Here is a 54788-nt window from a genome sequence, read left to right on the forward strand (position 1 = left end):
ATGAGATCCGCCGAGCATGCCCCAAGTCCGGAAAACGATTCAAATCGTGGACAAGGAAAAAGTCAGATTTATTTAAATAAATCATGGGGTTACGTTAAGTCTGATGGCAAACGTTGGGACACTAGTGATGTCGCACAGTGTTGTTTGAGCTTTTGCATGGCGTCTGGTGTGGAGGCGCAAACCCCTCAGCAGGCAAGCCCGAAGATTTGGAGTGAGCCTCCAGCTTTGAAGAGTGCCCTCGCTTCGGGCTCTGCCGATGATCTTCGGCCCATCAGCCTGAATTTCCAGAATGTCGAGATCACCACCTTGCTGCAGGTATTTGCCGAGTTCACCGGTTTGAACTTGGTGGCCACCGACAGCGTGAAAGGCCAGGTGACGGTGCGCCTGACCGACGTGCCCTGGCCGCAGGCTTTGCAAATTGTGTTGCAGTCCAAGGGGTTGGCCTCGCGTCTGGATGGGCGTGTGCTGTGGGTGGCTCCGCAGGGTGAATGGGCTCAGCGCGAAAAAATGCAACTTGAAGCCCAAGCCGCGCTGGAGTCCGTGAGCCCGGTGCAGACGATGAGCATGCGTTTGCAGTATGCCCGGGCCACGGATGTCGCTCAGCGCTTGCAAGGGGCCGGATCGGGTGGTGGTGGCCGCTGGCTCAGCAGCCGGGGCAGCGTGCTGGCCGAGCCGCGCACCAACCAGCTGTTCGTCTCCGACCTGCCCCAGCGTCTGCTCGAGGTGCAAAAACTGTTGGGCCAGCTGGACATTCCCGTGCGCCAGGTGCTTATTGAGGCCCGTATTGTCGAGGCCGATGACCAGTTCGGACAATCGCTGGGCGTGCGATTGGGGGCTGGCTTTGCGGTGCCCTTGCGTGTGAACCAGCGGGCCAACACATTGGCTTTGGGGGCGGGCAATGCTGAGACAGGCGCGGGGGTGGTGACCGGCAACCAGGTCAAGTTGCCTGCCGGCTCGGCGGGGCAGACATTGAACACGCCTGCCAGTTTTGCGGTGTCCTTGTTCAACGCGGCGGCTGATCGGTTCATCAACGTGGAAATCTCCGCACTGGAAGCCGATGGCCGGGGCAAGGTGGTCTCGCGCCCCCGGGTGGTCACAGCCGACCAAACCAAGGCCTTGATCGAGCAAGGGACCGAATTGCCTTACCAGACCGCATCGGCCAGTGGCGCGACCTCGATTACTTTTCGCAAGGCCAACCTGAAATTGGAGGTGACGCCGCAGATCACCCCCGACGGCTCGGTGGTGTTGGAAGTGGACGTCAACCGCGACAGCGTGGGGCAGATCACCCCGGCCGGTTTTGCCATCAACACCAAACACGTCAAGACCCAGGTGCGGGTGGAGGACGGCGGTACCGTGGTGCTGGGCGGTATTTACGAAGAGACCGACCGCAACAACGAAGCCAAGGTGCCCGGCTTGGGGGATGTGCCGGGTTTGGGCTGGTTGTTCAAGAACCGCGACCAGGCGCAGCGCAAAAGCGAGTTGCTGATTTTTTTGACGCCCCGCGTCATGGCCGATGGTCCTGCAGCAGTGCCGCCCTGAGGTCAGCGGGGGTCTGTCTGAGGCTGTTCGTGGGGCAGCTCGGTGGCAAGGCCCCCAACCACGTCGAATACACTGGCAGGCCGCGAACCCCAGGCCCCAGGCTTGGGGGCTGACGCTGATTTTTTCTGCAAGAGACTTCCTTTGAGCATCATCTTTGTGGGCCTTCCCGGTTCGGGCAAAACCACCATTGGCCGCCAGTTGGCGCGCCGTCTTGGCCAGCCGTTTGTCGATTCCGACCATGAGATCGAGCACCGTCTGGGCTGCTCGATCCGGGAGTTTTTTGCCCGCGAGGGTGAGGACAGTTTCCGGAATCAGGAGCAGCAGGTGATCGACGAGTTGACGCAAACGCATCAGGGCGTGATCGCCACGGGGGGCGGTGCCGTTTTGCGCGAAGTCAATCGGCGGCACATGCATGAACGTGGCCAGGTGATCTACTTGCGATCCACTCCGGAAGATGTATTTCGGCGCGTGCGCCATGACACCGCCCGCCCTTTGCTTCAGGTGGACGATCCGCTCAGCCGTTTGCGCACCTTGTTCGATGCGCGAGATCCGCTTTACCGAGAAGCGGCGCACTTTGTCATCGAAACCGGCCGCCCTTCGGTCGCCATGCTGGTCAACATGATTTGCATGCAACTGGAGTTGGCAGGATATTTGCCGCTGAAAGATCAGGCTGGGCCGTAGCGTTCAGTGTCTAGTGTTTAGCTATAAACGTGTCGGGTCCAGTGTTCGCCGCTCAACGCCCAACGCCTCCCGATTTACCCTGATTTGGAAGGGTGCTTGCGCGGTGTCTGGAAAATTGATGCAAAATAGAACGGTCGTTCTTTTTTGAAACGCCATGACCGATCACAAAACCCCCTCCAAAGTTGAAAGCTTGCCTGCGCCAGAGGCAGGTCGGCGCGTGCTCATCAAAGGCCAGCAAACGAAGACTGTGATCATTGACGCAGCATTGGGCCTGGCCTCTCAAATCGGACTGGAAGGCTTGTCCATTGGCGCGGTGGCTGAGGTCACGGGCATGAGCAAATCGGGCGTATTTGCCCACTTCGGCTCGCGCGAAGAGCTGCAGATTTCTGTCATCCGCCAATACCACGACCGTTTTGAGGCCGAGGTGTTTTATGCCGCCATGCAAAAGCCCAGAGGTTTGCCGCGCCTGCAGGCCCTGTTTGACAACTGGATGGAGCAGACCTCGGCTGAGATCGACTCAGGCTGCATCTACATCAGTGGTGCGGTCGAATTTGACGATCGCACTGGCCCGGTGCGCGATGCCCTGGCCTCTTCATGGGCTACTTGGCAAACCGCTTTGCGCCGTGCTGTGGAGCTGGCTCAGGCCGAAGGCCAACTTAGCCGCGAGTCTGACGCCCATCAGATCGCCTTTGAGATCCATGGCTTGATTCTGGCGCTGCATTACGAGGCCCGGTTCTTGCGAAATCCCAGCGCTGCCGACCGAGCCCGCCAAGGCTTCCAGCACATTCTTTCTCGTTGTTCCGACACAAGCACGCCGCTCGTTTCCGCGTCAGTCCATGCGGCCAAGTCTCCCACGTTGGTGTCGGTGCCCAAGGCCCGCCCTAAAACGGACAAGGCCTGATTTTTTCTGATCTATTCCCCCAATACCGATTCAAGGATTTCGCTCATGCCCGTCTACACCCCGCCCCTTCGCGACATGCAATTTGTTTTGCATGAGTTGCTCAACGTGAGCGCAGAACTCAAAGCCTTGCCCAAGCACGCCGACACGGATGCCGACACCATCAATGCGGTGCTCGAAGAAGGTGGCAAGTTTGCCGCCGAGGTGGTCTTTCCCCTCAATATTTCGGGCGACACGCAAGGCTGCCAACTGAACCGCGACACGCACGAGGTCAAAGCCCCCGATGGTTTCAAGGCTGCTTATGAGCAGTATGTGGCGGGTGGATGGCCCTCGCTGAGCTGCGACCCAGCGTTTGGCGGGCAAGGTTTGCCATTTGTGGTGAACCAGTGCTTTTATGAAATGCTCAACTCGTCTAACCAAGCTTGGACCATGTACCCGGGATTGAGCCATGGCGCGTATGAGTGCCTGCACGCGCACGGCACGCCCGAGCAAAAAGCCCTGTACTTGCCCAAGCTGACCAGCGGCGAATGGACCGGCACCATGTGCTTGACCGAGCCGCATTGCGGCACGGATCTGGGCATGCTGCGCACCAAGGCCGAGCCCCAAGCCGACGGCTCTTACAAGCTGAGTGGTCAGAAGATTTTCATCAGCGCAGGCGAGCACGATCTGGCCCCGAACATCGTGCACTTGGTGCTGGCCCGTTTGCCCGATGCGCCTCCCGGCAGCAAAGGCATCAGCCTCTTCATCGTGCCCAAATTCAACTTGGCAGCCGACGGCAGCATGGGCGAGCGCAACGGCATTTACTGCGGTGGCCTGGAGCACAAGATGGGAATCCATGGCAACGCCACTTGCCAGATGGTTTTGGACGAAGCTGTGGGCACTCTGGTGGGGCAGCCCCATAAGGGCCTGGCCGCCATGTTCGTGATGATGAACGCCGCCCGTTTGGGCGTGGGCAACCAGTCCCTGGGCCTGACCGAAGTGGCTTACCAAAATGCGCTGGCCTATGCCAAAGACCGTGTGCAAATGCGCTCGCTCACCGGCGTCAAAGCTCCCGGCAAACCCGCCGACCCGATCATCGTGCACCCCGATGTGCGCCGCATGCTCATGACCGCCAAGGCCTATGCCGAAGGTGGCCGTGCCCTGGCCTGCTACTGCGCCTTGCTGCTCGACAAAGAACTCAACCATCCCGACGAAGCTGTGCGTGCCGAGGCCGCCGAAGTCGTGGCCTTGCTCACGCCCATCGTGAAAGCCTTCACCACCGACAACGCCTGGGAAGCCACATCGGCCTGCCAGCAGGTGTTTGGCGGCCACGGTTACATCAAGGAGTGGGGCATGGAGCAGTTCGTGCGCGATGCCCGCATCAACATGATCTACGAAGGCACCAACACCATCCAGTCACTCGATTTGCTTGGCCGCAAAGTGCTGGGCAACCAGGGCGCCACGCTCAAGAAGTTCGGCAAACTGGTCGAGGAATTGGTCAAGTCCGAAATGGCCAACGAAGCCATGGGCGAATTCATCAAACCACTGGCTGATCTGGGTCAAAAGCTCACGCAACTCACAGGCGAAGTGGGCATGAAAGCCATGAGCAACGCCGACGAAGTGGGTGCTGCGGCGGTGGATTACTTGCGCGTGGTGGGTCACTTGGTGCTGGGCTACTTCTGGGCCCGCTCGGCGCAGATCGCGCTGGCCAAACTGGCCGAGGCCGAAGAGGAAGCCCAGCGCCCCGATCCGTTCTACCAGGCCAAATTGCAGACCGCGCGTTTTTACTTCACCCGCCTGATGCCCGAGACTTCGAGCCTGATGCGCCGCATCCTTGCAGGCAGCGATGTGTTGATGGACACTGACGCCGCGCTGGCATAAGTCAATGAAAGGAATGAACATGATCAAGCTAATATTTGCATTGACCCTCGGCCTGTTCACCTTGCAGGCGCAGGCGCAAATGACCCCGGTTGGCCTGTGGCGCAGCATCGACGACGATAGCAAGCAGCCCAAAGCCGAAATCCGCATCACCCAAAATGCGGCAGGGGGCTTGTCTGGAGTGGTTGAAAAAGGACTGCAAAACAACCCCAATACCGACCCCATCTGTACCCTCTGCACAGACGACCGCAAAGGCAAGCCCAAGATCGGCCTAGAGATCATCCGGGGAGGTCAACAAGGCGACGGCAAGGCTGTGTGGGAAGGTGGGAAAATCCTCGATCCTGAGAACGGCAAGAACTACAGCCTGCGTCTGACACCGATCGACGGCGGCAAAAAGCTGGAAGTGCGCGGCTACATTGGTGCCCCCATGCTGGGGCGCACTCAAACCTGGATTCGGGTTGAGTAAACCCACACCCAAAGGAATACCATGTCTGACATCCTGACCCACATTGACGCGGGGGTGATGACCATCACCTTCAACCGTTTGGACAAAAAGAACTCCATCACCTCGACCATGTACTCGGCCATGGCCGATGCAGTGGCTCAGGCCGCTGCCGATGCCAGCGTTCGTGTGGTGTTGTTTCAGGGGCACGAAAGCATCTTCAGTGCAGGCAACGACATTGGCGACTTTTTGAACCAGCCGCCCAGCACGCAAGAATCGCCCGTGTTCCGCTTTTTGCGCGGCATCGCCACCTTCGAAAAGCCGCTGCTCGCCGCTGTGGCTGGGCCTGCGGTGGGCATTGGCACCACCATGCTGTTTCATTGCGACTTGGTCTATGCCGGTGACAACGCCGCTTTTTCAATGCCTTTTGTCAACCTGGGTCTGTGCCCGGAGGCAGGGTCCAGCCTGCTGGCCCCGCGCATGTTCGGTTACCACCGCGCCGCCGAAGCCCTGCTCATGGGCGAGCCCTTTTTTGCCGAAGCCGCGCAAGAAGTCGGCCTGGTCAACCGCGTGGTGCCGCCCACCGAAGTCAACGGCTACGCGCAGGCGCAGGCCCGCAAGCTGGCCGCCAAGCCCTTGTCCTCCCTCATCGCCACCAAGCGGCTCATGAAGGGCGGCGATCAGCAAACCGTGCTGCAAAAGATGGACGAAGAAGGCCAAAGTTTCGGACGCATGCTGCGCGAGCCTGCCGCCAAAGAAGCCTTTGGTGCTTTCATGGAAAAGCGCAAGCCCGATTTTTCCAAACTTTGAAGGCTTGGGGCTGCCGAACGCGGTTCTTCCCTAGAATCTCATGCATGCCCCATCTCCCAACCACCCCCATTGTTCTGGAACCCGAGTACATCGAAGGTTTTCGCCAGATCTACGAAGAAAAAATCGTCTTCAACAAAACCTTGGGCTTGAAGCTCGTCAAGGTCACACCCGAGGGCGTTGAGGCCCGCATCGACATGCGGCCCGCATTGGTCGGACACTTTGCCTACAACCGCATCCACGGCGGCGTCATCAGCGCTGTGCTCGACGCCATTGGCAGCGCGGCCGTGATGGCGGCGCTGGCCGCCAAGCACATGGACGAGCCACCCGCCAAACGATTGGAGCGCTTTGCCAAGCTGGGAACCATCGATTTGCGAGTGGACTACTTGCACCCGGGCATTGGCGAGTACTTCACCATCACCGCCAACGCCTTGCGCGTGGGTTCGCGTTTGGGGTCGTCTCGCATGGAGTTTTGTGGGCCCGACGGGACCTTGATGTCCACAGGCGCTGCCGCCTACATCGTGTCCTGAGCGCCCCAGCGATTCATTCGGCAGGCACGGGCCTGGGCTTGCCTTGGTCGTCCACCGCCACATAGGTCAGATTCGCTTCGGTGACCTTGATGTACTGGCCTTGCAGCTGAAAACGTTCTGCAAAAACCTCGACCTTGACGGTGACCGAGGTGCGTCCCACGCGCACAATGCGCGAGAAAAAAGACAGGATGTCGCCCACCTTGACGGCTTGCTTGAAGATGAACTCGTTCACCGCCACGGTGACCATGCGGCCGCGCACGCGCCGCGCGGGCAAGACCGCACCGGCCAAGTCCACCTGGGCCATGACCCAGCCGCCAAAAATGTCGCCGCTGGCATTGCAGTCAGCAGGCATGGGGATGACTTTGAGGACCAGCTCCTGGTCAGTGGGCAAAGACACGGTGTTGGGGCGTTGGGTTTCAGACATGGGCACAATCGGTGGTTATCGTTGAACTGGATTGTCCTTTATGCGCCACCACGGCGAACCTGCCGCTTCTGCTTCTCCCCACTCACCTCTGCCCGGTCAAGCTCCCGGCAAGGCCGCCCAGCCGCCAGCAGGCAGTGATTGGAAAACCCTCTCGCGCCTTTTGCCTTACCTGTGGCAATACAAATGGCGCGTGGTGATTGCCCTGAGCCTGATGTTGTGTGCCAAGCTGGCCAACGTCAGTGTGCCCCTGCTGCTCAAGGAGTTGGTGGACGCCATGAGCCTCAAGCCTGGCGATGCGCAAGCGGTGTTGGTCGTGCCGGTGGCGCTGCTGGTGGCTTATGGCGCTTTGCGTTTGCTGACCTCGGCCTTCACCGAATTGCGCGAATTGGTGTTTGCCAAAGCAACCCAAGGCGCTTCGCGCAGCATCGCCCTGGAAACCTTCGAGCACTTGCACGCTTTAAGTCTGCGCTTTCATCTGGCGCGGCAGACCGGCGGCATGACGCGCGACATCGAGCGAGGCGTGCGCGGCATCGAGTCGCTGATTTCGTATTCGCTTTACAGCGTCATACCGACCTTGATTGAGGTGGGCTTGGTGCTGACCATTTTGGCCGTCAAGTTCGACGCTTGGTTTGCAGGCATCACGTTGACAGCCTTGGTGTTTTATATTTTCTTCACCGTTCGCGTGACCGAATGGCGCACCCAGTTCCGCAAGCAGGCCAATGAGTTCGATTCGGCTGCCCATACGCGAGCGGTTGACTCGCTCTTGAACTACGAAACCGTCAAATATTTTGGCAATGAGCGATTCGAGGCGGGTCGCTACGACGAAAGCCTCGAGCGCCTGCGCTTGTCGCGTCTGAAGGCACAAACCTCTTTGTCGGTGCTCAACACCGGGCAGCAGCTCATCATTGCGTCTGCCTTGGTAGCCATGCTCTGGCGTGCCACCGAAGGCGTGGTGGCCGGGCGCATGACTTTGGGCGATTTGGTCATGATCAACGCCTTCATGATCCAGCTCTACATTCCACTCAACTTTTTGGGCGTCCTTTACCGCGAGATCAAGCAAAGCCTGACCGATCTGGACAAGATGTTTGTGCTGATGGACCGCGAGCGCGAAGTGGCCGATGCGCCGGGTGCCCACGCCTTGGCCTTGCAAGGCGCACCCGATGTGGTGTTTGACCGCGTGTCGTTTGCTTATGAGCTTGATCGCCCGATTTTGAAAGACATCAGCTTCACGATTCCGGCCGGCAAAACCGTGGCGGTGGTCGGCCCTTCGGGCTCGGGCAAGTCCACCCTGGCGCGCTTGATGTTCCGCTTTTACGACGTGCAGCAAGGCAACATCTGCATCGCGGGCCAGGACATCCGCCACGTCACGCAGTCGAGCGTGCGCCAGGCCTTGGGCATCGTGCCACAAGACACGGTGCTGTTCAACGACAGCGTGGCCTACAACATCGCCTATGGCCGTCCCGGGGCCAGCCAGACCGAGATTGAGGGGGCAGCGCGTTCGGCCCGCATCCACGATTTCATTGCTTCCACGCCCAAGGGCTACCAATCCTCGGTGGGCGAGCGCGGTCTGAAATTGTCGGGTGGCGAAAAGCAGCGCGTGGCCATCGCCCGCACCTTGCTCAAGGACCCACCGATTCTGGTGTTTGATGAAGCTACCTCGGCGCTGGACTCGGCCAATGAACGCGCCATCCAGTCTGAGCTGGCCAGCGTGGCGCAAAACAAAACCACCTTGGTGATCGCGCACCGCTTGTCGACGGTGGTCGATGCGCACGAGATTTTGGTGATGGAGGCCGGGCAAATCATCGAGCGCGGCAACCATGCCGAGTTGCTGGCCCAACAAGGCCGCTATGCCAGCATGTGGGCGATGCAGCAGTCCAGCGAGTGAACCCGGGTTGGCTTGCGGGTTGTCCTGTAGGTCGGGCCTTCAGGGCCGACGTTGTGCACCACCACCTCTGGAAAATGACACTTCGTGAAAAGATGGCCGTCGGACCATAAAGGCCCGACCTACGAGGGATGGTTTCGTAGATCGGTCCTTCAAGTCCGACAAGTCTCGTTTTGCGCAGCGACCATGGCGGTCTTGCTGCGCGGGTTTTAGCGCTCGTCGAAACTGATCACCACGCGCTCGCTGGTGGGTCGCGCTTGGCAGGACAGGATGAAGCCTTGTTCAACTTCGGGCTTTTCAAGCGTAAAGTTCTTTTCCATTTCGGTCGTGCCTTCCATGACTTTGCAGCGGCATGTGCAGCAAACCCCTGCTTTGCAGGAGTAGGGCAGGTCCAGACCCAGTGACAAGGCGATGTCCAGGATCTTCTCGTTGCGGTTCATCGGCATGTTGTAAGGCTTGCCGTCCAGCACCACGGTGAGCTCCACTTCGCCCTGCTCGCGCGTGGCGGAGTGGCCTAGCACGGCTTGGGCGCGGGCTTCGGGTGGCAGCGCATCGAGCGTGGTTGAGCTGAAGCGCTCGGTCCGTATGCGCTCGGCTTTCACGCCAGCCGTGAGCAGCGCTTGTTCGGTGGCTTCGATCATGGCTTCGGGGCCGCACACAAAGACCTCGTCCATGCTGCCTACCGGCAAAAAGGCGTCGATGATGGCCTGAACTTTGGCGGCATCAATGCGGCCTTCCAGCAAAGGCACTTCTTGGGCCTGGCGCGACAGGATATGGATCAGCGTCAGACGTGAGGGGTAGCGGTCTTTCAGGTCTTGCAGCGCTTCATTGAACATCACGCTGTCCATGCGCCGGTTGCCATAGACCAAGGTGAATTTGCTGTCGGGTTGCTCTTCCAGCGTGCTCGACAAGATGGACAGGATGGGCGTGATGCCCGAGCCTGCGGCAAAGCCCACGCGGTGAATCGCTCGGGGGCGCTGCACCACAAAGCGGCCATCGGGCGGCATTACGCGCAAGGTGTCGCCTGCCTTGAGTTGGGTGGCGGCCCAGTTGGAGAACACGCCACCTTCCACGGGGCGAATGCCCACTTCGAGTAGGCCATGTTTTTGCAATTGGCTGCGGGCCGAGCTGATGGAATAGCTGCGTCGCACATCGGCGCCAACAATGTCGGCGCGCAAGGTCAGAAACTGGCCCGGCTGGAAGTCGAAACTGCTGCGCAGATCGGCGGGGACGTTCATCGTGATGGCCACGGCGCCTGCCGCTTCCGGGTTGATGCGTGCGATCGGGAGGTCATGAAATCTGGGAGCGGACATGGCTTGAGACTCTGGAGCTGGGTGGCTTGGGGCCGCTCAGTAAGGTTTGAAGTAATCGAAGGGCTCCATACAGGCCAGACACCGGTAAAGGGCTTTGCATGCGGTAGAGCCGAAATGGGAGGTTTCTGTGGTGTTGGCCGAGCCGCACTGTGGGCAGTTCACCACTTCGGGTTTGGCCCCGCGCGCTGCAAACTGCACCACGCTGGCCGCCCCTGTGCCGCTGCTGGCGCAGGCATGCGGTGGGGCTATGCCATAAGCGCGCAGTTTGTCTTTGGCGGTTTCACTCATCCAATCGGTGGTCCAGGCCGGGGCCAGTTGCGTGACCACGTGGCCTTGCAGGCCGTGGGCTTGCAACAGGGCTTTTACATCGTCCTCGATCTGACCCATGGCTGGGCACCCACTGTAGGTGGGCGTGATGACCACTTCGAGCCCCGCGTCTCCCGCGCGCACATCGCGCAAGATGCCCAGCTCGCGCAAGGAGACCACTGGGATTTCCGGGTCGGTCAATGCGTCGAGCAGGACCCAGGCGCGGGCCACATCGGTGGCGCTGGGCAGCGAAGTGAGGGAGGACATGGCTTGAACTTACCAGGTGGCTTGTGGGTGGCTGCGGGCCAGGCTTTGCATCTCGGCCAACACGAAACCCAGGTGCTCGGAGTGGATGCCTTGCTTGCCCGTGGGCACAAAGCCGCCGTCGGCTGGACGCTTCAAGGTAGCCTCTTGCAAGGCCTCGTTCACGATCTGGTTCCAGTCGTTTTGCAAGGCGGCCATGTCGATGCCCGTGCCGTTGGCCAGCGCGGCGGCTTCGTGCGGACTGACAGCCCAGAATTCTTGTGTGAAGGGGATTAATTGGTCAAGGGCCGCTTGTGCTTTGGCGTGGGACTCGTCGGTGCCATCGCCCAGACGCACCAGCCAGTCGCGCGAATGGCGCAAGTGGTATCGCACTTCCTTGAGTGACTTGGCTGCAATGGCGGCCAGTTGTGCATCTTTGGAGTTTTGCAACTGGTCCCAGACCAGCACCATCAGGCTGCTGTACAGAAAGTTGCGCGCCATGGTCATGGCGAAATCGCGGTCGCCCTGAGCTGTGGCAGACATCAAGGGCGTGTGCGGCAATTCGCACAAGGTGTAGTTGCGGAAATCGGGCACATCGCGGAAATACGCCAGCGTGTCTTCAGTGGCACCGCCGCCTTGCGTCTCTGCCGCGTGCTGGTACAACATGCGGGCTTGGCCGATCAGGTCCAGGCTGTTGTTGGACAGCGCGATGTCCTCTTCGAGGATGGGGCCGTGGCCGCACCATTCGGCGTTGCGCTGACCGAGGATCAGCGCGTTGTCTGCGAGGTGCAAAAGATATTCAGTTGGGGCATTCATAGGCGTAGCGAGAAGGTTTCAGGCAAGGCTTGGCGGCGAAGACAAAGCGAAGACGGTGATTCAGGTGAAGCGTATGGCGAGCCGCTGCAACGCTGCATGAAGTCTTCGCCTTAACCGTTCACATTAACCGTTCACATGTGTCCGACTTCGTCGGGGATTTGGTAGAAGGTAGGGTGGCGGTACACCTTGTCGCTGGCCGGGTCGAAGAACTCGGGCTTGTCGTTGGGCTCACTGGCCGAGATGTTGGCCGAGGGCACCACCCAGATGCTCACGCCTTCCTGGCGGCGGGTGTAGACATCGCGTGCCATTTGCAGGGCGTGCTCGGAGTCTGATGCGTGCAGGCTACCGCAGTGCTTGTGCTCAAGACCTTGCTTGGAGCGAACAAAAACTTCCCAAAGGGGCCATTCTTTCAATGCGGCGGTGCTCATGCAGCTTCCTTCATCTGACGTTGCTGTTGCTTTTTGGCGTGGGCTAGAGCCGCTTCGCGCACCCAGCCTCCGTCGTTCCAAGCCTTGACGCGGGCGCCCAGGCGTTCTTTGTTACAAGGGCCGTTGCCGTTCACCGTGGCCCAGAACTCGTCCCAGTCGATCTGGCCGTAGTCGTGTTGACCACGCGCCTCGTTCCACTTCAAGTCGGGGTCGGGCAAGGTCACACCCAGCACCTTGGCTTGTGGCACGGTGGCGTCTACAAATTTTTGGCGCAAGTCGTCGTTGCTGATGAGCTTGATGCCCCAGCGCATGCCTTGCGCGCTGTTGGGGCTGTCGGCATCAGGCGGGCCAAACATGGCCAGGCACTTCCACCACCAGCGGTTCACGGCATCTTGCACCATGGCTTTTTGCTCGGCCGTGCCTTGCATCATCACCAACAGCGCTTCGAAGCCTTGGCGCTGGTGGAAGCTTTCTTCTTTGCACACGCGCACCATGGCGCGGGCGTAAGGGCCATAAGAGCAGCGGCACAGGGGTACCTGGTTCATGATGGCGGCGCCATCGACCAGCCAGCCGACCACGCCGACATCGGCCCAGTTGAGCGTGGGGTAGTTGAATATGGAGCTGTATTTGGCTTTGCCCGTGTGCAGGCCGTCCAGCATCTGATCGCGGCTGGTGCCCAGGGTCTCGGCGGCGCTGTAAAGGTACAGGCCGTGACCGGCTTCGTCTTGCACCTTGGCGATCAAAATCGTTTTGCGCTTCAAGCTGGGGGCTCGGCTGATCCAGTTGGCTTCGGGCAGCATGCCGACAATTTCGCTGTGGGCATGCTGGCTGATCTGGCGCACAAGGGTTTTGCGATAGGCCTCAGGCATCCACTCGCGAGGTTCGATGCGGCCATCGGCATCGATGCGGGCGTCAAAGGCCGCTTGCAGGGCGGTGTCTTGTGCGCTCAAGGCTTTGGGGACGGCTTTCAGACCGACCGACTTGGCGTCGTCGGAACCGTCCGGGACGCTGAATGATTGCGTGTACATGGGTTTCTCCTGCGCCAAACAGGATGGAATGATCGCGGCGCAGATGCCAGTATACCCATTAACCGACCGTTCGGTCGGTTAATTTGCTTCACCCATGATCAGGGTTTACACTTATTTTTGGCGTTCAGCATGAAGCGTGCAGCGTGTAGGCCCAGTATTCAACTCTCAACGCTACTCAAGTCGACTCCACCGCCCAGTTTTTGCCTGACCCACGCGCCAGAGCAGGTCCCACCATGTCCAGAGCCTTGCGGATCTGGTCTTTCAGCGTGAAGGGCGGGTTGATGACGAACATGCCGCTGGCCACCAGGCCGCCTTCGTCGCCTGGACCTCGCCCAATTGCCAGTGTGGCGTTGAGCCAAGGCTTTTGGGACTGGTTGGCCAAGGTGCGCAGGCGTTTGGGCAAGTCGTGCGCTTCGGGGCGCGGGATGATCGGGTACCAGACCAGATACGTGCCGGTCGAAAAGCGCTTGAGGTATTCCTGAATGACGCTGGCGACCTTGCTGTAATCCGATTTGATCTCGTAGCTGGGGTCGATCAGCACCATGGCCCGCTTTGAGCCGGTGGCCGAGGGCGGGGGTGGCAGGATTTTTTTGAGCGCCTCAAAGCCGTCTTCGCGGCTGACGGTGATGGTGCGGCCGGCTTCGAGTTGTGCGATGTTGGCGGTCAGTGCTTTGCTGTCGGTGGGGTGCAGCTCAAACAGCCGCAAGCGGTCACGCGATTCATGGCGCATGAGTTTGTGCATCAAAAACGGCGAGCCGGGGTAAATTTTGGCTTGCCCGTTGGGGTTGAAACTGGCAATTTGTTCTAGGTAATCCTGCACGGGCTCAGGCAGGGTGTCGAGCTTTTCGGCGGCAGCCAAAAGCTTGAAAAGACCGTCTTCGGCTTCTGCCCCTTTTTGCGAATAATCACCATCCAGGCGGTACAAACCAGCCCCGGCATGGGTGTCAATTAGGGTGATGCCGGCCTCTTTTTGCATGAGGTGGCGCATCGTGGCGAGCAAGGTGATGTGTTTGAGCACATCGGCATGGTTGCCCGCGTGAAAAGCGTGTCGGTAACTGAACATCCCTTGATGGTAACCAATTGCGCGCGCAAGTCCTTGATTTTTCGTATAATAGAAGGCTTCGCAGCGATTCAGTGGTCCCGCGGCGAAGACGCCAACCGCCGTAAGGCATAAGCAAATTCCCACCTAAGAGGCTCCCAAAAGAGGAGCACCGACCGTGGAAAAGGACCCGCCAAACCTTTCTTTTAAAGAGAAAACTCATGACAACAACTTTCAGCGCCAAACCCGCTGAGGTCGTGCACGAGTGGTTTGTGATTGACGCGACCAACAAGGTCCTCGGACGAGTAGCCAGCGAAGTTGCTCTCCGTTTGCGCGGCAAACACAAGGCCATTTACACGCCTCACGTCGACACCGGTGACTTCATCGTCATCATCAATGCAGCCCAGCTCAAAGTAACGGGCGCCAAGACGACGGACAAGATTTATTACCGCCATTCCGGCTACCCAGGTGGCATCACTGCCACCAACTTCCGCGACATGCAAGCCAAGCACCCTGGCCGCGCACTCGAGAAGGCTGTCAAGGGCATGTTGCCCAAGGGCCCACTCGGTTACGCCATGATCAAAAAACTCAAGGTGTACGGTGGCGCTGAGCACCCACACACCGCCCAACAGCCTAAAGTGCTGGACATCTAAGGAGCCTTGAGATGATTGGTGAATGGAACAATGGCACAGGCCGTCGCAAATCCAGCGTCGCCCGCGTGTTTCTGAAAAAAGGCACTGGCAAGATCACGGTCAACGGCAAGGACATCCAAGCCTACTTCGGCCGCGAGACTTCGATCATGATCGCCAAGCAACCCCTCATGTTGACCAACCATGCCGAAACTTTCGACATCATGATCAACGTGCACGGAGGTGGCGAATCCGGTCAAGCCGGTGCTTCGCGCCACGGCATCACCCGCGCCCTGATTGACTACGACGCAACGCTAAAGCCTATGCTGAGCCAAGCTGGTTTCGTCACACGCGACGCCCGTGAAGTTGAACGTAAAAAGGTCGGTCTGCACGGTGCTCGTCGCCGCAAGCAGTTCTCCAAGCGTTAATCCGCTTTTCCTGCTTCGTCAAAAAGCCGCCCGGTTCGCCGTGGCGGCTTTTTGTTTGGCCGCTTGTCGAGTGAAAAGCCCATGAGGCCAGTAGCGTTACTGCTCGGAACAGTCTGTAATTCCCGACCAGCGCGCTATACTATTTGGCAATGAACCGGAGAAACACCATGAGCGCTGTTGCTGAAAATATCCAAACTGTCATGCCCGACCCGATTGTCTTCACCGACAGCGCGGCCGCCAAGGTGGCTGACCTGATCGCCGAAGAAGGCAACCCAGATTTGAAATTGCGCGTGTTTGTGCAAGGCGGCGGTTGCTCGGGTTTTTCGTATGGTTTCACTTTCGATGAAATCACCAACGAAGACGACACCACCATGAGCAAAAACGGGGTGTCCCTTCTGATCGATGCCATGAGCTACCAGTACCTTACCGGTGCCGAGATCGATTACAAAGAAGACCTGCAAGGTGCACAGTTTGTGATCAAGAACCCTAACGCCACATCCACTTGTGGTTGCGGCTCTTCCTTCTCGACCTGATTTGCGGGTTGGGCCAGCATGGCTGGCCATTCATCAACGGGGGTAAATGGCCCCCAAGACGCGGGCGCCTCTGGCGCCCGTGACGCTTGGTAAGCTGGATGTTTGGCGGTGTACGGTTTTGAAAGCCAACCAAGCAAAGGCAGCAGCCTCCACTTGAAGCGGTGGCAGGCCCAAGGCCTCACTGTTCACGACAGGCATGTCCGGCACATGCGCCACCATCTGGCGCATCAATTCGCCGTTCAAGGCCCCCCCACCGCATACGACCAGTTGGCATGCATCAGGGGCATAACGCAAGATGTCCTGGCTGCAGGCATAGGCCGTGTAAGTGCAGAGGGTGGCTTGCACATCGGCCGGTTTCAGGTCCTCAAACTGAGCGAGGTGATGCAGTAGCCATGCTGGGTTGAACAGGTCTCGCCCAGTGCTCTTTGGGGGCTGCTTGTGCAAGAAACTTTCGCCGGTCATTTTCAACAACAATTCGGGGTGCAACTGGCCACTGGCCGCCCAAGCGCCGTCACGGTCGAACGATTGCCCAGTGTGGCGAGCGCACCAGAAATCCATCAGTGCATTGCCTGGACCGCAATCCCAACCTAACACCGAGCCGTCGGCTTTGAGCACACTCAGGTTGGCGATGCCGCCAATGTTGAGCACCGCCACGCAGCGACCTGATTGGGAAAAGACACCTTGGTGAAAGGCAGGTACCAGGGGCGCACCTTGCCCTCCGGCGGCCAAGTCCCGACTTCTGAAGTCTGCAACCACGTCGATGCCCGTCAGCTCGGCCAACAATGCAGGGTTGATCAGTTGAAGGGTATAGCCCACCGCAGGGCGATGGCGCGCCTCATCTGCATCAAACTCCAGTGGGCGATGGCGCACGGTCTGGCCATGAGCGCCAATCGCGTTGACCTGCGCGGTTTGGAGTCCGGTTTTTTGGAGCAAAGCGCCCACCACCTCTGCGTAATGGCGGGCAATGGCGTTTCCCGCCAAGGCGCTGCGGTGTAATTCGTCGGTGCCGCTTTGGTTGAGGGACAACAAATCACTTCGAAAGGCATGATCAAAGGGTGCAAAGTCATGGGCCAAGACATTCAGGTGCCCCGCATCGTCTATTTGGGCAAGGACCCCATCCACACCATCCAAAGAGGTGCCGGACATGAGGCCAATGAAATAAGAGGAGGGCATGAGGAGCGCCTCAGTTGATCAGGCCAAGGCCATAGTTGGACCGATCAGAGAAAGAGTCCGGCGGTCTGTCAGGGAGCCGGCCAATTATTGGCTGTTGACTTCCCGCATCTGGGCGGCTGCCTGCAGCTGAGACTGAGCTTGGCCCACTAAAGCCGCGAATCTGGCCTTGGAAGAGGGCGCTATCGGCACGCTTTGAGCTTGCTGGATGACTTTCTGGGGGTCAACGTGGACACCGTTGACGCGGAACTCAAAATGCAAATGAGGGCCTGTCGACCAACCCGTAGATCCAACAGCGCCAATGGCTTGGCCTTTTTGCACGGTTTGACCATTGCGCACATGGATGCGGCTGAGGTGGGCATACAAAGTCGAGTGGCCATTGCCATGGCGAACCTCAACCACGTTGCCATACCCGCCTTGAAAACCCGCAAAAACGACCACGCCATCACCCACAGTCATGGCGGGGGTTCCGGTCGGGGCTGCATAGTCCACACCGCGGTGTGCTTGCTGGGTGTTGAAAATGGGGTGCAGGCGCATGGCAAAACCACTGGACTGACGAGAAAAAGTCAGCGGAGAGGCCAAATAGGAGCGACTCAAGCTCTTGCCGTCCATGTCGTAATAATTGCCTTTTTGGCCGGGTTCTTGGTACCAAATGGCGTCGTATTGCTGGTTGTCATTGTGGAACTCGGCACTGAGCACCCGACCTGTGCGCAAGGGTTCTCCATCGGCTTCCAGGACTTCATAGACCACAGAAAAGCGAGCACCTTTTCGCAAGGTGCGGTGAAAGTCAATCTGATTGGAAAAAATCAATGTCAGCTGGTGGATCACAGGGTCAGGAAGTCTGGCCTCGTCAGCAGCATCGTAGAGGGATCGAGACACCGTGCCGCCAGTCATGCGGATGCTGGTGTTCATGGGAGAGGTTTCGAGTGCCGCCTGAAAGCCCTGTGGGGAACGCTCCACACGCAAACGTTGAAAGAAGGTGTCGTTTTCGTTTTTGAGCCAGCGAACACTCAGTGAACGCAGTAACTGTTGGGGGGTGACTTCGGCGGATACTGCGCGCCCACCTTGCAGTAGCGCTTGGCGGGCTTGTGGATTTTTGCGCAAAAATGCGGCCGCTTCTGCATCGACCAGTCCCAAACGACTCAGCAAGGCTTCGGGCGTGTCTGAGGGACGGGTGTTGTCTGACCGGGTCAAGATGACTTCGAACTTGTCCAGCAGTTGAGCCTGCGATTCAAGCTGAGCGATCTCAACGGGCACAGTGATGTTGACAACGGGTTGGTCTGAAATATCAGGTCCCAGATTGGCAATGGCAAAAGCACCGCCTCCACCTACGAACAAGACGCTGGCAAGGCTGGCGGCAATCGTTTTGGGGTGACGCTTGAGCCATCCTTGAAGGACCAGATTCGCCTGATTCAGGTGCGGGTGATAACCGTCTACCCATGCTAAAAACTTTTGCGTGGCAATCAGCACTGCGCCCAGCACGGCCGTGCCAAGGAACAAAATGCTGAGCAGCAAAGAGGTCAGTCGCGACTGTAGGATAGATAGGAACGGCATGAAAAACGTGAGGGAGACAATGTCAGGCGCAAAGGAGAAGTGCCAGATGGGTCAGAAACAGTCAGGTCGCACATAAAATGCAACTTGAACTCGAGTGGCGATTGTATCCGTCCTCATCGCTTTCAACTCAGAAAAAACCCTTATGAATCAAGCGCTTGTTACAAAATACCCGGTAAATGATCGTGTGTTGAATGCTTTGGAAGTTACTTTGCGAGGTTGTGAAGAGCTGATACCCAAAGAAGATTGGCTACAAAAACTGGCCAAATCAGAAGCCACAGGTGTGCCTTTGCGCATCAAATTGGGCTTGGACCCCACGGCGCCCGACATCCACATCGGTCATACGGTGGTGCTCAACAAGATGCGTCAGTTGCAGGATTTGGGGCATCAGGTGATCTTTTTGATTGGCGATTTCACCAGTCTGATTGGCGATCCGTCCGGCCGCAACAGTACCCGCCCGCCGCTCACGCCCGAGCAGATCAAGGCCAACGCTGAGACTTACTACAAACAAGCCAGTCTGGTGCTCGATCCCAGTAAAACCGAGATCCGTTACAACAGTGAGTGGTCGCTCCCATTGGGTTCCATGGGCATGATCCAGCTGGCGGCCAAGTACACCGTGGCCCGCATGATGGAGCGCAACGACTTCCATGACCGTTTCAAGGCAGGCACACCGATTTCGGTGCACGAGTTCTTGTACCCGCTCATGCAGGGTTACGACTCTGTGGCACTCAAGTCCGACTTGGAGCTGGGTGGCACCGACCAGAAGTTCAACCTGCTGATGGGACGTCATTTGCAAGCCGAATATGGCCAAGAGCAGCAGTGCATCTTGACCATGCCCCTGCTCGAAGGCCTGGACGGTGTGGACAAGATGTCCAAGTCCAAGAACAACTACATCGGCATCAGCGAAGAGCCCAACACCATGTTCGCCAAGGTGCTGAGCATCTCTGACACCCTCATGTGGCGCTGGTTCACCCTGCTGTCCTTCAAGTCGATGGCCGACATCGAGGCGCTGAAAAAGGAAGTGCAGGCCGGACGCAACCCCAAAGACGCCAAGGTCATGTTGGCCAAAGAGATCACGGCGCGCTTTCACAGCGCGGCGGCTGCCGATGCGGCGGAGCAGGATTTCATCAACCGCAGCCAAGGCGGCGTGCCCGATGACATTCCGGAAGTGTCTTTGTCCGGCGCACCCATGGGCATCGGGGCTTTGCTCAAGGCGGCCGGATTGGCACCGTCGACCACCGAAGCCGGTCGTTTGGTGGACGGTGGCGGTGTGCGTGTGGATTCCAGCGTGGTCAGCGACAAGGGACTGAAACTGGAAGCGGGCACTTACGTAGTGCAAGTGGGCAAGCGCAAGTTTGCGAAGGTGACGTTGGCTTGACTCGTTTTTGTTCAGCGGGTGTTCATTTATGCAGCGTATCCTGAGCCCATGAAAAATTTTGATTCATGGATGACCCCCAAACGCATGCTCTGGGCTTCGGTGGTGGTGGCCTTGATCACCATCGGGCTGAAAACCTTGGCTTGGTGGCTTACCGGTTCGGTGGGTTTACTGTCGGATGCGATGGAGTCCCTGGTCAATTTGGCAAGTGCCATTTTTGGCTTGATGATGGTCACGGTGGCTGCCATGCCAGCGGACAACGAGCACCCCTATGGGCACCACAAAGCCGAATACTTTTCTTCTGGCTTTGAAGGCATCCTGATTGTTGTGGCCGCTTTGGGCATCATTTGGGCTGCGGCCCACCGCTTGTTTGACCCTCAACCCATTGAACAAGTGGGCTTGGGCTTGGCTTTGTCGGTGGGCAGCTCGGCCCTGAACGGCTTGCTGGCTTGGTTGATGTTTCGCGCAGCCAAGCAGCACCGCTCGCTGGCGCTGGAAGCCGATGCCCGTCACTTGGTCACCGACGTCTGGACTTCCGCAGGTGTGGTCATCGGCATTGGCCTGGTGAGCGTGACGGGTTGGCTGTGGCTGGATGCGGTGGTGGCCATTGGCGTGGCACTGAACATCTTGAAAGAAGGCTGGCACCTGATTTGGTTGTCCTCGCAAGGCCTGATGGACGAGGCCCTGGAGCCCGAGGTGCTGGTCGATGTACAAAAGGTCTTGGACGGTTTTGCCCACCAACGCGGCGAAACCGAAATCATCCGTTTTGACCACTTGCACACACGCAAAGCTGGGCAGCGCCGCTTTGTCGATGTGCACATGCACATGCCTGCGAGTTGGACTTTGGGCCGTGCGGCCGCCTTGCGTGGCAGCGTCGAGCAAGCCCTGATGAGCGAGGTGCCTGGGCTGCGCGCCACCATTCAGTTGCTGCCCAGCGATGTTGAGGCGCACTTCAGTGATGCGCGGGATCTGAAATGATCGCCGTACTGCAACGGGTGAGCGAAGCCAGTGTGCGCGTCGACGGCGAGGTGATTGGCCAAATCGGCGCGGGCCTGTTGGTGCTGCTGTGCGCCGAAAAGGGCGATACCGAAGCAGTGGCCGACAAGATGCTGGCCAAGATGCTCAAACTGCGCATCTTTGGCGATGGCGCTGGCAAGATGAACTTGAGCGTGCAAGACGTGGCTGGCGGTCTGTTGGTGGTGAGTCAGTTCACTCTCGCCGCCGATGTGTCATCGGGCACACGTCCAGGGTTTTCGGGGGCCGCCGCCCCTGACGATGCCCGAAGCCTGTATGACCATTTTGTGGCTCAAGCCCAAAAAGACCATCCGGTGGTGCAAACCGGCCGTTTTGCCGCCGACATGAAAGTGGCCCTCATCAACGATGGCCCCATCACCATCCCGATGCGCATGACGGCTTGAGTTGCTGCCAGGGGTGGGCAACGATAATCGCCGCATGACTGCAACTTCTCCTGCCGCGAGTTCCGCTCGCTTCGACCAGCTTGCGCTGGCCCCTGCCACCCTTCAAAACCTCGAACAACTGGGCTACACCCAGATGACGCCCATCCAGGCGGCCAGCTTGCCGTTGACGCTGGCGGGGCAAGATTTGATTGCCCAAGCCAGTACCGGCAGCGGCAAAACCGCTGCCTTTGGCTTGCCCCTGATTGAGCGCTTGCAAAGCGCTGGATCACCCAGCACGGCGATACAAGCTGTGATTTTGTGCCCCACCCGCGAATTGGCCGATCAGGTCACGCAAGAAATCCGCCGTTTGGCCCGTGCCCGGTCAAACGTGAAAGTCGTCACTCTGTGCGGTGGCGTGGCGTTGCGTGGTCAAACTGTGAGTCTGGAGCACGGCGCCGATGTGGTGGTGGGCACGCCCGGCCGCATCCTGGACCATCTGGAGCGCGGTTCGCTGAGCCTGGCGGGTGTGAACACGCTGGTGCTCGACGAAGCCGATCGCATGCTGGACATGGGCTTTTTCGACGACATCGCCAAGGTGGTCCGCCAGTGCGCCAAAGACCGCCAGACGCTGCTGTTCTCGGCCACCTATCCCGAAGGCATTGCCAAGTTGGCCGCACAGTTCATGCGTGCGCCGCAAACGATGAAGGTTGAAGCGCAGCACAGTGCACACAAAATCCGCCAGATTTATTACGAAGTGAGCGAAAGCCAGCGCCTGGACGCCGTGTCCAAGTTGCTGGCACATTTCCGCCCCGAGCGCACGCTGGCCTTTTGCAACACCAAGCAGCAATGCCGCGATCTGGTGGCGGTGCTGCAGGCCCAGGGCTACAGCGCGCTGGCGCTGTTTGGTGAATTGGAGCAGCGCGAACGCGACCAGGTGTTGGTGCAGTTTTCCAATCGCAGCTGCTCGGTGCTGGTGGCCACCGATGTCGCCTCGCGCGGGCTGGACGTGGAAGGCCTTGAAGCCGTGATCAACGTGGATGTGACGCCCGATGCAGAAATTCACATTCACCGCATCGGCCGGACCGGTCGGGGCGACGCCGAAGGGCTGGCGCTGACGCTGGCCAGCATGGACGAGATGGGATCTGTCGGCAAGATCGAGGTGATGCAGGGCCGCGAGTCGAAGTGGGAGCCTTTGTCTGGCCTGTCGTCTGCGGAGGTTGGTCCATTGCAACCGCCCATGCGCACCTTGCAGATTGTGGGAGGGCGCAAAGAAAAAATCCGTGCAGGCGATGTGATGGGGGCCTTGGCGGGTGAGTGTGGTTTGACCCGAGAGCAGGTTGGCAAGATCAATGTGAACGAGTTTTCGACCTATGTGGCGGTGCAAGCAGCTCTCGCTAAAAAGGTCGAGGCGCAGTTGTCGCACGGCAAGATCAAGGGCAAGAGTGTGAAGGTTCGGTTGCTCTGACGTTTTGCCTTTCGCTTGGGCGGTGTGTGAGGGGATGCGGCGGGTTCCTCATAACGGGGTACCGTAAATCGTCACCCGCCGCATCCCCTCACACACCTGGGTGGTCAGTTTGGCGAGAGGCTTGCTGTTAACGAGCAGTCTTCGGTTCCATGCCATGACTTCAGGTTCGACCTGACGTAAAACGGCGGCGGTTTTTGAAACCGCACCACGGCCTCGAACGGGGTGGGGCCGGGTGACGATTTTCGGTACCCCGTCATGAGGAACCCGGCCCCACCCCATTCGAGGCCTCCCCAGCTCAAACCATCCGGGCCTAACCAGCAAAAACTACAGATAAGGGTTCTTCAACCCCAAGCCCGCCAAGATCGCAATCTCGTAGGCCTCCATCTCCTCAGCATGGGCCGTGCTGGTCTCGTGGTCCCAGCCCTGAGCGTGCAAAGTGCCGTGCACCAGCAAATGCGCGTAGTGCGCAGCCAGCGTCTTGCCTTGTTCTTTGGCTTCGCGGGCCACCACCGGGGCGCACAGCACCAAGTCGGCCATCACCACGGGCTCTTGCTCGTAGTCAAAGGTCAGCACGTTGGTGGCGTCATCCTTTTTGCGGTAACTCTGGTTCAGCGCGCGTCCCTCTTCTTCGCCCACGATGCGCACCGTGATCTCGGCGTCATCGGCCAGGGCGTGGCGTATGGCTCGCGTGACGGCATGGCGTGGCAAGGCGGCGCGGTGGCGAGCGGCGTTGGGGATGTCGCCAAATTGCAGGGAGAGCTGGAGTTGTTGCAGGGCCATGGAGGTGTTGGATTCGGAGTTCAATCATCGGTGGGCAGGGGCTTGCGGCGGGTCGTGACACCCGCACGCATGGGGGCGCTGCCTTGCGCGTCGTAGGCGTCCACAATGCGGGCCACCAAGGGGTGGCGCACCACATCGGCGCTGCTAAAGCGCGTGAAAGCAATGCCCTTGACGCGCTTCAAAACCCGCTCGGCATCGATCAGGCCGCTCAATTGCCCCTTGGGCAAGTCGATCTGACTCACATCGCCCGTCACCACCGCCTTGGCGCCAAAGCCAATGCGTGTCAGGAACATCTTCATCTGTTCGGTGCTGGTGTTTTGCGCCTCGTCCAAGATCACAAAGGCGTTGTTCAACGTGCGCCCGCGCATGAAAGCCAGTGGGGCCACCTCGATCGCATTGCGCTCAAAGGCTTTGAGCACCTTGTCGTGACCCATCAGGTCGTACAGCGCGTCGTACAAGGGACGCAAATACGGGTCGACCTTTTGCGACAAGTCGCCCGGTAAAAAGCCCAGTCGTTCACCCGCTTCCACGGCTGGGCGGGTCAGCACAATGCGCTGAACGCTGGCACGCTCCAGTGCGTCCACCGCGCAGGCCACGGCCAGATAAGTCTTGCCGGTGCCCGCTGGGCCGATGCCAAAGCTGATGTCGTGGCTGGCGATGCTTTCCAGATAGGCCGCTTGCACCGGTGTGCGGGCCTTCAGGTCGGCGCGGCGGGTTTGCAAGATGGGCAAATTCGCCTCTTCGCCCCCGCTGTCGCCCACCAGCATCAGTTGCACCATGTCGGGTGAAATGGGGCGGTCGGCACGCTCGTAAATGGCCTGCAAAATTTCCATTGCATGCAAAGCCACCGCCTTGGGGCCGTCCACCTTGAACTGCTCGTGGCGGTGCGCGATGCTCACTTGCAAGCCCGCCTCGATGGTGCGCAGGTGCGCGTCCATCGGGCCACACAGGTGAGACAGACGGGCGTTGTTGTGCGGCGTGAAGGTGTGTCTGACGATCAAGTTGATAATCCTCGCTGTGCGCGGTTTGTGGCCAAGATGGCCCGGGCGAGAGCGCATTTTCTCCCATCGCAGGCATTTAAGGCGTCACCTCCCATGATTGGCAAACTCACTGGCATCTTGAGCGACAAAAACCCACCCGAGGTGATCGTGGACTGCCATGGCGTGGGCTACGAGGTGAATGTGCCGATGAGCACTTTCTACAATTTGCCCGCAGCGGGCGAAAAAGTCAGTCTGGTGACGCACTTTGTGGTGCGCGAAGACGCGCAAATTCTTTACGGTTTTGCCACGCTGGCTGAACGCGAAGCTTTTCGCCAGCTCATCAAAATTTCGGGCGTGGGGCCCCGCACGGCCTTGAGTGTGTTGTCCGGCATGAGTGTGGACGACTTGGCGCAGGCCATCACCACCCAAGAAGTGGGGCGTCTGGTCAAAGTGCCCGGCATTGGCAAAAAAACTGCTGAGCGCCTGCTGCTCGAACTCAAAGGCAAGCTGGGCGGCGACTTGGGCGGCTTGTTTGCCGTGAACACCAGCGACGCGCAAAGTGACATTCAGCAGGCTTTGCTGGCGCTGGGCTACAGCGATAAAGAAGCCGCTGCTGCCCTCAAGAGCTTGCCCGTGGACGTGGGCGTCAGCGAGGGCATCAAGTTGGCGCTCAAAGCCCTGAACAAATAAGCATTCGGGCAGCCTTGCATTTGGATATCCGATGGATATACTGGCGTCATGAAAACCACCGCCTTGACCATTTCCACCTGGGGCAACAGCCATGGCATCCGGCTCAGCCGTGAGTTGATGCAGTCGCTGGGCATCACACCCGGTACGCCCTTGCAGGCCACGGTCGTGGCCAAAGGTTGTCTTGAGCTGCGTGCCGTGCCCCAGCGCCCAAGCCTCCAAGACAAGCTCGCTGCTTTTGATCCCCAGTTGCATGGCGGCGAAGTCATGTCCGATGCGCCGCAAGGGTTGGAATTCGGGGCGGATGCGGGAAACGTCAAGTGAGCCGCACCCCTTGGGTGCCCGACCGGCAAGACATCATCTGGATCAACTTCAACCCGCAGGTGGGCCGCGAAATGCGCGATATGCACCCTATTCTGGTGCTGTCGCCCAAAGCCTTCAACGACAGGACTTCCATCGTGATCGGCTTTCCCATGTCCACGGCGGCCTACAACGCCACCAACCCGTTTGCGATCGACAACAGCAAAACGGCCAAGCAGCCGAGCTTCATCATTTGCAACCAACCCAAGAGCTTTGACTGGCGCCAGCGCGGCGCGACACCGCACCCTTGGAAGCGGGTCAGCGACGCCATTTTTCAAACCGCTCGTCTTGAGCTCAACGACATCATCGAGTTGGTCACCCCATGAGCATCCGCACAGACGACTTTGCCCCGCAACCCGAACCCCGGGTCATTTCTGCGGCCCCCGTGTCGCACCAAGAAGAGGCCATTGAACGCGCCTTGCGCCCCAAGTTGCTCGACGAATACGTTGGCCAAGTCAAGGTGCGCGAACAGCTGGAGATCTTCATCAGCGCCGCCAAGATGCGCGAAGAGCCTCTGGACCATGTGTTGCTGTTTGGCCCGCCCGGTTTGGGCAAGACCACGCTTTCCCACATCATCGCCGCCGAGCTGGGTGTGAACCTGCGCCAGACCAGCGGCCCTGTTCTGGAAAAACCCAAAGATTTGGCGGCGCTCTTAACGAATTTGGAGCGCAACGATGTGCTCTTCATCGACGAGATCCACCGCCTGTCGCCCGTGGTCGAAGAGATTTTGTACCCCGCGCTGGAGGACTACCAGATCGACATCATGATCGGCGAAGGCCCGGCGGCGCGCAGCATCAAGCTCGACTTGCAGCCTTTCACCTTGGTGGGCGCCACCACCCGTGCGGGCATGCTGACCAACCCGCTGCGCGACCGTTTTGGCATCGTCTCGCGCCTGGAGTTCTACACGCCCGAAGAGTTGACCCGCATCGTGACCCGCAGCGCCGGTTTGCTCAAAGCACCGATTGACCCCGAAGGCTCGTTCGAAATCGCCCGCCGCTCGCGCGGCACGCCGCGCATTGCCAACCGCCTGCTGCGCCGGGTGCGCGACTATGCCGATGTCAAGGGCGACGGCACCATCCACAAAGGCATTGCCCAAAAAGCCCTGGTCATGCTCGATGTAGACCCCGAAGGCTTTGACCTGATGGATCGCAAACTGCTCGAGGCGGTGATCCACCGTTTTGACGGCGGCCCGGTCGGGTTGGACAATATTGCGGCCAGCATTGGCGAAGAGCGCGACACCATCGAAGACGTGATCGAGCCGTATTTGATTCAGCAAGGCTATTTGCAGCGCACGCCACGTGGGCGCATGGCCACGTTGGCGGCATTCAAGCATCTGGGCGTCACACCGCCCAAATCGTTTGGGGACAAGTTCTGAATCGGTATTTACGCTTGCAGTTTGATGGGGGTGTTGTTTGGGCGGTCGGATCCGAGGCTGAAACGATAATGCCAACATGGAAACCAAATGGCTTGAAGATTTTGTAAGTTTGGCCGAAACGCGCAGTTTCAGCCGCTCCGCGCAACTGCGGCACGTTACGCAACCGGCTTTTTCCCGGCGCATCCAGTCGTTGGAGGCTTGGGCCGGGGCCGACTTGGTCGATCGCAGCTCTTACCCAACTCGGCTCACCCCTGCGGGTGAGACTTTGTATGCACAGGCGCTGGAGATGCTTCAGTCGCTGCAGAACACCCGTGCCATGTTGCGCGGTCACAATGCGGTGGGGCAGGACATCATCCAGTTTGCGGTGCCGCACACCTTGGCATTCACGTTTTTTCCGCCTTGGGTGGCCAGTTTGCGTGAGACCTTTGGGCCCATGAAAAGCCGGCTAATGGCGCTGAATGTGCACGACGCGGCCATGCGCCTGGTGGAGGGAGGGTGCGACGTGTTGATCGCTTACCACCACCCTTCGCAGCCCTTGCAAATTGACCCTGAGCGCTACGACATGGTGGTGTTGGGGCACGAGGTGATTGCGCCCTATGTTCAGAGCACGCACGATGGTCGGGCGCTATTCAGTTTGCCGGGCCATACCGCACGGCCACTTCCTTATTTGGGCTACGCGCCCGGAGCTTATTTGGGCGGCGTGACCGACTGGATTTTGAAGCAGGCGGGCGTGCCGGTGCATCTGGAGCGGGTCTATGAGACCGACATGGCCGAGAGTCTGAAAGTGATGGCCCTGGAAGGCCATGGCATCGCGTTTTTGCCGCGCAGTGCAGTCAAGAAAGAAATTCAGGCAGGCACCTTGGTCGAGGTGGGCTTGCCCGGTGGGCAAACCCTGGCATTGAGCATGGAAGTGCGTGCCTACCGGGAAAAATCAGGGTCCAAAGCCTGTTTCAAGAGCTCGGCCCATCAGTTATGGCTGCACCTGACCCAGAGCACTTCTTCGGTGCATTCCTCCCGATAAATCGTCGCTAACGGTTTCTTTTCATGGCATGTATTGCCTTATGCATTTTTTGCATAAATATTGGGGTACTCCCTGATAGCGGCTGATAACAAACTGACTATTTTCAGCACACACCGGCTTGCAGGCACATTTTGTGCATATGCACGAGCCGCTGAAGCTGTGGTGCACCATTTGGGTGTACGTTCCAAACAGTCCCGTTGTTCGACGCGAGCCTAGGGAAGCTCCTAGGCGGTTCACTGCGGAATTTGGCATTTAATATGTGGGTGGCAATTTGCTACTCACCATTTCACAAGAGGATTCAAACCATGAAGAAAATGACACAAACCTTGATTGGCTCCGTACTGGCCACTGCAGGCTTGCTGGCGGCCACATCCGCCATGGCGGGCAAAACCCTGGACCAGATCAAGCAACGCGGCCAAATCGTCTGCGGTGTCAACACCGGTCTGGCCGGTTTTTCAGCCGCTGACTCCAGCGGCAACTGGTCAGGTCTGGACGTGGACCACTGCCGTGCCGTGGCCGCAGCTGTGCTGAGCGATGCCACCAAAGTCAAATATGTGCCCTTGACCGCCCAGCAGCGTTTCACCGCTTTGCAGTCCGGTGAAGTCGATGTGCTGGCCCGCAACACCACCAACACCTTGAACCGCGATGGCTCCTTGGGCCTGCACTTCATCGGTGCCAATTACTATGACGGCCAAGGCTTCATGGTGCCCAAAGGCAAGATCACCAGCGCCAAGCAACTCAAGGGCGCCACAATCTGCGTGCAGTCCGGCACCACCACCGAAAAGAACCTGACCGACTACTCCCGCGCCAACAAGCTCAACTTGAAGCCTGTTGTGTTTGAAAAAGTCGAAGCCGCTACTGGCGCTTACTTCTCTGGCCGTTGCCAGGCTTACACCACCGACGCATCGGGCCTGGCCTCTGTGCGCGCCAAGGAAGCCAAAGACCCCGCGGCCCACCTGATCTTGCCCGATCTGGTCTCTAAAGAGCCTTTGGGCCCCATGGTACGCCGTGGTGACGACGAGTGGTTTGCCATTAACAAATGGGTGCTTTCCGGCCTGATCGAAGCCGAAGAGTACGGCATCACGCAAGCCAATGTGGACCAAATGAAAACCAGCGACAACCCTCAAGTGGGCCGTTTGTTGGGTGCCACAGAAGATTTGGGCAAGCACCTGGGTCTGGACAAGGAATGGCTGGCCCGCGCCATCAAGACGACCGGCAACTACGGCGAAATGTTCGAGCGCAACGTCGGCCCCAAGACTGCCATCAACTTGCCACGTGGCCTGAACAACCAGTGGAACAAGGGCGGCCTGATGTACGCGGCACCGCTGCGTTGATCGACAGCCTTTTTTGAAGGTTCTGAATACGCCCCTTCACGGGGCGTATTTTTTACCAGCCCGTCATTTTTCAGGCAGTCCTCATGTCCCATTTTTCCATGATCGAGGCCAGGCCCTTGCCCGGCAAGAAAACCCGATCGATTTCGTGGCGCAGCCGCGAAGGGCGTTCGGTCATCTACCAGGTCGTCGCCATCTTGTCGGCTTTGGCGCTGGTGGCCCTGTTGGTGCGCAACACGCTCACCAACATGCGTCTGCGTGGCATCCAGAGCGGCTACGACTTTTTATTTCAACCGTTTGGCTTTGACATCAGCGAAACGGTGATCGAGTACGCGCACAACAGCTCTTACTTCTTGGCTTTTGCCATCGGCATGCTCAACACGCTCAAGGTCGCCGTGATCGGCATCCTGCTGGCCACGGTGCTGGGTGTGCTGGTGGGGGTTGGGCGGTTTTCGGCCAACTTTTTGGTGCGAAAAATCTGTTACGCCTACGTTGAATTTTTCCGCAACGTGCCGGTTTACCTGCAGTTGCTCATCTGGTATCTGGTCTTCACCGAGATGCTGCCCGACCTGGACCAGGCTTGGCAGGCAGGCCACTTCTTTTTGAGCAAAAACGGCATTTCCTTCCCTTGGCCTGTGTGGCAGTTGGGCCAGACCTTGGCCTTGGTCGGTGCTGCTCTAGGCCTGGTGTTTGCGTGGGTCTACCGACGCATGGCACGGGCGCATTTTGACCGGACCGGCCTCACCCGACCGGTCTGGGCCGTGTCGTTGGCGGTCACGCTGGTGATGGCGGTGCTCGGCTGGCTGGTTGGTGGCGCGCCCAACGAATGGGACTTGCCCAAAAAGGGCGATTTCCAGATTGAAGATGGCGGCGCGTTCAGTCCAGAATTCATTGCCTTGCTGTGTGGCTTGGTGTTTTACACAGCGTCCTTCATTGCCGAAGTCGTGCGCTCGGGCATTGCCTCAGTGTCGCTGGGCCAGCACGAGGCTTCTGCCTCTTTGGGTCTGAACAAAAATCAGTCCATGCGTCTGGTGGTGTTGCCACAGGCCTTGCGCGTGATCATTCCGCCGCTCACCAGCCAGTACCTGAACCTGACCAAAAACTCGTCGCTGGCGGTGGCCATTGGTTACCCCGAACTGGTCTCGATCGCCAACACCACGCTCAACCAAACGGGCCGGGCCATCGAGGCCTTGTCCATCGTGATGTTGGTGTACCTGACGCTGTCTCTTCTCACTTCGGCCCTCATGAACTGGTTCAACGCCAGTGCCGCCATCCAGGAGCGCTGACATGACCACTGTTTTCAAATCCACCGAAGCGCGGCCCATGCCTGGCCGCAGCACAGGCCCCGTGGCCTGGTTGCGAGGCAACCTGTTTTCCACCCCGAGCAACAGCCTGATGTCGCTGGCGCTGCTGGCCGTGTGCCTTTGGGCGCTGGTTTCCTCGCTCGACTGGGCCGTGTTGCAAGCTGTTTTCAGCAGCAACTTGCAAGCCTGCAACGAAGTGCGCGGCGCAGGGGCTTGCTGGGGCGTGATCTCCGAAAAAGGCCGCTTGATTGTGATGGGCCGTTACCCTGAAGTCGAGCACTGGCGCCCGGTGATCGCCACCGCCCTCATGTTGGGTGTGGTCGTCATCAGCTGCATGCCCCGTTTCTGGAACAAGGCATTGCCCTTGATTTGGCTGGTCATGCTGACCGTGTATTTTGTGCTGATGAAGGGTGGCTTTTTTGGCCTGACCGAAGTTGACACCGACCAATGGGGCGGCTTGCCGCTCACGGTCATGCTCACCGTTATCTCCATGACGCTGGCCTTTCCGCTGGCCATCTTTGTGGCCTTGGGGCGGCGCTCCAACATGCCGGCCATCAAAACACTCTGCACGCTCTATGTGGAGTTGGTGCGCGGCGTGCCGCTCATCACCGTGCTGTTCATGGCCTCGTTCATGCTGCCGCTGTTCATGCCCGAGGGCGTGAAGATCGATGTGCTGGTGCGGGTGGTGGTGGGCATCACGCTGTTTTCCGGTGCCTACATGGCCGAGGTGATTCGCGGCGGCCTGCAGGCCTTGCCCAAAGGCCAGACCGAAGCGGCGGCCACGCTGGGCCTGAGCTACTGGCAGACCCAGCGCATGATCGTCCTGCCCCAGGCTCTGGCCACCGTGGTGCCGTCCATCATGAACACCTTCATCGGCCTGTTCAAAGACACTTCGCTGGTGACCATCGTGTCGCTGTACGAGCTGACCGGCGCGTTGGGCCTGGCGCTCAACTCTGACGCCGACTGGCGTCCCTTCAAGATCGAAGCCTACCTCTTCATCACCTTCATTTATTTCGCGTTCTGCTTTGCCATGTCGCGCTACAGCCTGTGGATCGAAGAGCGCACAGCCGTGAGCAAAGTCCGCTGAACGAAAGACCTTTATGACCTCCAACGCTAACCCCATCATCGAGTTCAAAGGCGTGAACAAGTGGTACGCCAGCAATGGCTACCATGTGCTGCGCGATGTGAATTTGCAATTTGCCAAAGGCGAAAAAGTCGTCATCTGTGGCCCTTCGGGCTCAGGCAAGTCCACCCTGATTCGCTGCATCAACGCCCTGGAGGAATACCAGGAAGGCACGCTCACAGTCGACGGCACTTTACTGGGCGATGACCTCAAAGGCATCGACAAAGTGCGCCGCGAAGTCGGCATGGTATTCCAGCAGTTCAACCTGTTCCCGCACCTGACAGTGATGGAAAACCTGATCTTGTCACCCACTTGGGTGGCCAAGATGCCACGCAAGGAAGCCGTGGACAAAGCCATGGTGCAACTGGAGCGCGTGCGCATTTCTGAGCACGCGAACAAGTACCCCTTGCAACTGTCCGGCGGCCAGCAACAGCGCGTGGCGATTGCCCGCGCACTGTGCCTGACGCCCAAGATCATGCTGTTCGATGAGCCCACCTCGGCCCTCGACCCCGAGATGATCAAGGAAGTGCTGGACGTGATGATCGAGCTGACCAGCCAGGGCATGACCATGCTGTGCGTGACGCACGAAATGGGATTTGCCAAGGCGGTGGCCGACCGTGTGATCTTCATGGACCAAGGCCAGGTGGTTGAGCAGGCACCGCCCCAGCAGTTCTTTGATGCGCCGCAAACCGATCGGGCGCAGGACTTTTTGTCCAAGATTCTCGGGCATTGATTTAATTGGGGTCAGATCCCGATTAAATCGGTGTCAGATCCTGATCAATTGGCTTTTGTTGCCGGACTGAACACAGCCGGCAGGTTTGAGACAATACGCCGCATGACCCAAGAACTCACCCTCATCCGCCCCGACGACTGGCACTTGCATGTGCGCGACGGCGCCGCCCTGAACGTGGTGGTGCCGCACACCGCCGCCCAATTCGGCCGCGCCATCATCATGCCCAACCTCAAGCCGCCCGTGACCACGGCCGAGCAGGCGCTGGCCTACAAGCAGCGCATCCAGGCCGCCGTGCCAGCGGGTATGGCCTTTGAGCCGCTCATGACGCTGTACCTGACCGACAACTTGGCTCCGTCAGAAATTGTCCGCGCCAAAGCCGCCGGTGTGGTGGCCTGCAAGCTCTACCCGGCAGGGGCCACCACCAACAGCGACGCGGGCGTGACCGACCTGCGCAAGATCTACCCCGTGCTTGAAGCCATGCAGCGCGAAGGCATGCTGCTGCTGGTGCACGGCGAAGTCACTTCGTCCGACATCGACCTGTTTGACCGCGAAGCTGTGTTCATCGAGCAGCATCTGATCCCGCTGCGCCGTGACTTCCCAGGCCTGAAAATCGTGATGGAACACATCACTACGAAAGAAGCCGCTGATTACGTGGCCGCTGGCGACGCGAATTTGGGTGCCACCATCACTGCACACCACCTGCTGTACAACCGCAACGCCCTGTTCTTGGGCGGCATGCGCCCACATTACTACTGCCTGCCCGTGCTCAAGCGCGAGACCCACCGCCTGGCTTTGGTGCAAGCGGCCACCAGTGGCAATGCCCGGTTCTTCTTGGGCACCGACAGCGCCCCACACCCGGCGCACCTCAAAGAGCACGCCAGCGGTTGCGCAGGCTGCTACACCGCGCACGCCGCCATCGAGATGTACGCCGAAGCCTTTGACCAGGCCGGCGCGCTCGACAAGCTCGAAGGCTTTGCCAGCTTCTTCGGGGCCGACTTTTACGGTCTGCCGCGCAATACCGGCACCATCACGCTGCGCCGTGAAAACTGGACGCCCGCCGAGAGCTTTGCCTTTGGCGAGGCCGAACTCAAGCCCCTGCGTTCCGGAGAAAGCCTGCCGTGGCTTCTGGTGGCGGGGTGAGCCCCAACCGGGCTGGGCACCGCTGTGCGCCAGCTTCCAGCCTGGGCGTGCACGACATCGACTGGGACGCGCCTTGGCTGGCCGACTGGCGCGCCGTGGGCGAACCGATCGCACGCCAGCTGGGGGCCGGTATGCCCCAGCCAGAGGCCTTGAGCAAAGCCAGCTGTGCCCCCGTGCGCTTTGTGCCGCAATCCGACTTGCCCGAAAGCCAAGCCTACGAAGACTTCATTTTTGCTACGGGCCAGGTGCCCACCCGCGAAGGCTTGCACGATTTCTTCAATGCTTTGTGTTGGATGCATTTCCCGAAGTCCAAAAAACGCCTGAACCAGTTGCAAGCCCGCGAAATCGCCCGCGCCGGGGTGGGCCAGGTGCGTGGCCCGGTACGCGACGCCGCCACCGTGTTCGATGAGAACGCGCTGCTGATCCAGACCTCCGATGTCGTGTGGTTGGCCTTGACCGAGCACCGATGGAAGGATGCCTTTCTTGGTTTTCGCAGTGAGTGGGCACTTACACGGCTTTGGGCTTTTGGCCATGCTGCGCTCGAAAAAGCGGTGAAGCCTTACAAATCGATCACCGTTCACCTGTGGCGCGTGCCGCAAGGCGTGGCACAGTCCGACCTCGACGCTTGGCTGGCGCAAGACCTCACACCTGAAAAATTGGCCAGCAAACCCTTCAGCCCTTTGCCTCTGCTGGGCGTGCCGGGCTGGTGGCTGGCCAACGAAGACTCGTCTTTTTACGCCGATGACAGCGTGTTCCGTCCACGCAGGAGTCCGCGCCATGTGGAAAAACCGTACGCCAATCCGGAAATCACGCCCCCGGCTTGATTTTGAACACCAACCCCCTAATATCGGTTGCAACGTGCCCGCGTCTTTCGGGTGAAAGTGAAACTCAACATGAAACGCATTTTTCTTTTCGTCGTGACCAACTTGGCTGTAGTCCTGGTGTTGGGCATCGTCGCCAACTTGCTGGGCGTCAACCGCTTTTTGACTTCCAACGGTCTGAACCTGGGCGCTTTGCTGGGTTTTGCGCTGATCATGGGCTTTGGTGGCGCCATCATCTCTTTGCTCATGAGCAAATGGATCGCCAAAATGTCCTCGGGGGTCAAAGTCATTGACCAACCGGCCAATGCCGACGAGGTCTGGATCGTTGACACCGTTCGAAAATTGGCTGACAAAGCCGGTATCGGCATGCCCGAAGTTGGTATTTTTGAAGGCGACCCCAACGCTTTTGCCACTGGCGCATTCCGTGATTCGGCCTTGGTGGCCGTGTCCACCGGCTTGCTGCAAAACATGACGCACGAAGAAATCGAGGCTGTGCTCGCCCACGAAGTGGCACACATCGCCAACGGCGACATGGTCACCATGGCCCTGATCCAGGGCGTGATGAACACCTTCGTGGTGTTCATCTCGCGTGTGGTGGGTTATGCGGTGGACAGCTTCTTGCGCAAGGGCGACAGCGAAAACTCCGGTCCCGGCATCGGCTATTACGTGACCACCATCGTGATGGACATTTTGTTGGGCGTTCTCGCTGCGATCATCGTGGCCTGGTTCAGCCGCCAGCGCGAGTTCCGCGCCGATGCCAGCGCGGCGCAGCTGATGGGCCGCAAGCAGCCCATGATCAACGCCTTGGCCCGCTTGGGCGGTGTGCACACCGCCGAGTTGCCCAAGAGCATGGCTGCCATGGGCATTGCGGGGGGGATTGGCCAGATGTTCAGCACGCATCCTCCCATCGAAGAGCGCATTGCAGCATTACAAAACAGCGCTTTATAAAGACGATTCGTCTTTCCCCAGTGCGTCCAGGTGGGATGTGTCACCCCAGCCCACCAAGGACAAGCCCGCAGGCGTCCACAACAAGCTGTTGACTGCGGTGTTGGTCAGTGACCACGTGCGCGGGGCTTGTAGATCGATGCGGGTAGCTGCACGGTACAAAATGTCCAGCACCCCGCCATGGGCCACCAGCACGATCTGCTGACCCGGATGGCGTACAGCCAGTTCGTTCACCGTGGTCACAATGCGATCGCGCAGGACCAGAAGTGACTCGCCGCCATCGGGCGGTGTCCAGTCGGGCGTGCGTTTGCGCCAGTGCCATGCATGGTCGGGCAGCTCGGTTTCGATCTCGGCAAATGTGCTGCCCTGAAACGCCCCAAAATGCCGCTCTCTCAAGCCTATGTGGGTGCTCACCGTTTTCCCGATGGCCTGTGCAATCGCGTTGGCGGTGGCGTGGGCGCGAGACAGGTCGCTGGCATAAATGGCATCAATGGCATCGCGTTGCACGAACGACCGTGCCAGGTGCTCGGCCTGGCGCAGGCCTACATCGTTGAGTGGAATGTCCAGGTGGCCTTGCAGCCGCGTGTCGACGTTCCAGGCGGTTTCTCCGTGGCGAATCGCCAAAATGCGGGTCGGTTCCATAAATTCCTAGATTCAGCGCGGCACTTCGATGTTGACCCGGCGTGGGCCAGCAGGCGGGTTGGGGAAATTGGCCAGGGCGGCCTGGAACAGAGTCGCAAAGATCGGCACGCTGTCGCTCCAGGGGCCTGCGTGGCTGGCGCGGGTTTCGTAGACCACTTGGCCCGACTTCAGGTCGCGCATGATGACGCTGACCTCACGGCGGTAATGGGTGGGCGGCGGAAAACGCATGCCCATACCCAGACCCACGTGCGAGCCCAGGCCCCCGACAAAGCCCGAACCGAAGGCGATGCTGCCAAAAGGCGTCCAGCCCGGACCTAAGGGGCGACCCCAAGGGTCGGCCGGGTACTGCGAGCCACTGAAGCCCAGCATCACGCTCAGGCTGGCTCCGGCATCGTCTCGCACCAGACCCACGGCCGTCATGGCCAACTGCGCTTGTTGCTCGGCGAGACCGGCTTCGGGGTTGTGAACCTGCGAGGGCAGGCGCTCGAAGCGGTACTTGGCGCCTTGCAAATTCATACCCGCCGGCACGGCAGCCACCGAGACCACATCGCTGTCGATCAGGCGCATTGAGGCGCAGCCCGTCAAGAAGGGCAAGGCCATCGCGACCAAGGCCATCAAAAACCAACGCGTGAGCTGCCGAGTTGCTGTGCGCATGAGTTGTCTCCTTGAGGTTCACATCGAGATGACCTGAATGCCCGGCAAGGACGCTTCCTTGAACTCTTCCTCGTCAAAAGCCATGTCGCCATCGTCCGACTCAATGCCGGTGATCTTCAGGTCCTTGAAGCCGTGCAGCTTGGCGTCCATCAAATGCGAGGGCACCACATTTTGCAAAGCCGCAAACATGTTTTCAATCCGGCCAGGGTGCTTCTTTTGCCACTCGCGCAGCATGTTGCCCACCTGCAGGCGCTGCAGATTTTCCTGGCTGCCACACAGGGTGCAAGGAATGATGGGGAACTGTCGGTGCTCAGCCCAGCGGATGAGGTCGGTTTCGGCCACATAGGCCAGTGGGCGGATCACCATGAATTCGCCGTTGTCGCTGACCAACTTGGGAGGCATGCCCTTGAGCTTGCCGCCAAAGAACATGTTCAAAAAGAAGGTCTGCAGCATGTCGTCGCGATGGTGGCCGAGCGCCAGCTTGTTGCATTTGAGCTCGCGCGCCACGCGGTACAAAATCCCCCGGCGCAGACGCGAGCAAAGGCTGCACATGGTCTTGCCTTCGGGGATCTTGTCTTTCACGATCGAATACGTGTCTTGCGTCTCGATGTGAAACTCCACCCCCAGCTCTTTGAGGTATGCAGGCAGGATGTGCTCAGGAAAACCCGGTTGCTTTTGGTCCAGGTTGACCGCGACCAGTTCGAAGTCGACCGGGGCGCGGGCCTTCATCTTGAGCAGGATGTCGAGCATGCCGTAGCTGTCTTTGCCGCCCGACATGCAGACCATGATGCGGTCGCCCGCTTCGATCAAGTTGAAGTCACTGATGGCTTGGCCCATCTGGCGGCACAGGCGTTTTTCGAGCTTGTGGGTTTCGCGCTCGATCTTGATGGCTTTGGCGGCCTCTGATTCGGCTTGCGCTTGTACCCAGGCGTTGTCGGTTTCTGTGTCTGTGTTCATAAGGTTCACCACTGTCCTGTTTCCATGCGAATGGCCACTTCGCAGTCTTCAAAAATTTCAAGTTTGGCAATCTTGACGCGCACGCCCAAAACGCCGGGCAACTGCATCAGGCGGTTCGAGACTTTGCCAATCAGCGTTTCCAGCAGGTTGATGTGCTCAGCCGTGCATTCGTCGATGATGATTTTGCGCACTTTGCGGTAGTCCAGCACCGAATGGATGTCGTCGTCGCTGGGCAACAGGGGCTGCGTGCCCAGGTTCAGCTCGGCGTCCACCTGTATCGGTTGCGGGTCGGTTTTTTCGTGCTCCAGGATGCCCAGGTTGGCGTGAAATCGCAAACCGGTCAGCTCCAGGGTTTGTTGGCCAGCAGGGGTTTTCATGGCGCGGGTTTGATTTGGAAGATTTCAACCCCGACGGCTTCGCAGTCCGGGTACACATCGGGTTTGCAGCTGGACAGGCGCACCGCTTTCACCTGCGGGTGCGCAATCAGCTCGCGCATCAGGTCGTCGCACAAAGTCTCTTGCAGCACGATGTGGCCTTGGGCCACACGTTTGGCGATCACCTCACGGATGAAGTCGTAGTCCACCACTTCGGCCAAATCGTCTTGCGTGGGGGTGGACGCGCTGAAGGGTACAAACAGTTCCACATTGAAGACGATGCGCTGGGGCCCCAGCTTTTCAAAGTCGTGCGCACCGATGCGCACGTCCACTGTGTGGTTGCGCAAAAACAGGCGGCGACAGTTCAGCGCCAAATCGGTCATCAGGTCGCTCATGCAGGGTCTTTCGGTTCACCCAAAAACATCACGTCCCGCGCCAAAGGCACCAAGTGCTGCCCGTTGTCCACACACACCGTGGTGCCGGTGATGCAGGGGTTTTGCGCTAGAAAAACGCAAGTGGCTGCCACCTGCGCCGGGTCGATAGGTTGGCGCAGCAGGTTCACGCGGCTGTTACGGTCAAAGTTCTCTTGGGTTTGCGGGCCGCTCAAAAACATCAGGCCTGGGGCCACCCCGCACACGCGCAAGCCAGGGGACAAGGCTTGCGCCTGTAAAGCCACCGAGCGCTCCAATGCCAATTTGGAGACGGTGTACGAAAAATAATCGGGGTTCAGGTTGAACACCTTTTGGTCAAGGATGTGGATCACGCTGCGTTGACCGGGTGCGGCGTTGGGAGCAGCTTGTTTAGCCATCCATGAAGCGAGGGCCATCGGTGCAATCAGGTTCACTTCCAGCTGAAGACGGGCACCGGGCAAGTCCATGTCGGTACCCTCATCGGGCTCGAACAAAGAGGCGTTGTTCACCAAGCAATCGAGCGGGCCGGTGGTTCGCGTGATGTGGTCTATCATGCTCTCGACTTTGGCACTTTGCGCCAAGTCGGCTTGCACCAACTCCACGCTAGAACCTTGATTTTGCAACTCGGTCTGGAGGGCCTGTGCCGCAGCACCCGAGCGCTGGTAATGGCACCACACGCGCCAGCCCGCTGCCGCAAATTGGCGGACGATCTCTGCGCCCAGGCGGTGAGCGCCTCCGGTGACCAGAACTTGTTTCATGAATGTGAGCAGCTTGCGGTAGAGGGATGACTGGCCTGCGAAGGTGGTCGGTTGAAAAAGTTTGTCATCCCAGACTCGATCCGGGGTCCATGCTTGCTCAGCCATGGATGCCGGGTCAAGCCCAGCATGACAGTGGGTCAAGCAAACCGCTAATTATCGGGCAAGCCATGAATTTGGACCCAGCACCCCGTCACATTAACTCGGTTAACCCCTGCACGCCTTCGGCGACAATCGCCGAGTGACCGCGCCCAACCTCAATCCTTCATCCGAGTTGACCCAACGCATCCACCAAGCCATTGCCCAAGCCGGTGGCTGGATCGGTTTTGACCGTTTCATGGCCATGGCGCTGTACGAGCCGGGCTTGGGTTACTACACCAACGCCTTGCAAAAGTTTGGAGCCATGCCCTCATCGGGCAGCGACTTTGTGACCGCACCCGGCATGTCCCCCTTGTTTGGCCAAACCCTGGCCGTGCAGGTGCGCCAAGCGCTGCAGGCCACTGGCACCGACGAAGTCTGGGAGTTTGGTGCGGGCACTGGGGCCTTGGCTTTGCAGCTGCTGGAGAGTTTGGGCGCTTCCGTGCGCCGCTACACCATCATCGATTTGTCGGGCACTTTGCGCGCCCGCCAAGCTGACACTTTGCTGAAATATGCCGACAAAGTGTGCTGGCTCGACGCCTGGCCCGATGCCATCGAGGGCGTGGTGGTGGGCAACGAGGTGCTGGATGCCATGCCGGTGCAACTGCTGCAGCGCACGCGAGGCGACTGGTACGAGCGCGGTGTGGTCAGCGCGGCCGAGGTTGATGGCCTTGGCTTTGCATGGCAAGACCGCCTGACCGACCTGCGTCCGCCTGTGGACATTGACGGCGAGCACGATTACCTGACCGAAATACACCTCCAGGCCGAGGCCTTTGTGGCCAGCCTGGCCGAGCGCTTGTTGGCCGGCAAAGGGGGGGCGGCGTTTTTTCTGGACTATGGCTTTCCCGAGGGCGAATACTTTCATCCCCAACGCCACATGGGCACCGTCATGTGCCATCAATTGCATCAGGCCGACCCAGACCCTTTGGTGGCGGTGGGCCAAAAAGACATCACCGCCCATGTGAACTTCACAGGCGTGGCACTGGCCGCACAAAACGCGGGGCTGCATGTGTTGGGTTATGCCAGCCAAGCCTGGTTTTTGCTCAATTTGGGGCTGGCCGAGCGCATGGCAGCCTCCAGTCTGGCCGAGCGCAGCCAGGCGCAGCGCCTGGTCAATGAGCACGAAATGGGCGAATTGTTCAAAGTGGTCGGGTTGACCACATCGACCGATTGGGCTGCCCAGGGCTTTGTCCGGGGCGACCGGTCGCATCGCCTGTAAACGGCATCAAGGCAAGCTTATGTTGCGTTGGCTCATCGTGGTTTTTTTGACCCTGATCATTTTCAGTGGCTTGCAGAAATGGTTGCAAAAATTTGGCTTTGGCCGTTTGCCTGGTGACTTCCGCTTTCGCTTGTTTGGCCGCGAATGGTTCATTCCGCTGACCAGCACCTTGCTGCTGAGCTTGTTGGCTGCAGCAATAGCACGTTGGGTATGAGGCTCGGGTGACGCAGAGCTTGAAGGCCTTCAAGACGAACGTGTTACAGTGGGGCACGCCATTGGCGACTTATGCCCATCTAGCTCCTAGCGAGCCGATAGCGCATCCCGGCAGAGGGATGCCAGTCTTGTCCTCCACTGTGCACATCGCCCGCCAAGCTTTTTCTAAGCTGGGTTCAGACGATTTTTTGCTTCCTTTTTCATGCACCTCTGCACGGTGCTGTTGTTTGGCAGGCCTTGTGGCCTGCACATGGGGGCGCTTTTTGGCAGCAGGACATGCCAAGACGCGAGCCGCCGCGCAGCCCTCGAAAGGGCCAACCAGGCGGTGCGACCCCCCTTCGTTAAAATACATGACTATCCACTACTGTTCACACCAACCCATCTCCATGGGAAAATTCCGAATTCAACCTTGTTCCAGGGCTTTGCCCAATGGCGCATTTGGCGCGCAAGTGTCCGTGGCCAGTGGCCGTGGCAGCGCCAGCACCGACCGCGTGATGCGGTTTGTGCCTGAATTTGCAACGCCTGACGCCGCCAACCAATACGCCCTCGATGAAGGCATGTTGTGGGTAGAGCGCCAGACTTCCAAACCGATTCTGCTTTGAGAAAGACGTTATAAATGGCTAAAGAAGAACTGATTGAACTGATGGGCGTGGTCAACGAGGTGTTGCCCGACACCCGTTTCCGCGTGACCCTGGACAATGGTCACCAATTGATTGCTTATTCTGCGGGCAAGATGCGCAAAAACCACATCCGCATTTTGGCGGGTGACCGAGTGACGCTCGAACTCTCCCCTTATGACTTGAGCAAAGGCCGCATCAGCTTCCGTCACCTGGCTGGCCGCGCACCGATGGCGCCGCGCCGCCCACCGGCTCGTTGATCCTGTCCGGTTGATTGCGTTGACCTGAGTCAACGCGCCAAGCGCTTGAATTGCGGATCATGGCCCCCAAGTGATTTTTTAAACACGGGGGATTTCATGACCGTTTCAGCCGATGCCTTGCACATTGTTTGTCCGCACTGCCACACCACCAACCGGGTGCGTGTGGCCGATACGCGCAACGCACCCGATTGTGGACAATGCCACCAAGCACTTTTTGATGGTTATCCGTTGGCGCTTGACGCCACCAGCTTTGACAAGCACATTGGCCGCAGCCATGTGCCTGTGTTGGTGGATTTTTGGGCCCCTTGGTGCGGTCCTTGCCGGATGATGGCCCCGGCTTATGAACAGGCCGCTGGTCTTTTGGAGCCCCAAGTGCGGGTGGCCAAACTCAACACCGAAGACGCACAGGCCATCTCAGCCCGCTTCAACATCCGCAGCATCCCCACACTCGCATTGTTTATCGGCGGCAAAGAAGTCGCCCGTCAGGCTGGCGCTTTCCGCACGGCCCAAGACATCGCAGATTGGACGCACTCGCATTTGTGATGCGTTGGGCTGGCATCCCTTTACCAGTCATCCCGCACTGGATGCGCGATCCATTGTTGTAACACCATGGACAACGGATAAAGTCCGGGGTGATAAGTGGGTGGCTCTTTTTGCCCTTATTGAAAAACCCAGGTGAGCCATTGCATCAATTCGTCATTTGCTGAATTGCCCGAACTCGCTCTTGGGTGATTTGCTCGCCGATTTTGGGACCAGTCAAGCCTGCCTGGGCCGCCGCTTGGGCAATGGGCGCTGTGTCTACAGACAGCGCCGCTTTTTGCGCCCGCAGCAACCGCGCTGCCTGAGGGTAATCCGCATCTTCAAACCCCAGTCGCCCTCGCGCATCGCACTCACACGCTTGAAGCACTAGCGCAAAACGCTCGGATTGGCGGATGGCGTCGCAGCGTTCCAGCAGGCGCATCAAGGCTTCTGGTCCCAGCTCAGCGCTGCGGTGGATGTTGCCGTGTTCACGCGCCACCACTTCAGCCAGTTCTTTGCCCTCGGTCGGCACGCGCAGGCGCTCGCACACCTTTTGCAGCAATTTGACGCTGCGGCCTTCGTGGCCAATGTGGCGGGGCAATACGTCGGCGGGTGTGGTGCCTTTGCCCAGGTCATGCATCAGGCAGGCCACGCGCACAGCCAGCGGTGTGTTCAGGCGGGCGGCCATGTCCATCACCAGCATCATGTGCGCGCCCGTGTCCACCTCGGGGTGGTACTCGGCGCGTTGGGGCACGCCCCACAGGCGGTCCAGCTCGGGCAGTAACACGCGCAGGGCACCACATGCGCGCAGCACCTCGAACATGCGCGAGGGCCGCTTGCTCATCAGGCCTTTGGCCAGTTCCTGCCAAACGCGCTCGGGCACCAGGTGGTCCACTTCGCCGTCATCCACCATCTGGCGCATGAGCGCCATGGTTTCAGCGGCCACAGAAAAGTCGGCAAAGCGCGCTGCAAAGCGGGCCACGCGCAAGATGCGCACTGGGTCTTCGGCAAAGGCCTCGGTCACATGGCGCAACATCTTGTGGTGCAGGTCATATTCGCCGCCATAGGGGTCCACGATTTGAACCGCCCAAGCGCTGGGTTCGGCGTGCGCCAGTGCCTCGGGCACCGCCATGGCGTTCACGGTGAGATCGCGTCGGGCCAGATCTTCTTCAAGGGTGACGCTGGGGTCGGCTTGTACCGCAAAGCCTTTGTAGCCCCGGGCGGTTTTGCGCTCGGTGCGGGCCAGGGCATATTCCTCGCGACTTTGCGGGTGCAAAAACACCGGAAAGTCCTTGCCCACAGGCAAATAGCCTTGCGTGCTCATGGCCTCGGGCGTGCTGCCCACCACCACCCAGTCGCGGTCGTTGACGGGCAAGCCCATCAGGGCATCGCGCACCGCACCGCCGACCACAAAAACTGGCATAACGGCGTCTGCCTTCAGCGAGCCACCCGGAAGGGCTCTTCAAAGTCGATGAAGTCCTGCTCTGCCAGCGCGTCGTCGATCCAGGCTTTCACGCCGGGCAGGGCGCACACGCGTTCCATGTAGGCAACCACATCGGCCGGCACGGGCAGGGCGTAGGTTTTCAAGCGCATCACCACCGGCGCAAAGTAGGCGTCGGCGATGGTGAATGGACCAAACAGCATGGGGCCACCGTGCTCTGCCAGCAGACCGCTCCACAGGCTACAAATACGGTCCAAGTCGGCACGAACGGCCGGTTTATCGCGCAGGGCCAAAGCGCCAATCTCTGGCAGGTGCGCTTCGATGTTCATGGGGCAAGCGCTACGCAGGCCCACAAAGCCGCTGTGCATTTCTGCGCAGATGCTGCGCGCTCGGGCACGGGCGGCGCGTTCTTGCGGCCAAAGCTGTTTTTCAGGGAACTGCTCTGCCACGTATTCCGCAATCGCCAGCGTGTCCCAAATGGCCAGTCCGTCGTGCACCAGCACAGGTACCTTGCCCACCGGGTTCACTTCTTTGAGCGCGGACTTGAACTGCGAGGAGGGCGCAAAGCTGTCAAAGCGCACAAAGACCTCTTCAAAGTCGATGCCCGCCTGGCGCAGCAGCACCCAAGGGCGCATGGACCAAGACGAATAGTTTTTGTTGGCGATGTAGAGCTGGATCATTTTTTTCTCCCGGAAATCAGACCCTGCATGTTAACGGTCAAGGTCAGGAAACACGACCAAATATCGGCAAAGTGTTGGCTTCATGCAAGGGGAGGGAATGGGCAAGGCAGGGCAAGGCGGGGAAAGGGGTAGCAAGGGTCGATCACCCAAGGTGTGTGAGGGGATGCGGCGGGTGACGATTCACGGTACCCCGTCATGAGGAACCCGCCGCATCCCCTCACACACCCTCAACTGAGACCACCAACGCTGAAACGACCAACGCACAAGCCATAGCAAAGACCACTCAAGAAATCACAGCCTAGGCAAGGCCAGAACTCAGCGCCCCGCTCCCGCACGCCAGCGGTTCAACTTGCTGCGCGGGCCGCGATGCCCCAGATAAGTCGGTGCCACACCTGCGGCAGATGCCGCAGTGATGCCTAAAGCCTGTAAGCCCGGCAACTTGCCCGTGGCCACGTTGTCCACTTGCATCGACGCCAAGTTGTCCCGGCTCATGAGGGGCTCGCCAGGGGCCAACTCCATGGCCGCAGCCTGCAGCCAGCCCACCCACATCGGCAAACCAATGACTGGACGTCCCCGGCCCTGGTTCACACCCGCCCACTGTCCTGCCCGCTTGACCAACTCGCCCAGCGTCAACACATCCGGCCCACACAACTCGAAGGTTTGACCGATGGTGTGCGGCTTTTGCAGGCAGACCGCCACGGCACGGGCCACATCGGCCACCCAAACGGGCTGAAAGCGTGTGCCACTGCCCGCCAGAGGCATGAAGGGGGCCACGCTTTGCAGATCGGCAAACAGGTTCAGGAATTTGTCTTCGGCCCCAAAAATCACGCTGGGGCGCAAGACGGTGAGGTCCAGCCCCGCGTTGTGCAAGACCGTCTCGCCCCGAGCCTTGCTGCGCTGGTACATCGATGGGCCTTGCGGGTCGGCGCCCAAGGCGCTGACGTGCACCAGGCGATGCACGTCGGCTTTTTTCATGGCGCTGGCGATCTTGCCGGGCAAATCCACATGCACGTTTTCAAAGCGTTCTTCGCTGCCGTGCAGCACGGCCACCAGATTCACCACTGCATCATGGCCAGGCATGAGGCGTGCCAGATCGGCTTCGCCGTGCACCGAGGCTTCAATCACCGTCAGCCCCGGCAGGCTTTGCACGCTGGCGGCATTCACAGCGCGCCGGGTGGGCACGGTGATGTGCCAGCCCAAGCGGGCGAGTTGCTCACAAACGTGGCGGCCGACAAAACCGCTGCCTCCCAGGACCAGAACGCGCTGGGTGCTCATGCCGCGCTCAAGCCGCCGACGGCCTGGTGCATGGCGTCCATGGCTTGATCGACGATTTGGGTGCGCCATTCATCGGTGTCGACGTAAAAAGCGTCCATCAGATCTTGCTTGATTTGTTTTTTCAGGACTTCAGGCGCTTCGGGGTGCAGGTGAAGCCAATGGTCGCCACGCAAGGCACCGATGACCTTGTCGGTCGGTTGGGTGCCGTATTCCATGGCAATCCCGGTGTACTCGGCTTGCGGGCATTCCTGGTAGGCCGACATCCACATCAGGCCAGTGAGGAAGGCTGAGCTGGACGAGCCATCGTAGATGGAGGTGATGCCCTGGCCCCACCAGGCTTTGGCGCGGGTGTAGGCTGCTGCGTCGTCGGCGCAGGCAAAAATGCGCTCGCCCACACCGCTGGGCCCCAGGCCCGTGTGCAGGTCGATCCAGGCCATTTTCTGGCAGCGCTGGCCGTACTTTTGCAGCACTTGGCGCAAGGTGAGGTTGCTCCAGGTGGGGGCCTGACCACCAAAGTATAGACCCTCTGGAAATTCGTGCTGCCCTTGGGTGACGGCGGCCTGAAAGGCTTTCATGCCGCGCTGGGTGATGTACTGTGCGGTGGCCGCTGTATTGGCAGCATCGGGTGGCCAGACCTCGGGTAGCAACAAGGGGTGGATTTCCTTGTAGGCCTCGTTGCGGGTAAGGGGCTTGGAGAAGTCCTGGAAGTTGCGGTTGATGTCCACGTTTTCGTGGGTCACGCGCCGCACATGCGAAAACCCGTGGGGGTTGAGCCCGTGGATGTAAAGCACGGCCACGCCGTTGGCCTTGGCAGTTGCACGCCAGGCTGTGTTTTGCAGGGCGTGGATTTGCACGCCCGAGCCGCAGTAGCCCTCTACCCCATGGCAGGCGCTGCTGATGACCAGCAACTGCTTCGCATCGGGCGCGCCGTCGAGCACCACGTCCATGGCCAGCGCTTCGCCGTCACGGCCTTTCAAGGGGTGGATGTTGGAATCAACCGTGAGGCCTGCGGCATGTGCAGCGTTCAGGAACTTCTGGCGGGCTTCGGCATAGCTTTTGGAAAAGCCGGTTTGTATATCGGTCATGCAGATGAGTCGTTCTAACGGGTCGTTCAAGCGGTTTGTGTCGGATTGGCCAGCCATTGTGTGGCCAGCTCGACCCAGTAAGTACCGCCCAGCGGAATCAGGTCGTCGTTGAAGTCATAGCTGGGGTTGTGCAGCGTGCAGGGGCCGCCGCCGTGGCCCATCTCGCGGTGCGCGCCGTCACCGTTGCTGATGAAGACGTACGCGCCCGGCTTGGCCTGCAGCATGTACGAGAAGTCTTCTGCACCCATGGTGGGCTCCTGGGCAACCACATGGTCGGCCCCCACAATGCCGCCCATGACTTGGCTGGCAAAGTCGGCTTCGGCTGGGCTGTTGATGGTGGGCGGGTAGTTGCGGTGGAACTCGAATTCGCACTGTGCGTCAAAGGCGGTGCAGATCGATTCAGCGACTTGCTTCATGCGCTTTTCGATCAGATCGAGCACCTCGATGCTGAATGTGCGCACCGTGCCCTGCAACTCGCAGGAGTCGGGCACCACGTTGGTGGCTTCGCCCGCGTGGATCATGGTGACCGAGATCACGCCGGCGTCCACCGGCTTTTTGTTGCGGGTGATGATGGTCTGGAAACCTTGCACCATCTGGCAGGCGATTGGCACCGGGTCGATGCCGTTGTGCGGCAGGGCGGCGTGGCTGCCTTTGCCACGAATGACGATTTTGAATTCGTTGCTCGAGGCCATCACGGGGCCTGCGCTGACGGCAAAGGTGCCCACAGGGGCGCCGGGCCAGTTGTGCATGCCAAACACGGCCTGCATGGGGAACTTGTCAAACAGGCCGTCCTTGATCATCTCGCGGGCACCGCCGCCACCTTCTTCGGCGGGTTGAAAAATCAAATACACCGTGCCATCAAAGTCGCGGTGCTTGGAGAAATGCTTGGCCGCTGCCAGCAGCATGGCCGTGTGGCCGTCGTGGCCGCAAGCGTGCATCTTGCCTTGGTGTTTGCTGGCGTGGGCGAAGGTGTTGAATTCCTGCATGGGCAGCGCGTCGATGTCGGCGCGCAGGCCGATGCCGCGCCCGCAAGCGCCGCCGTCACGACCGTGCACGATGCCGACCACGCCGGTGGTGCCCATGCCCCGGTGGATGGGGATGCCCCAGTCGGTCAGCTGCTGGGCCACCACATCGGCCGTACGCACTTCTTGGAAGCACAGCTCGGGATGGGCGTGGATGTCTTTGCGAATGGCCGCAATGCTGGCCGCGTCGGTGAGGATGGAGTCGATGATTTTCATGGGTACAGTCTAGCCACACTTGGGGGGGATTGCCAACACCCCCGCGCACATGGGGGACAAACGGGCCGCCCGCCAAGGGGCGGGTTTGGGTCACAATCAGTGTGATTCATCGCCCCAAGCCAGTCTCCTCTTCATATACAGCCCCATGCTTGACGACCTTTTGGCCCCCCAAGCCGTGCGCGGTGCCTGCCCGCACGATTGCCCCGACACCTGTGCCCTGCTGACCACGGTGGAAAACGGCCGTGCCACCAAAGTGCAGGGCAACCCGGCGCACGCGCCCACCGATGGCGTGCTGTGCACCAAGGTCTCGCGTTACACCGAGCGCACTTACCACCCGGATCGCCTGTTGACACCGATGAAGCGCGTCGGACCCAAGGGCTCTGGCCAATTCGAGCCTGTCAGCTGGGACGAGGCACTGGACGCGATTGCCGCCCGGCTAAAAACCATCGCCGTACGCGACCCGCAGGCGGTGCTGCCCTACAGTTACGCGGGCACCATGGGCCTGGTGCAAAGCGAATCGATTGCAGCGCGGTTTTTCCACCAGCTGGGCGCATCGCTTTTGGACCGCACGATTTGCGCCTCGGCCGGGGCCGAAGCCCTGACGCAGACCTTGGGCAACAAGGTCGGCATGAAGGTTGAGTTTTATGCCGAATCCAAGCTCATCGTGATTTGGGGCAGCAACTCGATTGGCAGCAATCTGCATTTTTGGCGCATTGCGCAAGAGGCCAAGCGTCAGGGGGCCAAGCTGGTCTGCATCGACCCCCGTCGGAGTGAAACGGCCGAAAAGTGCCACGAACACATCGCCCTGCGACCCGGCACCGACGCGGCGCTGGCGCTGGCTGTCATGCACGAGCTGATCGTCAATGGCTGGCTCGACCAGGACTACATCGACCGCTACACCCTGGGCTGGGATGCCCTGAAGGCCCGCGCCTTGCAGTGGTCCCCAGAGCGCGCCGCCGAAATCTGCGGCGTGCCGGTTGAACAAATTCGCCAACTGGCCCGCGACTGGGGCACCACCCAGCCCGCCGCCATTCGCCTGAACTACGGCATGCAGCGCGTGCGCGGTGGCGGCAACGCGGTGCGGGCGATTGCTTGCTTGCCTGCGCTCACTGGCGCTTGGCGACACCGGGCGGGCGGGGTGTTGCTCAGCAGCTCGGGGCATTTTCCGGTGAAGCGGGCGGCCTTGCAGCGGCCCGACCTGCTGGGCGACAGGCGCCCACGCACCATCAACATGTCCACCATTGGTGACGATTTGTTGCGCCTAGCATCGCCCGCATTCGGCCCACAAATTGAAGCCATGATTGTTTACAACAGCAACCCGGTGGCGATTGCGCCCGAGTCGGGCAAGGTGGTGCAGGGCTTTGCCCGCGAAGACTTGTTCACCGTGGTGCTGGAGCACTTCAAAACCGACACGGCCGACTACGCCGACTTCATCTTGCCGGCCAGCACGCAGCTGGAGCACTGGGACATCCACACCAGCTACGGCCACACTGATGTGCTGCTCAACCGCCCGGCGATTGCGCCTGTGGGCGGGGCGCGCACCAACACCGACATCTTCCGGGCGCTGGCTGCACGCATGGGGTTTGACGATCCGTGTTTTGCCGAAAGCGACGAAAGCCTGTGCCGCAGCGCCATTGGTGACGAGAGAGACTTTGAGCAGCTGCTTGAGCATGGCTTTGCTTCATTGCCTGTGCCCGATGCGCCGTTTGCGCAAGGTGGTTTTCCTTCCCCTTCAGGGCGGTGCGAGTTTTTCAGCCAACGCCTGGCCGATCAGGGCTTGGATGGCTTGCCTGACCATTTGCCCAACTACGAATTGGCCGCGCCCGGCGGCCGCTACCCGCTGGCCATGATCTCGCCGCCTGCGCGCAACTTCCTCAATTCGACCTTCGTCAACGTGCAAAGCCTGCGCGACATCGAAGCCGAGCCGGTGCTCGAGATGCACCCGCAAGACGCGGCGGCGCGGGGCATTGCTGACGGCGCGGTGGTGCGCGTCTTCAACGACCGAGGCACCTACCACTGCAAGGCCAGGCTGAATCAGCGTGCACGGCTTGGCGTGGTCAACGGCTTGGGCATCTGGTGGCGCAAGCTCGGCTTGAACGGCACCAATGTGAACGAGCTGACCAGCCAGCACCTGACCGATTTGGGCCGAGCGCCCGTGTTTTACGACTGCCTGGTAGAAGTTGCTGTCTACACGGCATTCGAACCGGCGGCCCATTCGGCGGCCACAGCCCACTCCTGAACCCCCAAAAGCACCTTTCATACACCATGCCTGAACTGAACATTGAACGCACGCACACCTTGGGCTTGAGCGGCGCACGTACCGTGGCCGAGCGCTGGCGCGAACAGGCCGATCAGGAATGGGGCATGGCCTGCGAGTTTGAACCCGGCGAATCCGAGGACCGCATGCGCTTTTCCCGCAGTGGCGTGAGTGGTGAATTGGTGGTGACCGGTTCGCGCTTTGACCTGCATCTGAAACTGGGTTTTTTGCTGGGCGCTTACAGCGGCAAGATCGAAGAAAAAATCAAAGCCAATCTGGACGAGTTGTTGGGCCCAGCGCCGCCGGCCTGAGGTTATTCGTTCGCAGGGGACAGCTGTTGCCATGGCCTCTGAAGTTTTGTCGGTGGCTTTAGCCCCGACATGGACCTGCGTCAAAGCCAATCATGTCGGACCTGAAGGTCCGACCTACAGAAAGAGGTTGAACCTGCCGTCAGCTTTACGGCAAATCCTTGCTGGCCTCGGCCATGGGCGATTGCCGTGGACCGACAGAGCCCAGACGGGCTTTGAGCGACTGCGGCTGGCGCGTCAGGATGGCGGCGTAGTTGGTGGTGTTGGACAGCACTTTTTTGACGTAATCGCGGGTTTCCTGGAAGGGGATGTTTTCGGCCCAAATGGCCGCTTCCAGTACCGGTCCATTGCGCCAGTTGCGCGAGCGGCCCGGCCCGGCGTTGTAAGCGGCGGTCGCCAAGGGCATAGAGCCTTCAAAGTCGTCCAGCACCAACTTCAGGTAACCCGTACCAATGGCCACGTTCACTTCACGGTCGTTGATCTGATCGGGGGTGAAGCCTGTCAGGCCGATTTTTTTGGCAGTCCATTTGGCAGTGGCAGGCATCACCTGCATCAGGCCTGAGGCCCCCACATGCGAGCGGGCGTCCATGACGAAGCGGCTTTCTTGCCGGATCAAACCGTAAACATAAGCCGGGTCGAGCCGGATCTCGCCAGCGCGGCGCACCACAATTTCGCGCAGCGGCATGGGAAAGCGTTGATCAAAGTCAATCACGTCCTTGGTGCGCTCGCTGGTGTTGATGCAGCGATCCCACACCTGTCGCTGACAAGCCAAATCAGCCGCGGCCAGCAGCTCGCGATCGTTCATGCCACCGGGGGTGTGCAGGTTGGTGCTGTAGTTCCACTCGCGGTTGCCTTCGGGGCGCAGGCCCAACTGGATGGCGTACAAGGCGCGCTGCAGGCCAGGGTTGATGAGGGACGCAGCTTTTTCTTGTGGGGTCAGCGCCATGGGGCGCTCAGGTGCAGTGATCGGTTGGCCAAGTTCTTCAAGAGCCAGTTGTTCATAAAAGCCCCGCACGCTGGCAATGCTGCGCAGCAGACTTTGGGCTTCTAGTTTCTGGGCGTTGTCCTGGGCCGTGGCGGTGACGGCGCGGGCTCGCCAATAGATCCAGGTCGGGTCTTTGCGGTTGTCGGCGCTCATGGCTTGGGTGGCGCTCAGCACCTGCGGCCATTGGCCTTGGCGCAAAGCAGCACGCACTTTCCAGCCCAGCAGGTCGTCATTCAGGTCGCTGTCTTTTTGCACCTTCGCAAAGTGGCTGGAGGCGTTGTCCTGCAGCTTTTGCGCGGCTTGCTTGCCAATGACGGCCCACGTCCAGTTGCGCTCTTCAGGGCTCAGCTGAATCGCCCAGCGACGGCTCAACAAATCGGCGGCCTCGTTCGGGTCTTTGGCGGCCAGCCGGATCAGGGCCAGTACCGCAAGTTCTTTGCGGCTGCGGGTAATCGCCATGATGCGCTTGTCCAGGTATTTGGCTGGGTCGGCGTGGATCAACGCGACTTGTTCGGACAGGCGTGGCGCTTCGATGTCCACCGCCGCCTGCGCTGCGCGAGGGCGGTTGGCGTCCATGGCAAGGCGGGCTTTGCGCCACAGATCAAGTGCCTGAATCTGACGGCCCGAGTGCAAATGTTCGGCCACATAGGTGCAGCCGTCGTCGGCCTCGCGCAGTGAATACCAAAGACGAAGGGCTTCATCGGCCACATCGGCCTTGCTGTTCATGGCCTCGGTGGCCAGGGCGTAGCAGCGCACCTCGCGGTCGTCACGCATGCGAAAGCGTGGGTATTCGGCGGTGAAAGTGGCCCAATCGCGGCGCTTGCCCAGTTGTTGCAGCCAGTCGTTGCGCAGGCGGTCTTCGTAGTAGCTGCCCGCGTAGGTGTTCAAGAAACTGCGAATTTCAGCGCTGGAGGCGCTGTCCAGGCGGGCCCGCATGTCCCAATAGGCGGCCAGGGGCTCCAGCACATGACCACGGGCCTGGGGCAGCAGGGCAGACAGGCGGCTGGTGTCTTTTTTGCGGAAGGCTTGGTGCATCTCCAGCAGCACCTCATCGCCTCGGTTTTGGGCTTGGGCAGGCCCGCCCCACAGGCCTGTCATGGCGATGGCGCTCAGCAGTGTCAAAATGCATCTGAATTTCATGGGTCGATTATGGACAAAGCCGAAGCAAAACGCGCCTTGAGAAAAGCCTTGGTGGAAGAAAGGTTGAACCTGCCGGACCGCCTGGCGCGGGCCGAAGCCTTGCAACGCGTTATGCGCATCTGGCTGTTTGACCGCCCCGAGACCGTGATCGGTGCTTACTGGCCGATCAAGGGCGAGTTCGATCCGCTGCCCGCGCTGCACCGCTGGAAAGAAGACGGCGAGTTGAACGGCGAGCCACAGCGCCGCCGAATTGGCCTGCCGGTGGTCAACAAACAGCACAAAACCCTGAGCTTTCACAGTTGGTACCCCGGCTGCCCGATGGAAGAGGATGCCTATGGGATTCCCAAGCCCAAGGACACCGAAGTCATCGTGCCCACTTTGCTGTTTGTGCCATGCGTGGGCTATGGCATCGGCGGCTACCGCCTGGGTTATGGCGGGGGGTTCTATGACCGCACGCTGGCCACCCTGCAGCCCAAACCCTTCACCGTGGGCTTGGGGTATACCCATGGGTTTATAGACGAGCTGGAGCCCGAAGATCACGACGCGCCACTCGATGCCATCCTGAACGACAACGGGGTGGTCTGGCCTGTTTGAGTCAGAAGCGAAAGAACCATGGCCAGACCCAAATCAGCAACTCACGACATCAAGCGCGATGCGATCCTCGACATTGCTGCGCAATGCTTCGCCCAGAGCAGCTACCCTGCGGCCAGCATGAACGAGATCGCCACCGCGTGTGGCACTTCTAAGGCGAGGCTGTACCACTATTACGACAGCAAAGAAGCCATTTTGTTTGACTTGCTGGACCGCCACACCCAGCGCCTATTGGCAGTGATCGCGCAAACCGAAGCCAACGCCCAACGCAAGGACCTGAACGACCGCGCCACGCTGCACGAGTTGGTTCGGGCGTTTTTGCAGGAATATGAAACCTCCGCAACCCGCCACGCTGCTTTGCTCAATGACACCCAGTTTTTGAGCGAGGTGCCCGACTCGGCCTTAGGCTCTTCGCCAGTATCACCGCGTGAGCTGATCCTGAACCGCCAGCGCGACATCGTGGCCGCCATGACCCGCTTCATGAAGCGTGCCTACCCCGAGCGCCTGACCCCCACCAATCAGACCGCCCTGACCATGATGCTGCTGGGCATGATCAACTGGACCTTCACCTGGCTGCGTCCGGGTGGACCCATCAGCTATGCGGCTTTTGCCGATGAAGTGATTGGCATGCTGGAAAAGGGGCTGGGTTGATGCCGTTGGAATTCTCCAACGCTAATCATCAGCAGGTGACGAGAATTAGCCTGGCAACAGGTGGCAAATCGGCTCACATGCGTCTTGCACTGTGGCTCATATCGCGTCCAGTTCCCGGTGCCGTTTCAGGGTGAGCCAGCGTGTGCTGAAATTTTGGGCAAGCTGCTCGACCATGAATACCGATCGGTGCTGCCCCCCAGTGCAGCCGATGGCCACCGTCACGTAGCTGCGGTGATCGCGTTCGATGGCCGGAATCCAGTGCTTGAGGAACCCCTCGATCTGCAATTGCATCTGCAAGAACGCTTCGGATTGGCGCAAATAGGATTGCACCGGCTCGTCACGTCCCGTCAAAGTGCGAAGCGTGCTCTCGTAATGGGGGTTGGGCAACATGCGCACGTCAAACACATAGTCGGCATCGGTGGGAATGCCACGCTTGAAGCCAAAAGATTCAAACACCAAGGTCAGCTGGGCCGAGGGGGCGCTGACCAAGGTCTTGATGTAGGTTTGAAGCTGTGCCGATCGCAGCAAACTGGTATCGATGACGTGGGCACGATCGCGCAAATCTGCCAGCAATTCACGTTCGAAACCAATGGTTTCAATCAAGGCTTTGTCGCTTTGGGGTTTGTCGCCGCCCGACAAAGGGTGTTTGCGCCGCGATTCTGAATAACGGCGCTGCAGCGTGTCGGAGTTGGCGTCCAGAAAAACTGACTTCACCGTCATGCCCATGTCACTCAGCAAACTCATTTGCTCAGGCATCAGGTGCAGAGAATTGGCGCTGCGCACATCGATGGCAATCGCCAGACGCCGCTCTTGGTGTTGCTCCTCGAGCTTGACGAAAGGAATCAACAACTCTGGCGGCAGGTTGTCCACGCAGTAATAACCCGCGTCCTCCAGGGCGTGAAGCGCCACCGATTTGCCAGAGCCGGACATGCCAGTGATGAGGATGATGTCCATGCTCAGCTTTGTGCGGCTTTGCGGCCTGTGGTTTTCAAGGGGGC

61 protein-coding genes (1 of these 61 running past the window's edge) are annotated in these 54788 nt (G+C 59.7%); 36 read left to right on the plus strand and 25 right to left on the minus strand.

Annotation, left to right across the window (positions count from 1 at the left end; translation table 11 throughout):
- The first annotated feature begins 156 nt into the window (after positions 1–156).
- From B9Z49_RS14930 to B9Z49_RS14960, 7 genes are all read left to right on the plus strand, one after another.
- Positions 157–1539: a type IV pilus secretin PilQ gene (locus tag B9Z49_RS14930; RefSeq protein ID WP_108354240.1), complete on the plus strand. Its 1383-nt coding sequence runs from the start codon at positions 157–159 to the stop codon at positions 1537–1539.
- A 141-nt stretch (positions 1540–1680) separates the two neighbouring features.
- Positions 1681–2220: a shikimate kinase gene (locus B9Z49_RS14935; RefSeq protein ID WP_108354241.1), complete on the plus strand. Its 540-nt coding sequence runs from the start codon at positions 1681–1683 to the stop codon at positions 2218–2220.
- 154 nt (positions 2221–2374) lie between these two features.
- On the plus strand, positions 2375–3121 hold the full coding sequence (locus B9Z49_RS14940; protein ID WP_108354242.1) for a TetR/AcrR family transcriptional regulator: 747 nt from the start codon (positions 2375–2377) through the stop codon (positions 3119–3121).
- 45 nt (positions 3122–3166) lie between these two features.
- Positions 3167–4978 carry an acyl-CoA dehydrogenase C-terminal domain-containing protein gene (locus B9Z49_RS14945; RefSeq protein WP_108354243.1) on the plus strand — a complete coding sequence of 604 codons (1812 nt, stop codon included), beginning with the start codon at positions 3167–3169 and terminating at the stop codon, positions 4976–4978.
- Between the two features lie 19 nt (positions 4979–4997).
- Positions 4998–5441: a DUF2147 domain-containing protein gene (locus B9Z49_RS14950; RefSeq protein WP_199225075.1), complete on the plus strand. Its 444-nt coding sequence runs from the start codon at positions 4998–5000 to the stop codon at positions 5439–5441.
- A gap of 21 nt (positions 5442–5462) precedes the next feature.
- Positions 5463–6227: an enoyl-CoA hydratase gene (locus B9Z49_RS14955; protein WP_108354244.1), complete on the plus strand. Its 765-nt coding sequence runs from the start codon at positions 5463–5465 to the stop codon at positions 6225–6227.
- A 44-nt stretch (positions 6228–6271) separates the two neighbouring features.
- Positions 6272–6754: a thioesterase family protein gene (locus B9Z49_RS14960; RefSeq protein WP_108354245.1), complete on the plus strand. Its 483-nt coding sequence runs from the start codon at positions 6272–6274 to the stop codon at positions 6752–6754.
- A gap of 13 nt (positions 6755–6767) precedes the next feature.
- Here the strand turns inward: B9Z49_RS14960 and B9Z49_RS14965 are convergent, their stop codons facing one another.
- Positions 6768–7178 (minus strand): acyl-CoA thioesterase, encoded by a 411-nt coding sequence (locus B9Z49_RS14965; protein ID WP_108354246.1) that lies wholly within the window; start codon positions 7176–7178, stop codon positions 6768–6770.
- Between the two features lie 40 nt (positions 7179–7218).
- On the opposite strand from B9Z49_RS14965, the gene B9Z49_RS14970 reads away from it, so the two are divergent.
- The gene (locus B9Z49_RS14970; protein WP_108354247.1) at positions 7219–9063 is read left to right on the plus strand and encodes an ABC transporter ATP-binding protein/permease; all 1845 of its coding nucleotides are present in this window, start codon (positions 7219–7221) and stop codon (positions 9061–9063) included.
- Between the two features lie 206 nt (positions 9064–9269).
- Here the strand turns inward: B9Z49_RS14970 and B9Z49_RS14975 are convergent, their stop codons facing one another.
- The 6 genes from B9Z49_RS14975 to B9Z49_RS15000 all read right to left on the minus strand — a co-directional run bounded on the left by B9Z49_RS14975 (position 9270) and on the right by B9Z49_RS15000 (position 14257).
- Positions 9270–10373 carry a 2Fe-2S iron-sulfur cluster-binding protein gene (locus B9Z49_RS14975; RefSeq protein WP_108354248.1) on the minus strand — a complete coding sequence of 368 codons (1104 nt, stop codon included), beginning with the start codon at positions 10371–10373 and terminating at the stop codon, positions 9270–9272.
- A gap of 36 nt (positions 10374–10409) precedes the next feature.
- Positions 10410–10946: a 1,2-phenylacetyl-CoA epoxidase subunit PaaD gene (gene paaD / locus B9Z49_RS14980; protein WP_108354249.1), complete on the minus strand. Its 537-nt coding sequence runs from the start codon at positions 10944–10946 to the stop codon at positions 10410–10412.
- 9 nt (positions 10947–10955) lie between these two features.
- Positions 10956–11738, minus strand: a complete 783-nt coding sequence (paaC, locus tag B9Z49_RS14985; protein ID WP_108354250.1) for a 1,2-phenylacetyl-CoA epoxidase subunit PaaC — start codon at positions 11736–11738, stop codon at positions 10956–10958.
- A 131-nt stretch (positions 11739–11869) separates the two neighbouring features.
- Positions 11870–12166: a 1,2-phenylacetyl-CoA epoxidase subunit PaaB gene (gene paaB, locus B9Z49_RS14990; RefSeq protein WP_108354251.1), complete on the minus strand. Its 297-nt coding sequence runs from the start codon at positions 12164–12166 to the stop codon at positions 11870–11872.
- Positions 12163–13194 (minus strand): 1,2-phenylacetyl-CoA epoxidase subunit PaaA, encoded by a 1032-nt coding sequence (gene paaA / locus B9Z49_RS14995; RefSeq protein ID WP_108354252.1) that lies wholly within the window; start codon positions 13192–13194, stop codon positions 12163–12165. Before paaA ends, paaB begins: the two co-directional genes overlap by 4 nt.
- 175 nt (positions 13195–13369) lie before the next feature.
- A complete protein-coding gene (locus tag B9Z49_RS15000) occupies positions 13370–14257 on the minus strand; it encodes a 23S rRNA (adenine(2030)-N(6))-methyltransferase RlmJ (RefSeq protein WP_108354253.1) in 888 nt (295 codons plus the stop codon).
- Positions 14258–14454: 197 nt separating this feature from the next.
- Between B9Z49_RS15000 and rplM the strand changes: the two genes are divergently transcribed.
- From rplM to erpA, 3 genes are all read left to right on the plus strand, one after another.
- A complete protein-coding gene (gene rplM, locus B9Z49_RS15005; RefSeq protein WP_108354254.1) occupies positions 14455–14886 on the plus strand; it encodes a 50S ribosomal protein L13 in 432 nt (143 codons plus the stop codon).
- An 11-nt stretch (positions 14887–14897) separates the two neighbouring features.
- A complete protein-coding gene (gene rpsI, locus B9Z49_RS15010; protein WP_108354255.1) occupies positions 14898–15290 on the plus strand; it encodes a 30S ribosomal protein S9 in 393 nt (130 codons plus the stop codon).
- 167 nt (positions 15291–15457) lie between these two features.
- The gene (gene erpA, locus B9Z49_RS15015; RefSeq protein ID WP_108354256.1) at positions 15458–15823 is read left to right on the plus strand and encodes an iron-sulfur cluster insertion protein ErpA; all 366 of its coding nucleotides are present in this window, start codon (positions 15458–15460) and stop codon (positions 15821–15823) included.
- 33 nt (positions 15824–15856) lie between these two features.
- On the opposite strand, the gene B9Z49_RS15020 is transcribed toward erpA, so the two are convergent.
- Both B9Z49_RS15020 and B9Z49_RS15025 read right to left on the minus strand, forming a co-directional pair.
- Entirely contained in the window at positions 15857–16996 is a 1140-nt protein-coding gene (locus B9Z49_RS15020; protein ID WP_108354257.1) for an anhydro-N-acetylmuramic acid kinase, read from the minus strand.
- Positions 16997–17080: 84 nt separating this feature from the next.
- Positions 17081–18547, minus strand: coding sequence for a M23 family metallopeptidase (locus B9Z49_RS15025; RefSeq protein WP_108354258.1), 1467 nt, complete (start codon positions 18545–18547; stop codon positions 17081–17083).
- Between the two features lie 142 nt (positions 18548–18689).
- On the opposite strand from B9Z49_RS15025, the gene tyrS reads away from it, so the two are divergent.
- The 4 genes from tyrS to dbpA are packed head-to-tail and all read left to right on the plus strand — an operon-like array spanning position 18690 to position 22781.
- Entirely contained in the window at positions 18690–19922 is a 1233-nt protein-coding gene (tyrS, locus tag B9Z49_RS15030) for a tyrosine--tRNA ligase (protein ID WP_108354259.1), read from the plus strand.
- 48 nt (positions 19923–19970) lie between these two features.
- On the plus strand, positions 19971–20897 hold the full coding sequence (locus B9Z49_RS15035; RefSeq protein ID WP_108354260.1) for a cation diffusion facilitator family transporter: 927 nt from the start codon (positions 19971–19973) through the stop codon (positions 20895–20897).
- On the plus strand, positions 20894–21337 hold the full coding sequence (gene dtd, locus B9Z49_RS15040; protein WP_108354261.1) for a D-aminoacyl-tRNA deacylase: 444 nt from the start codon (positions 20894–20896) through the stop codon (positions 21335–21337). The genes B9Z49_RS15035 and dtd overlap by 4 nt, the downstream gene beginning before the upstream one ends.
- Positions 21338–21371: 34 nt before the next feature.
- A complete protein-coding gene (gene dbpA / locus B9Z49_RS15045; protein ID WP_108354262.1) occupies positions 21372–22781 on the plus strand; it encodes an ATP-dependent RNA helicase DbpA in 1410 nt (469 codons plus the stop codon).
- A gap of 324 nt (positions 22782–23105) precedes the next feature.
- Here dbpA and ybeY read toward each other — a convergent pair whose 3' ends face one another.
- Both ybeY and B9Z49_RS15055 read right to left on the minus strand, forming a co-directional pair.
- Positions 23106–23561, minus strand: coding sequence for an rRNA maturation RNase YbeY (ybeY, locus tag B9Z49_RS15050; protein WP_108354263.1), 456 nt, complete (start codon positions 23559–23561; stop codon positions 23106–23108).
- A gap of 20 nt (positions 23562–23581) precedes the next feature.
- Positions 23582–24562: a PhoH family protein gene (locus B9Z49_RS15055; RefSeq protein ID WP_108354346.1), complete on the minus strand. Its 981-nt coding sequence runs from the start codon at positions 24560–24562 to the stop codon at positions 23582–23584.
- A gap of 93 nt (positions 24563–24655) precedes the next feature.
- Here B9Z49_RS15055 and ruvA point away from each other — a divergent pair, with 93 nt between their 5' ends.
- From ruvA to htpX, 12 genes are all read left to right on the plus strand, one after another.
- On the plus strand, positions 24656–25231 hold the full coding sequence (gene ruvA, locus B9Z49_RS15060) for a Holliday junction branch migration protein RuvA (protein WP_108354264.1): 576 nt from the start codon (positions 24656–24658) through the stop codon (positions 25229–25231).
- Between the two features lie 48 nt (positions 25232–25279).
- Positions 25280–25552, plus strand: coding sequence for a PbsX family transcriptional regulator (locus B9Z49_RS15065; RefSeq protein ID WP_108354265.1), 273 nt, complete (start codon positions 25280–25282; stop codon positions 25550–25552).
- Entirely contained in the window at positions 25549–25914 is a 366-nt protein-coding gene (locus tag B9Z49_RS15070; RefSeq protein WP_108354266.1) for a type II toxin-antitoxin system PemK/MazF family toxin, read from the plus strand. Before B9Z49_RS15065 ends, B9Z49_RS15070 begins: the two co-directional genes overlap by 4 nt.
- The gene (ruvB, locus tag B9Z49_RS15075) at positions 25911–26963 is read left to right on the plus strand and encodes a Holliday junction branch migration DNA helicase RuvB (RefSeq protein WP_108354267.1); all 1053 of its coding nucleotides are present in this window, start codon (positions 25911–25913) and stop codon (positions 26961–26963) included. Before B9Z49_RS15070 ends, ruvB begins: the two co-directional genes overlap by 4 nt.
- Positions 26964–27039: 76 nt before the next feature.
- Positions 27040–27984 carry a LysR substrate-binding domain-containing protein gene (locus tag B9Z49_RS15080; RefSeq protein ID WP_108354268.1) on the plus strand — a complete coding sequence of 315 codons (945 nt, stop codon included), beginning with the start codon at positions 27040–27042 and terminating at the stop codon, positions 27982–27984.
- Between the two features lie 305 nt (positions 27985–28289).
- Positions 28290–29318, plus strand: coding sequence for an amino acid ABC transporter substrate-binding protein (locus B9Z49_RS15085; protein ID WP_108354269.1), 1029 nt, complete (start codon positions 28290–28292; stop codon positions 29316–29318).
- A gap of 83 nt (positions 29319–29401) precedes the next feature.
- Positions 29402–30601: an amino acid ABC transporter permease gene (locus B9Z49_RS15090; RefSeq protein ID WP_233254647.1), complete on the plus strand. Its 1200-nt coding sequence runs from the start codon at positions 29402–29404 to the stop codon at positions 30599–30601.
- Between the two features lies 1 nt (position 30602).
- Positions 30603–31706 carry an amino acid ABC transporter permease gene (locus tag B9Z49_RS15095; protein WP_233254648.1) on the plus strand — a complete coding sequence of 368 codons (1104 nt, stop codon included), beginning with the start codon at positions 30603–30605 and terminating at the stop codon, positions 31704–31706.
- Between the two features lie 13 nt (positions 31707–31719).
- A complete protein-coding gene (locus tag B9Z49_RS15100; RefSeq protein ID WP_108354270.1) occupies positions 31720–32475 on the plus strand; it encodes an amino acid ABC transporter ATP-binding protein in 756 nt (251 codons plus the stop codon).
- 102 nt (positions 32476–32577) lie between these two features.
- Positions 32578–33615, plus strand: coding sequence for a dihydroorotase (pyrC, locus tag B9Z49_RS15105; protein ID WP_108354271.1), 1038 nt, complete (start codon positions 32578–32580; stop codon positions 33613–33615).
- Positions 33594–34439 carry a DUF3025 domain-containing protein gene (locus B9Z49_RS15110; protein ID WP_233254649.1) on the plus strand — a complete coding sequence of 282 codons (846 nt, stop codon included), beginning with the start codon at positions 33594–33596 and terminating at the stop codon, positions 34437–34439. The genes pyrC and B9Z49_RS15110 overlap by 22 nt, the downstream gene beginning before the upstream one ends.
- A 69-nt stretch (positions 34440–34508) precedes the next feature.
- On the plus strand, positions 34509–35384 hold the full coding sequence (gene htpX, locus B9Z49_RS15115; protein ID WP_108354350.1) for a protease HtpX: 876 nt from the start codon (positions 34509–34511) through the stop codon (positions 35382–35384).
- Here htpX and B9Z49_RS15120 read toward each other — a convergent pair.
- Genes B9Z49_RS15120 through B9Z49_RS15145 form a run of 6 tightly spaced genes read right to left on the minus strand, consistent with a single transcriptional unit; the run spans position 35379 to position 39281 of the window.
- Positions 35379–36023, minus strand: coding sequence for a histidine phosphatase family protein (locus B9Z49_RS15120; RefSeq protein WP_108354272.1), 645 nt, complete (start codon positions 36021–36023; stop codon positions 35379–35381). The two genes, htpX and B9Z49_RS15120, sit on opposite strands and share 6 nt — an antisense overlap.
- Before the next feature lie 12 nt (positions 36024–36035).
- Positions 36036–36677 carry a hypothetical protein gene (locus B9Z49_RS15125; protein ID WP_108354273.1) on the minus strand — a complete coding sequence of 214 codons (642 nt, stop codon included), beginning with the start codon at positions 36675–36677 and terminating at the stop codon, positions 36036–36038.
- Positions 36678–36695: 18 nt separating this feature from the next.
- Complete coding sequence (gene ttcA, locus B9Z49_RS15130) at positions 36696–37634, minus strand: tRNA 2-thiocytidine(32) synthetase TtcA (RefSeq protein WP_108354274.1); 939 nt, start codon at positions 37632–37634, stop codon at positions 36696–36698.
- Between the two features lie 5 nt (positions 37635–37639).
- Positions 37640–38011 carry a dihydroneopterin aldolase gene (locus B9Z49_RS15135; RefSeq protein ID WP_108354275.1) on the minus strand — a complete coding sequence of 124 codons (372 nt, stop codon included), beginning with the start codon at positions 38009–38011 and terminating at the stop codon, positions 37640–37642.
- On the minus strand, positions 38008–38403 hold the full coding sequence (locus tag B9Z49_RS15140) for a dihydroneopterin aldolase (protein WP_108354276.1): 396 nt from the start codon (positions 38401–38403) through the stop codon (positions 38008–38010). Before B9Z49_RS15140 ends, B9Z49_RS15135 begins: the two co-directional genes overlap by 4 nt.
- The gene (locus B9Z49_RS15145) at positions 38400–39281 is read right to left on the minus strand and encodes an SDR family oxidoreductase (protein ID WP_233254650.1); all 882 of its coding nucleotides are present in this window, start codon (positions 39279–39281) and stop codon (positions 38400–38402) included. Before B9Z49_RS15145 ends, B9Z49_RS15140 begins: the two co-directional genes overlap by 4 nt.
- Positions 39282–39414: 133 nt before the next feature.
- On the opposite strand from B9Z49_RS15145, the gene B9Z49_RS15150 reads away from it, so the two are divergent.
- The 5 genes from B9Z49_RS15150 (at position 39415) to trxC (ending at position 42163) form a co-directional block, all read left to right on the plus strand.
- Positions 39415–40530, plus strand: coding sequence for a class I SAM-dependent methyltransferase (locus tag B9Z49_RS15150; protein WP_108354277.1), 1116 nt, complete (start codon positions 39415–39417; stop codon positions 40528–40530).
- A gap of 19 nt (positions 40531–40549) precedes the next feature.
- On the plus strand, positions 40550–40744 hold the full coding sequence (locus B9Z49_RS15155) for a DUF2905 domain-containing protein (protein ID WP_108354278.1): 195 nt from the start codon (positions 40550–40552) through the stop codon (positions 40742–40744).
- Between the two features lie 385 nt (positions 40745–41129).
- A complete protein-coding gene (locus B9Z49_RS15160; RefSeq protein ID WP_233254651.1) occupies positions 41130–41345 on the plus strand; it encodes a hypothetical protein in 216 nt (71 codons plus the stop codon).
- A 14-nt stretch (positions 41346–41359) separates the two neighbouring features.
- Entirely contained in the window at positions 41360–41620 is a 261-nt protein-coding gene (infA, locus tag B9Z49_RS15165; RefSeq protein WP_019426546.1) for a translation initiation factor IF-1, read from the plus strand.
- A gap of 96 nt (positions 41621–41716) precedes the next feature.
- A complete protein-coding gene (trxC, locus tag B9Z49_RS15170; protein ID WP_108354280.1) occupies positions 41717–42163 on the plus strand; it encodes a thioredoxin TrxC in 447 nt (148 codons plus the stop codon).
- A 145-nt stretch (positions 42164–42308) separates the two neighbouring features.
- On the opposite strand, the gene B9Z49_RS15175 is transcribed toward trxC, so the two are convergent.
- The 5 genes from B9Z49_RS15175 to B9Z49_RS15195 all read right to left on the minus strand — a co-directional run bounded on the left by B9Z49_RS15175 (position 42309) and on the right by B9Z49_RS15195 (position 47858).
- Entirely contained in the window at positions 42309–43562 is a 1254-nt protein-coding gene (locus tag B9Z49_RS15175) for a multifunctional CCA addition/repair protein (RefSeq protein WP_108354281.1), read from the minus strand.
- A 14-nt stretch (positions 43563–43576) separates the two neighbouring features.
- Positions 43577–44260 carry a glutathione S-transferase family protein gene (locus B9Z49_RS15180; protein WP_108354282.1) on the minus strand — a complete coding sequence of 228 codons (684 nt, stop codon included), beginning with the start codon at positions 44258–44260 and terminating at the stop codon, positions 43577–43579.
- 315 nt (positions 44261–44575) lie between these two features.
- Complete coding sequence (locus B9Z49_RS15185; RefSeq protein ID WP_108354283.1) at positions 44576–45535, minus strand: complex I NDUFA9 subunit family protein; 960 nt, start codon at positions 45533–45535, stop codon at positions 44576–44578.
- Positions 45532–46620: a M14 family metallopeptidase gene (locus B9Z49_RS15190; protein ID WP_108354284.1), complete on the minus strand. Its 1089-nt coding sequence runs from the start codon at positions 46618–46620 to the stop codon at positions 45532–45534. Before B9Z49_RS15190 ends, B9Z49_RS15185 begins: the two co-directional genes overlap by 4 nt.
- Positions 46621–46646: 26 nt before the next feature.
- Positions 46647–47858, minus strand: coding sequence for a M20 aminoacylase family protein (locus B9Z49_RS15195; protein ID WP_108354285.1), 1212 nt, complete (start codon positions 47856–47858; stop codon positions 46647–46649).
- 145 nt (positions 47859–48003) lie between these two features.
- Between B9Z49_RS15195 and B9Z49_RS15200 the strand changes: the two genes are divergently transcribed.
- Positions 48004–50097: a molybdopterin-dependent oxidoreductase gene (locus B9Z49_RS15200; protein WP_108354352.1), complete on the plus strand. Its 2094-nt coding sequence runs from the start codon at positions 48004–48006 to the stop codon at positions 50095–50097.
- 26 nt (positions 50098–50123) lie between these two features.
- Complete coding sequence (locus tag B9Z49_RS15205; RefSeq protein WP_108354286.1) at positions 50124–50426, plus strand: polyhydroxyalkanoic acid system family protein; 303 nt, start codon at positions 50124–50126, stop codon at positions 50424–50426.
- Positions 50427–50571: 145 nt separating this feature from the next.
- Here B9Z49_RS15205 and B9Z49_RS15210 read toward each other — a convergent pair whose 3' ends face one another.
- On the minus strand, positions 50572–52548 hold the full coding sequence (locus B9Z49_RS15210) for a lytic transglycosylase domain-containing protein (protein ID WP_108354287.1): 1977 nt from the start codon (positions 52546–52548) through the stop codon (positions 50572–50574).
- Between the two features lie 9 nt (positions 52549–52557).
- Here B9Z49_RS15210 and B9Z49_RS15215 point away from each other — a divergent pair, with 9 nt between their 5' ends.
- Complete coding sequence (locus B9Z49_RS15215; RefSeq protein WP_108354288.1) at positions 52558–53142, plus strand: 5-formyltetrahydrofolate cyclo-ligase; 585 nt, start codon at positions 52558–52560, stop codon at positions 53140–53142.
- Between the two features lie 18 nt (positions 53143–53160).
- Positions 53161–53790 carry a TetR/AcrR family transcriptional regulator gene (locus B9Z49_RS15220; protein WP_108354289.1) on the plus strand — a complete coding sequence of 210 codons (630 nt, stop codon included), beginning with the start codon at positions 53161–53163 and terminating at the stop codon, positions 53788–53790.
- 96 nt (positions 53791–53886) lie between these two features.
- Here the strand turns inward: B9Z49_RS15220 and rapZ are convergent, their stop codons facing one another.
- On the minus strand, positions 53887–54744 hold the full coding sequence (gene rapZ, locus B9Z49_RS15225; protein ID WP_108354290.1) for an RNase adapter RapZ: 858 nt from the start codon (positions 54742–54744) through the stop codon (positions 53887–53889).
- Between the two features lie 2 nt (positions 54745–54746).
- Positions 54747–54788: the 3' end of a DNA repair protein RecN gene (gene recN, locus B9Z49_RS15230; protein WP_108354291.1), read on the minus strand. It continues 1653 nt past the right edge of the window; only the last 42 of its 1695 coding nucleotides appear in the window; its start codon lies beyond the right edge, outside the window; its stop codon occupies positions 54747–54749.

Source organism: Limnohabitans sp. 2KL-51, from assembly GCF_003063645.1.
In the GTDB taxonomy this organism is placed as follows: Bacteria; Pseudomonadota; Gammaproteobacteria; order Burkholderiales; family Burkholderiaceae_C; genus Limnohabitans_A.

Coding starts and splice junctions, on each gene's coding strand:
- B9Z49_RS15185 (WP_108354283.1), bottom strand. CDS start 45,535: ATGAGCACCCAGCGCGTTCTGGTCCTGGGAGGCAGCGGTTTTGTCGGC.
- B9Z49_RS14960 (WP_108354245.1), top strand. CDS start 6,272: ATGCCCCATCTCCCAACCACCCCCATTGTTCTGGAACCCGAGTACATC.
- dtd (WP_108354261.1), top strand. CDS start 20,894: ATGATCGCCGTACTGCAACGGGTGAGCGAAGCCAGTGTGCGCGTCGAC.
- B9Z49_RS15035 (WP_108354260.1), top strand. CDS start 19,971: ATGAAAAATTTTGATTCATGGATGACCCCCAAACGCATGCTCTGGGCT.
- ruvB (WP_108354267.1), top strand. CDS start 25,911: ATGAGCATCCGCACAGACGACTTTGCCCCGCAACCCGAACCCCGGGTC.
- B9Z49_RS14975 (WP_108354248.1), bottom strand. CDS start 10,373: ATGTCCGCTCCCAGATTTCATGACCTCCCGATCGCACGCATCAACCCG.
- B9Z49_RS14955 (WP_108354244.1), top strand. CDS start 5,463: ATGTCTGACATCCTGACCCACATTGACGCGGGGGTGATGACCATCACC.
- paaC (WP_108354250.1), bottom strand. CDS start 11,738: ATGAATGCCCCAACTGAATATCTTTTGCACCTCGCAGACAACGCGCTG.
- ttcA (WP_108354274.1), bottom strand. CDS start 37,634: ATGAACACAGACACAGAAACCGACAACGCCTGGGTACAAGCGCAAGCC.
- B9Z49_RS15025 (WP_108354258.1), bottom strand. CDS start 18,547: ATGCCGTTCCTATCTATCCTACAGTCGCGACTGACCTCTTTGCTGCTC.
- B9Z49_RS15100 (WP_108354270.1), top strand. CDS start 31,720: ATGACCTCCAACGCTAACCCCATCATCGAGTTCAAAGGCGTGAACAAG.
- B9Z49_RS15195 (WP_108354285.1), bottom strand. CDS start 47,858: ATGAAAATCATCGACTCCATCCTCACCGACGCGGCCAGCATTGCGGCC.
- B9Z49_RS15135 (WP_108354275.1), bottom strand. CDS start 38,011: ATGAAAACCCCTGCTGGCCAACAAACCCTGGAGCTGACCGGTTTGCGA.
- B9Z49_RS15000 (WP_108354253.1), bottom strand. CDS start 14,257: ATGTTCAGTTACCGACACGCTTTTCACGCGGGCAACCATGCCGATGTG.
- B9Z49_RS15085 (WP_108354269.1), top strand. CDS start 28,290: ATGAAGAAAATGACACAAACCTTGATTGGCTCCGTACTGGCCACTGCA.
- B9Z49_RS15160 (WP_233254651.1), top strand. CDS start 41,130: ATGGGAAAATTCCGAATTCAACCTTGTTCCAGGGCTTTGCCCAATGGC.
- B9Z49_RS15125 (WP_108354273.1), bottom strand. CDS start 36,677: ATGCGCACAGCAACTCGGCAGCTCACGCGTTGGTTTTTGATGGCCTTG.
- rplM (WP_108354254.1), top strand. CDS start 14,455: ATGACAACAACTTTCAGCGCCAAACCCGCTGAGGTCGTGCACGAGTGG.
- B9Z49_RS15200 (WP_108354352.1), top strand. CDS start 48,004: ATGCTTGACGACCTTTTGGCCCCCCAAGCCGTGCGCGGTGCCTGCCCG.
- paaD (WP_108354249.1), bottom strand. CDS start 10,946: ATGTCCTCCCTCACTTCGCTGCCCAGCGCCACCGATGTGGCCCGCGCC.
- B9Z49_RS15180 (WP_108354282.1), bottom strand. CDS start 44,260: ATGATCCAGCTCTACATCGCCAACAAAAACTATTCGTCTTGGTCCATG.
- B9Z49_RS14945 (WP_108354243.1), top strand. CDS start 3,167: ATGCCCGTCTACACCCCGCCCCTTCGCGACATGCAATTTGTTTTGCAT.
- B9Z49_RS15080 (WP_108354268.1), top strand. CDS start 27,040: ATGGAAACCAAATGGCTTGAAGATTTTGTAAGTTTGGCCGAAACGCGC.
- B9Z49_RS15120 (WP_108354272.1), bottom strand. CDS start 36,023: ATGGAACCGACCCGCATTTTGGCGATTCGCCACGGAGAAACCGCCTGG.
- paaA (WP_108354252.1), bottom strand. CDS start 13,194: ATGTACACGCAATCATTCAGCGTCCCGGACGGTTCCGACGACGCCAAG.
- B9Z49_RS14940 (WP_108354242.1), top strand. CDS start 2,375: ATGACCGATCACAAAACCCCCTCCAAAGTTGAAAGCTTGCCTGCGCCA.
- ybeY (WP_108354263.1), bottom strand. CDS start 23,561: ATGGCCCTGCAACAACTCCAGCTCTCCCTGCAATTTGGCGACATCCCC.
- ruvA (WP_108354264.1), top strand. CDS start 24,656: ATGATTGGCAAACTCACTGGCATCTTGAGCGACAAAAACCCACCCGAG.
- B9Z49_RS14930 (WP_108354240.1), top strand. CDS start 157: ATGGCGTCTGGTGTGGAGGCGCAAACCCCTCAGCAGGCAAGCCCGAAG.
- B9Z49_RS15090 (WP_233254647.1), top strand. CDS start 29,402: ATGTCCCATTTTTCCATGATCGAGGCCAGGCCCTTGCCCGGCAAGAAA.
- B9Z49_RS14965 (WP_108354246.1), bottom strand. CDS start 7,178: ATGTCTGAAACCCAACGCCCCAACACCGTGTCTTTGCCCACTGACCAG.
- B9Z49_RS15145 (WP_233254650.1), bottom strand. CDS start 39,281: ATGGCTGAGCAAGCATGGACCCCGGATCGAGTCTGGGATGACAAACTT.
- B9Z49_RS15020 (WP_108354257.1), bottom strand. CDS start 16,996: ATGCCCTCCTCTTATTTCATTGGCCTCATGTCCGGCACCTCTTTGGAT.
- B9Z49_RS15155 (WP_108354278.1), top strand. CDS start 40,550: ATGTTGCGTTGGCTCATCGTGGTTTTTTTGACCCTGATCATTTTCAGT.
- B9Z49_RS15065 (WP_108354265.1), top strand. CDS start 25,280: ATGAAAACCACCGCCTTGACCATTTCCACCTGGGGCAACAGCCATGGC.
- paaB (WP_108354251.1), bottom strand. CDS start 12,166: ATGAGCACCGCCGCATTGAAAGAATGGCCCCTTTGGGAAGTTTTTGTT.
- tyrS (WP_108354259.1), top strand. CDS start 18,690: ATGAATCAAGCGCTTGTTACAAAATACCCGGTAAATGATCGTGTGTTG.
- B9Z49_RS15210 (WP_108354287.1), bottom strand. CDS start 52,548: ATGAAATTCAGATGCATTTTGACACTGCTGAGCGCCATCGCCATGACA.
- B9Z49_RS15175 (WP_108354281.1), bottom strand. CDS start 43,562: ATGCCAGTTTTTGTGGTCGGCGGTGCGGTGCGCGATGCCCTGATGGGC.
- trxC (WP_108354280.1), top strand. CDS start 41,717: ATGACCGTTTCAGCCGATGCCTTGCACATTGTTTGTCCGCACTGCCAC.
- rapZ (WP_108354290.1), bottom strand. CDS start 54,744: ATGGACATCATCCTCATCACTGGCATGTCCGGCTCTGGCAAATCGGTG.
- B9Z49_RS15215 (WP_108354288.1), top strand. CDS start 52,558: ATGGACAAAGCCGAAGCAAAACGCGCCTTGAGAAAAGCCTTGGTGGAA.
- dbpA (WP_108354262.1), top strand. CDS start 21,372: ATGACTGCAACTTCTCCTGCCGCGAGTTCCGCTCGCTTCGACCAGCTT.
- B9Z49_RS14970 (WP_108354247.1), top strand. CDS start 7,219: ATGCGCCACCACGGCGAACCTGCCGCTTCTGCTTCTCCCCACTCACCT.
- B9Z49_RS14950 (WP_199225075.1), top strand. CDS start 4,998: ATGATCAAGCTAATATTTGCATTGACCCTCGGCCTGTTCACCTTGCAG.
- B9Z49_RS15095 (WP_233254648.1), top strand. CDS start 30,603: ATGACCACTGTTTTCAAATCCACCGAAGCGCGGCCCATGCCTGGCCGC.
- pyrC (WP_108354271.1), top strand. CDS start 32,578: ATGACCCAAGAACTCACCCTCATCCGCCCCGACGACTGGCACTTGCAT.
- rpsI (WP_108354255.1), top strand. CDS start 14,898: ATGATTGGTGAATGGAACAATGGCACAGGCCGTCGCAAATCCAGCGTC.
- B9Z49_RS15190 (WP_108354284.1), bottom strand. CDS start 46,620: ATGACCGATATACAAACCGGCTTTTCCAAAAGCTATGCCGAAGCCCGC.
- erpA (WP_108354256.1), top strand. CDS start 15,458: ATGAGCGCTGTTGCTGAAAATATCCAAACTGTCATGCCCGACCCGATT.
- htpX (WP_108354350.1), top strand. CDS start 34,509: ATGAAACGCATTTTTCTTTTCGTCGTGACCAACTTGGCTGTAGTCCTG.
- B9Z49_RS15205 (WP_108354286.1), top strand. CDS start 50,124: ATGCCTGAACTGAACATTGAACGCACGCACACCTTGGGCTTGAGCGGC.
- B9Z49_RS15140 (WP_108354276.1), bottom strand. CDS start 38,403: ATGAGCGACCTGATGACCGATTTGGCGCTGAACTGTCGCCGCCTGTTT.
- B9Z49_RS15220 (WP_108354289.1), top strand. CDS start 53,161: ATGGCCAGACCCAAATCAGCAACTCACGACATCAAGCGCGATGCGATC.
- infA (WP_019426546.1), top strand. CDS start 41,360: ATGGCTAAAGAAGAACTGATTGAACTGATGGGCGTGGTCAACGAGGTG.